The following is a 57,671-nucleotide window of genomic DNA, read 5'->3' as shown; positions in this document are numbered from 1 at the left end:
CTGTTGCGCGCGGAGTTACGGCGGGGCCGCGAGCGGTCGGGCCGGCCCTTCGACGGGCGCCGCTGAGCAGCGGGTGCCGCCGAGGAGCCGCCTCCCCGCGGACGCGACGGGCCGGCGGAGCTGGCACCCGCACGCGGACCACCGGGTGACCGTGGGCACAGCCGAAGGCAAGGATCCGGATCCGGGCACCAGCCAACAGCCGTCAGCGGTCAGCGGTCAGCGGTCAGCGGTCAACCAGCGAGCAGCAGGCAGCGGAGAACAGCCACCAAGCAACGGCGAACCAAGCGGGACGAGGACGGGACCGAGGGACCTATGACGGACAGCATCTTCGCGACGAGCGTCTTCTTCCGCCTGGCCATCGGCGGCAATGACCTCGGCGCCTTCCACACCTGCTCGGGCATGGGAGCCGAGGTCGAGATGGAACGCTACTCCGAGGGCGGCAACAACGGCTTCACCTGGCAGTTGCCCGGCCGGGTGAGCTGGTCCAACATCACCCTCACCCGGCCCGTCACCGCCGACACGGCGAAGATCGGCCGCTGGCTCGACGAGACGCTGCGCCGCGTCGAGGCCAAGGACGGCGAGATCGTGGCGCTCCGACCCGACCTGACGAAGATCATCAGTTGGCAGGTGTTCGGCATCGTGCCCGTGCGGTGGCAGGGGCCGTCGTTCGACCCGAGCAGCTCGCAACCCGCGGTCGAAACACTGGAGATCGCCCACCAGGGCCTGTCACCCGACTGAGCCGATCCCCCGCGCCCCACCCCCGCCCACGACCAACCTCCGCCGAGCCCGGCACACCAGCCACCCGCCGGCCTCCACCCAACCAACCACCCTCGACGCCCACCGGCGCCCACCCAGTCAACTCCCCACCCACAACACCCATCGGCCACCACCCCCAGCCACTCCGCCACCCACCGGCCACCCGTCAATCGAGACCAGGCCAGGCCAGGCCAGCCGGGACCAGATCAGGCCGGACCAGGCCAGCAACCCACCCACCAGCGACACCAGCCACTCAGCAAGCAGCAAGCAGCAAGCAGCAAGCCAACACCACCAGCGAGCGCACCCGCCGCGCAACAGGAAGGCACAGCATGTCCCCAGCGGTCCGTGCCAGCCGGGCCAGGGCCCAGCTCACGCTCAAGGAGCCGCCGACGGCCGTCGGGGCCAAGCCCGGCGGGGTGATCGCACGGCTCAACCTCCAGTTCAACCCCGGCACGCTGCAACTGGGCAAGACCACGGAGTGGCGGCGCTCCCCCTCGCGGATGGCGGGCCAGTCGGCGATGCCCGAGTTCGTCGGCAGCGGGCCGCGCACCCTGAGCCTGGACGTCTTCCTCGACGCGACGGCCAAGCACGACGACTCGGTGGAGCGGGCCGTGGAGACGCTGATGAAGGCGTGCGTGCCGACCCCGAAGAGCCTGGGTCGCAAGAAGCCCGCGAGCCCGTGGGTGCGCTTCGAGTGGGGTACGGCGCGCACCACCTCCTTCGACGGGGTGCTGTCGAACCTGTCGGTCTCGTACACCCTCTTCGACGTCAACGGGACGCCGCTGCGCGCTACTTGTTCGCTCTCCATCGAGGAGGCGAGCACCGACCCGCCGGGCCAGAACCCCACCTCCGGCGCGCGCACCGCCCGTACGACGCACACGGTGGTGGCGGGTGACAGCCTGGCGATGCTGGCCTGGCGCGAGTACGGCGACGCGACGGCCTGGCGGGTCATCGCGGAGGCCAACGACATCGACGACCCGCTCGCGCTGCTGCCGGGCAGTCAGGTCGTGGTGCCGGCCGCGCGCGCCGCGGCCGGTGAGGAGGCGTCGTGAACTCGGCCGAGTCGCACGGCGGCCGGTCGTTCACGGCCGACCCGATCGTGGAGGCGCCCGCCGAGGTGCCGAGGGACTGGGCCGAGCGCCTGGTGAGCTGCGTCGTCGACGAGAACGTGGGCCTGCCCGACACGGCGACGCTCAGCTACCGCGACGAGGGGCACGAATTCCTGACCGCGACCGGCATCACCATCGGCTCCCCGCTGCGGGTGTCGGTGGTGACCGCCCAGAACCAGGCGCGTGAACTTTTGTTCAGTGGCGAGGTCACCGCCCTGGAGCTCGACCAGGACGGCACCGGGGCCTTCACCGTGCTGCGCGCCTACTCCAAGGCCCACCGGCTCCAGCGGGGCCGCAAGGTGGTGGCGTACCGGAACATGACGACCGCGGCGATCGTCCGCAAGGTCGCCGCCGGTGCCGGCCTGGCCTGCGGGAAGGTGCAGGCGCCCGCCATCACCCACCAGCACGTGTCGCAGGCCAACGTCTCCGACTGGGACTTCCTCCAGTACCTGGCGGGCGAGAGCGGTGCGCAGGTGCGGGTGGACGACAAGGGGTTGCTCCAGTTCACCCGGCCGCTGAAGGCGTCCGGCGCGCCCGCGCCGTCCACCTCGGCTGCGACCAACCCGCTGGTGCTCCAGTTCGGGAGCAACCTGCTGGCGCTGCGCGCCGGGCTCTCGGTCGCCGACGCGGCGGCGAAGGTGCAGGTGCGCGGCTGGAACACCACCACCAAGCGGCCGTTGGTCGCCGAGCAGCCTTCGGTGGTCAGCGATGCGGTGGCGCCGGGTCTCAAGCCGCCGGGCGGCGCCAAGTTCGGCAAGCCCGCGCAGGTCACCGTCGCCGACACGCCCTACCGCACACAGGCGGAGGCGACGGCGGTCGCCCGGGCCACGGCTGAGCAGATCGGCGCGGGCTTCGCGGAGTTGGAGGCGGTGGTGGTGGGCAACCCGGCGCTGCGGGCGGGCAAGCCGGTCGCGCTGGGCAACGTGGGCCAGGCGTTCTCCGGCCGCTACACGGCGACCGCGGTGCAGCACGTGCTCGAACCGCACGGCGGCTACCGGACCACCCTGTGGGTGAGCGCCAGCCCGGACCGTTCCGTGACCGGTCTGGTGACCGGCGCCAACGCACCCGCGCGCGGGCCGCGCATGCCGGGCCTGGCCATCGGCGTGGTCACCGACGTCCGCGAACCCAACCGGTCCGAGCGGGGCGCGGTGCGCCTGACGTTCCCCTGGCTGGACGGCACGTACGTGACGGACTGGGTGCGCACCGTGCAGTGGGGCGGCAAGGGCGGGGGCGGCGTGTTCAGCCCCGAGGTCAACGACGAGGTGCTGGTCGGTTTCGAGCAGGGGCTGTTGGACTGCCCGTACGTCATCGGCGGGCTGTACAACGGCGTGGACAAGCCGTCGCCGCACGACGTACCGCTGATCGACCGGACCAGCGGGAAGGTCAACCGGCGTTCGGTGGCCTCGCGTTCGGGGCACCGGGTGGAGTTGCTCGACGCGCCGGCGCCCGGCCCCTCGGGGCTGCGGTTGGTGACCGGCGACGACCGGCTTGAGGTGCGCGTGGACGACCGCCGCAAGCGGATCGAGGTGACCGTGTACGCGGGGCGGCGGCGGGTCGCGACCTCCCTGGTCCTGGACCGGCGGAGCATCACGCTGGACGCCGGGCAGGGGTCGGTGACCGTCAAGGGCCGCACCGTGGACATCCAGGGCACCACGGGCGTCTCCATCGACGGCGCCCGGGTCGGCGTGTCGGGAAAGACGCAGGTCACCGTCGACGGCGGGTTGCTCGGCGTGCTCAAGGCGAAGCTCATCCGGATCAACTGAAGGTCCCCGTACCCTCCCACCCAAGGAGTCCCAGATGCCTGCCGCAGCCCGCATCGGCGATCCCACCAACCACGGCGGTCGGATCACCGCACCGCCGCCCCCGGCCGCCGCGGCGGTGGCCAGCGTCCTGATCGGCGGCCAGCCGGCCGCGGTCGTGGGCAGCCTGCACGTGTGCCCGCTCCTGCCGCATGCGGCCCTGGGCCCGGGCAACGTCGTCCTGCCGTCGCCGGCGGCGGCTGCCGGCGGCCTGGTCCTGATCGGCGGGCTGCCCGCCGCGCGGATGGGCGACACCACGGCGTGCGGCGCGCAGGTGTTGATGGGCGCGGTGAACGTGCAGATCGGTGGGGCGCTGTGAGTGACGCGTTCATCGGCCGTGGCTGGGCCTTCCCGCTGCGGGTCGGCGCGACCGGGGGCATCGCCCTGGTCGAGCGGGAGCGGGAGATCGAGGAGGCCATCCGGCTCGTCCTGGGCACGGCGCCGGGCGAACGCCCGATGCGGCCGGAGTTCGGCTGTGGCATCCACGACTACGTGTTCGCCCCCGGTGACGGGGCCACCGCCGGCCGGATCGCCGGGCAGGTGCGCGAGGCGCTGGAGCGGTGGGAGCCGCGGATCACGGTGAGCGAGGTGCGCGTGGCCTTCGACTCGGTGCAGGCCGGCACGCTCTACATCGACGTGCACTACACGGTGCGCACCACCAACGACCGGCGCAACCTGGTCTTCCCCTTCTACACCATCCCCTCCGACGAGGGCGCCGCCGAAGGCGCCGAGGAAACGGTCCCGAGCTGATGGCCCTGCCTTCTCCCAACCTGGACGACCGGCGCTTCCAGCAACTGGTCGACGAGGCCAAGCGGTACGTGCAGCAGCGCGCGCCCGAGTGGACCGACCACAACGTCTCCGACCCCGGCGTCACCCTGATCGAAACCTTCGCCTACCTCGTGGACCAGTTGCTCTACCGGCTGAACCGGGTGCCGGAGAAGAACTACCTGGCCTTCCTCGACCTGTTGGACATCCGGCTGTTCCCGCCCGGGGCCGCCAGCGCCGAGGTCGACTTCTGGCTGTCCGCTCCGCAGCCGGAGACGGTGGTGCTGGCCGCCGGCACCGAGGTGACGACCGCGGCCGGCGAGACGGAGGAGGCCGTGGTCTTCGCCACCACGGAGCAACTCCGCATCGTCCCGAGCGAGTTGACCCGCCTGGTGACCGTGGAGCGCACCGGCGAGCAGACGGACCGGACCGCGGCGCTGGCCGAGGCGCTGGACGTGCCCTGCTTCCAGGCGGCGCCCGAGCCGGGCGACGCGCTGTTGTTCGGGCTGCCGACGGCGGTGCCGCGGTGCGTGGTGGCGGTGCGCCTGGACAGCCGCGTGGAGGGCGTGGGCGTCGACCCGCGGCAGCCGCCGCTGGCGTGGGAGGCGTGGGACGGCGGTCGCTGGCAGCGCTGCGAGACCGGCACGGACACCACGGGCGGCCTGAACCGGCCGGGCGAGGTCATCGTGTACGTACCGGCGGGGCACACCGCCTCGGTGGTCGGCGGGGTGCGGGGCGGCTGGCTGCGCTGCCGGGTCGTGGAGCCCGAACCCGGCCAGCCCTTCTACTCGGTGTCGCCCACGGTGCGGGAGGCGGCCGTGTTCACGATCGGGGGCACCATGACGGTGGAGCACGCCGAGACGGTGACCGACGCCCCGCTGGGCACCTCGGAAGGGGTCGCGGGGCAGTCCTTCCGGCTGGACCGCCCACCGGTGCTGTTGGACGGGCCGCCGCCGGTGGTGGAGGTGTCATCGGCCGACGGCTGGCAGCCCTGGCAGGTGGTCGAGGACTTCGGCCGCTCGGGGCCGGCCGACCGGCACGTGCAGGTGGACGCCACCACCGGCAGGTTCACCTTCGCCCCCGCGCTGCGCGAGGCCGACGGCACGCTGCGCGCCTGTGGCGCCGTACCGCCCAAGGGCGCGCACATCCGGGTGGCGAGCTACCGCACCGGCGGCGGCCCGCAGGGCAACGTCGCCCGGGGCGCCATCAACGTGCTGCGCAGTTCGGTGCCGTACGTGGCCGAGGTCGGCAACCGCGAGGCGGCGCGCGGCGGGGTCGCCGGGGAGACCGTCGCGGACGCCCGGCTCCGCGCGCCGCGGGCGCTGCGCACCCAGGGGCGTGCGGTGACCGCTGACGACCACGAGATCATCGCCCGGCAGGCGGCGCCGTCGCTGCGCCGGGTACGGTGCCTGCCGGCGGCCGACGAGCCGGGCGCGGTCCGGGTGCTCGTGGTGCCGGACGCGGTCGCCGACGAGGGTGACCTGCTCCGCTTCGAGCAACTCGTCCCGAGCGACCAGGTCCTGCGGGCGGTGACGGGGGCGCTGGACGAAGCGCGCCTGATCGGTACCCGTCTGGTGGTCGAACCGCCGGTCTACCAGGGCGTCACCGTGGTGGCCCGGCTGTCGGCCCGTACCGGCGACGCGCCCGACGCGGTGCGCGACGCCGCGCTCGCCGCCCTGTTCCGCTACCTCAATCCGTTGCACGGCGGCCCGGCGGGCGACGGCTGGCCGTTCGGGCGGCCGGTGCAGTACGGCGAGGTGTTCGGCGTCGTCCAACGTGCCGTGGGAGACGTCCTGGTGGAGGAGATCCGGATGTTCGCGGCCGATCCGATCACGGGCCGGCGCGGCTCCCCCGTCGACCGCATCGACATCGGGCCGGGCGCGCTGGTCTTCTCCTACCGGCACCAGGTGGTCGTGACCGGCGCCGCGCCACAGGACCGGCCGTGACCCGCGCCGCCGTGCCCGGCCTGCGCAGCCGGCATCCGATCGGGGCGCACCTGCCCGCCCTGTACGCCGAAGACGACCTGGCCCAGCGGTTCACCGCCGGCCTCGACACGGTGTTGGCGCCCGTGCTCGCCACGCTCGACAACCTGCCCGCCTACTTCGACCCCCGGCTGACCCCGGCCGACTTCCTGGGGTGGCTGGCGTCCTGGATCGGCTGGGACGACGACCCGCGGTGGCCGCTGGAACTGCGCCGCGAGGCGACGATGCGGGCCCTGGAACTGCACCGCAGCCGGGGCACCCGACGGGGTCTCACGGAGGCGCTGCGCCTGGTCCTCGGGGTGGGCGCGGACGTACGGGGCGACGGCGCCGCGGTCTGGTCGCGCACGGCGCAGTCGGAGCTGCCGCCGCCACCGGCCGCCGAGGTCGTGGTCCGGGTGTGGCCGTTGGAGGCGGCGACGGTCGACGTGGAGCGCGTCGAAGAACTCGTACGGGCTCTGTGCCCGGTCCACACACGGTGCCGCGTGGCGGTCCTGCCCGGGCCACCGACGGACGAGGGAGGCTCAACGTGAGGCGCGCGTGCCCGGCCTGCGGGTCCCCCAACGAGACGGACGAGGACTTCTGCGGCAACTGCGGCAACTACCTGGGGTGGTCGACGACGACCGGGACGACAGGTACGGCTGGCGCGAGCGGCCGGGCTGACCCGGGTGGTACCAGTGGCGCGGGTGGCGCCGGCGGTACGGGCAGCGTGGCTGGCGCGAGCGGTGCGGCCAGTGGGGGCGGTGCGCCAGGTACGGCCGAGGCGGGTGGCGCGGGCGGTACGGCCAGTACGGGCCGCGCGGCGGGCGCAACCGGCACTGCGGGCACGGCGAGTTCCGCGAGCGGGGCGAACGCGCCCAGCGGGCCGAACGTCGACGGCTGGCCGAACGCGGCCAGCACCGCGGACCGTACGACACCCCGCCCAAGTCCCCACCCGAGCGCGGACGCCCCGCCGGGTCAGGCCCACCCCGCGGGCCCCGCAACCCCGGAGGGCAACGCGGCCACTCCGGCCATGCCGACCACCTCGCCCGCCGCACCACCCGCGCCGTCCACTGCTCCCACTGCGCCCGCGGCCCCCGGCCGCCCCGCCCCGGACCCGGCCGGGCCTACGCCGAACGCGACCGGGCCGGCTGGGCCTGCCGGATCGACCGGCCCGGACGCGCCGCGGGGCCGCCCGACCGCACGCACGGACCCGCCACGAAGGCCGCAGGCAGCCCCGGCCGCCCCCACGGCCCCAGCCACCCCACCGGCACACCCGTCCACCGCACCCTCACCCGCCACACCGCCGGAGACCAGCGCACGTGCCGCGGACGGGCCACACCCCACCGGCCGCACACCCGCCCCCGCACAGCCCCCTGCACAGCCACCCGCGCGTACGCCACGTCCGGTGGAGCCGCCGGCACCGGTGCGGCCCGCGCCCGCGGCCGGGCCCGATGACGACGCCCCGCGGCCGGTCAAGCCCGGCAAGGCGGTCGCGCCCCGCCCCACGGTGCGCCCGATCACGGCCGACTTGCCCGCGACCGGCACACCCTGCCCGGCCTGTGGCACACCCAACCCACCGCACCGCAGGTTCTGCAGCCGGTGCGCGGCGCCGCTGGCCCGGGCCGCCGCCCCGGCCCCGCTCCCCTGGTGGCGGACGCTGTGGCCGCTGCGCCGGCGTGGCCGGGCGCGTTCGGGGCGGCTGGTGCGGCTGTTGGTGACGCTGACCGTCGTCGCGGCACTGTGCGTCGGCGGCTATCTCCTGCTGCCGGCCGGGCGTCACCTGATCGAGGACACCCGCGACAAGTTGGGCAAGCCCAAGCCGCTGAGCCCCCAACACACGTCGGCGACCGCACAGCTCCCCGGCCACCCGGCGGGCAACACGACGGACGGGCTGCGCAACCGCTACTGGGGCACGCCCGCCGCCGGCGCCAGCATCACGTACACCTTCGCCAAGCCGTTCCGGCTGTACGAGCTGATCATCACCAACGGCGCCGCGAACTCGGCCGAGGAGTACGCCCGCCAGGGCCGCGCACTGCGCATGGAACTGGCGGCGACGACCCGGGACGGCGAGGTGGTCCGCAAGACCCTCACCCTGAACGACAAGGCGGGTCCGCAGTCGATGCCGATGGGCATCAGCAACGTCACGACCGTCCGCCTCACCCTCACCAACCCGGCCGGGTTGACGGCGGGCCGACACCTCGCCCTGGCGGAGGTGGAGTTCTTCCAACGCAAGTGAGCGGCCCACGGCGGGGCCAGCCCGCGGGACGGCTGTGGCCCCGTGGTTCAGGCGCGGGCCAGGGCGGCGGTGATGAAGGCGGCGGCACGGTCCAGGGCCGCGTCGGCCTCCTCCAGTTGGCCCTCGAAGGTCTGGAAGACGTGCGGGACGTCCGCGGTGACGTCGAGTTGGACGTCGACACCTGCCGCGGCGGCCCGCACGGCGAACCGGGTGGCGTCGTCGAGCAGGACCTCGTTGGAGCCGACCTGGAGCAGCAGCGGGGGCAGCCCGGCCAGCTCCGCGCGGCGGGCCGGACTGAGCAGCGGCTGGTCGGGGTCCTGCCCCGCGAGGTAGTGGGCGACCAGGGTGACCAGTTCGGCTCGGGTGAAGAGCGGGTCGGCGTCGTGCTTGGTGGTCATGCTCTCGCCCGAGAAGGTGGCGTCCAGGCCCGGCGAGAGGGCGACCGCGGCGGCCGGCAACGGCAGGCCGGCATCGCGCGCGGTGAGCAGGGTGGTGAGGGCCAGGCCGCCGCCGGCCGACTCCCCCGCGAGGACGATGTGCTCGGGCGCGACGCCTTGTTCCAGCAGGTCGCGGTAGGCGGCGAGGCCGTCATCAACGGCCGCGGGGTAGGGGTGTTCGGGGGCGAGCCGGTAGTCGACCGAGACCGCGCGGATGCCGGTGCGGCGGACCAGAGCGGCGGTGAGGCGCAGGGCCGTGGCGGGCGAGCCGAAGACCCAGCCGCCGCCGTGGAAGTAGAGGATCGTCCCGGCGACGGGGGCGCCGTCGGGCTCGACGGTCAGGGCTGGCCGCCCACCCAGCGCGGAGGGTCTGACGCGCACTCCGGCCGGGTTCGGGTCCGTGGCCATCTGCGCCTCGAAGTCCGCGCGCAGCCGCTCGGGCGGGAGGCTGCCGTCAAGGGGGGCCTGCCGCATCAGGGCGTCGACCGTCGCGCGCTGTGCCGTACTCATGCGATCCTCCAGGTGAAGTGCGTTCCTCACCAGGAACTATATTCACAGGAATAACATTCCCACGAAACTGGAGCAGAGTGTGACCGACCTCACGCAGGCATTCATGGATCTCGTCCGTTACGAGACCAGGCTCTACAACGCGGTCGGCGAACGACTGCGCGCCGAACACGGCCTGACGATGGGCCAGTTCGAGTTTCTGCGCATCATCGACGGCCGGGACGGCTGCCGGGTCAACGACCTGGCCGAGGAGGCCGCCATCACCGTCGGGGCGACCAGCAAGGCGGTGGACCGGCTGGAGACCGCAGGCTGGGTGGTCAGGCGCCCCAACCCCAGCAACCGCCGCTCGTCCCTGCTGGAGCTCACCCCCGCCGGCAGCGCGCTGCTCGCGGCTGCCACACCCACGTTCGACGACGGGCTGCGTCACTGGCTCGCCGGTCCGCTGACGGCCGGCTCCCTGGAGCAGTTGGCGTCGACCCTCGCCCTGCTGCGCGGCACGATGGAAGACGCGTCGGCGGGCATGCCCCCGAGCTAGGCACCGCCGTGGAAGCGCCGGTCACGGCCGCTGCACGAGTACGAATCCCGCGGCGTGCGCACCCGCGTACACCTGAGAGCGAGCCACCCGTGCACACCCTTCGGGTGCGCACCCCGCGCACCCCGCGCACCCCTGGACCCCGGGTGGCCGCTCACCCGACCGGCGCCCCTCCAGCCCCCACACCGTGGGTGCTCCCCACCCCGCCCAGCAGGCTCGATATAGGGTGAATGGGACCGATCCACTGCTCACGGCTGGTCAGGTGAGTGGACGCGCACACGTCCGGGAAGGTCGCTCCGGCCTGGCCGTTTCCCGTCAGGCGCCGACCGTTTCGACCCGACAGGAGATGCCCATGACGGCCCCCAGCGCCCCCGATCTGATGCCGGCCGCGTTCCTCGGCCACGGCAGCCCGATGAACGCCATCGACGCCAACCGCTACACCGCCGCCTGGGCGGCCTTCGGCCGGGCCGTTCCGCGTCCGCGCGCCATCCTGGTGGTCTCCGCCCACTGGTACATCCACGCCAGCGCGGTCACCGTGATGCCCCGGCCGCGCACCATCCACGACTTCTACGGGTTCCCCCAGCAACTCTTCGACGTCCAGTACCCCGCCCCCGGGTTGCCGGGGCTGGTGGAGGAGGTCAGCGACGCGGTCAAGCCGACCTGGGTGGGTGCCGACGTCGAGAGTTGGGGCCTGGACCACGGCACCTGGTCCGTGCTCGTGCACGCCTTCCCCGCCGCTGACATCCCCGTCGTCCAGCTCAGCATCGACGCCAGCAAGCCGCTGGAATACCACTTCGAACTCGGCACCAAGCTGGCCGCGCTGCGTAACTCCGGAGTCCTGGTCATCGGGAGCGGCAACGTTGTCCACAACCTCGGAGGCATCGACTGGGGCCGGCCCGAGAGCGGTTTCGCGTGGGCGGAGCGGTTCGACGACAGCGCCCGGCAGCTCATGCGCGACGAGCCAGGTGACAGCCTCAGCCTCCAGCACCACCCGGACTTCGCCGCCGCTGCCCCCACCCCCGACCACTTCATCCCGCTGCTCTACCTCTCCGGGCTCGCAGCGGCTTCCGGGCAGAGCGCCGACGTCCTCATCGACGGCTACACCTACGGCTCCATCTCCATGACCGCCTACACCCTCGGTGTCACCTGCCCCGACCAGGCAGCCGGCTCCGGCGCCGCAGCGGCCCTGCCCGACGGCGTCCCCGCCGACGCCACCAACACCTGACGCCCGGCGTTCTGGCCGCCGGCCCGTACCGGAACGCCCATGCGTCGGCGGCTGGGTGCCCGTACGTCCCCGGCACGCCGGGTCGCGCCGCGCGGCAATCGCCCCGGTGTGACCCGGCGTGCCGGTGCGGCGCCCGCCACGGCGCGCCGGCCGCCGACCTGGCGGCCCCACTCCCGTTCCTCGGCCCCCATCACACCCTGACTCCCGCCCTCAGCACACCCCGACAAGCCACCCTGTGCACACCCCGCTCCTCCTGGCCCCCGTCCCGTGCATACCCCACGCCCCGGCACCAGCAGGGTGGGGCCATGGGACTGCCGCTGGTCGTGGGTGTGCCCGGGTAGGCCAGCGATGATCTTCCGCAGTTAGCGGGCAAGGAACGGGCCGAGTTCCGCGAGGAGTTCGGTGGGTGCCTCCAGCGGGATGAGGTGGCCCGCGCTGGCGAACTCGACCAGGGTGGCGCCGGGAATCCGGGCGGCGTACCGGCGGCCGATGTCCTGGAAGTCGGCGACGTCGAGCCCGCCGATCCCCACCAGGGTGGGTACGGCGATGGTGGCGACGTCCCCGTCGGCGCCGTCCTGCCCGTGTGCCTCCAGCGCCGGCTGGTTGACCAGCGAGGTCCGCAGCGGGCCGCGGACCGCTTCGACCAGGCCCGGGGCGACCTCGTCCCAGCCACGAGCGGGCCCGCGCAGCCACATGTCCAGGTTAATCCGGACGGCGGCGTCCAGCTCGCCCGCGGCCAGCGCCTCCGTCTCGGCCGCGTCGTAGGCGACCATCTCCGCGGACCAGTCGTATCCGGGCCACGGCGGGGCGAACAGGGCCAGCGAGTGCACCCGGCCCGGGTGGGTCAGGGTGAAGTCCACGGCCACCCGACCGCCCCAGGACGCACCCACCAGCCGGACCCGTTCGTGGCCGATGTGGTCCAGGAGGCGGCGCAGGTCGTCCGTCTCGCTAAAGGCGCCGCTCGGTGGCCCGGACTGGCCGAATCCGCGCAGGTCGTACGTGATGACGGTGTGCCGTTCCGCGAGGGCCGGCGCCACCGCGTCCCACATGCGGTGATCGGCGACGCCCGCGTGCACGAGCACGACGGGCGGCCCGTCGCCGGCGACGGTGTACGAGAGGTGGCCGAGGTCGTCGGCGAGTACGTGCATCCGCAGATGTTCGCAGGGTGTCCGTGCACGTGCCAATCGTTTACGGGTGGCCGGTTGCCCCTCGTCACAGCCTGCTTCACCGTCGGTTCGGCGCGGGCTCAGCGCCGCCGCAACCCTCCGTAGAGCACCGTCCCGAAGGTGGCGACGAACAGGCCGATCGCCACCGGCACGCCGATCGGGTCGAAGCCGCGGCCGTCGGTGGCCTCGGCCCACGGGGCGAAGAAACCGTGCGGGTCCTTGTACAGGACGATGTGTTGGCGCCGCTCGAACTGGCCGTGGCAGTTCTCCAACTGGGTCAGGTCCTGGACCTTGCCCGAGGTGTCCACCACCCGGCAGACGTAGCGGTCCTTGCCCCGCACGGAGTTGCCGTAGTTGGCGGTGTCGACCACCAGTGCGTCGACCTTGTCGCCGTACTGCTTGGCGTAGGTCTCGTGCAGGACGTGCGGCACCCCGATGCCGAGCGCGGCCACCGCGACGGTGGCCAGGGTTGCGGCCCCGGCCCGGTTCCAGAAGCTGCCGACCAGCGCGGGGACGAGGAAGCCCACGACGACCATGACGCCGACGCCGAGCCAGGTCCAGGTGACCTTGGCGAGGAACGCGCCCAGCACCATCGCCACCGGGATGCCCACCGCCCACAGCAGCGAGTTCAGCGCCCTGGCCAGGGTGATCTGCCGCTCTTTCGCAACCTGCTGGGTGGCTCCGGTGGTCTCGGTCGGCCCGGACGTTGCCACGCTGTTCCTCTCGTCATGGTCGGCGGCGGCGCTTGGCGTACGAAGTCACCTTAGGAGAAGCGTCCGCTGCCGGGTGCGGGACCGCCCGTACTCGCCCGACGGCCGGCTGGCCCGCGACCCGGCCTCGCGAGCCGGAAGCCCGTGCACGCGGCGGAGGCCGCGCCGCCGGAACGTACCCTGTCCCAGTTCCCCATCAGGCAACCCGTAGAGAAACGGCATCATGAAGCACGCGCAGAACAACCAGCCCACCCACCCGTTCCGCCGGTCGGGGGCGGTGGCCTTCGCCGCAGTCACCCTGCTGTGTCTGGCGGCGACGACCGGATGCGGCGGGTCCGACGACGGCGGGAAGGACAAGAAGGCCGAGAAGTCGGAGCAGGCCAAGCCCGCGCTGAAGCAACGGCTCGACCAGCCCCGCGGGAAGGACCCGCAGGAGCTTCCCGCCCCGCCCGACACCGCACCGTTCTCCGACCAACTGACCCACGAACTCCGCAAGCGGACGCTGGACATGGCCGGCGTGGACGGCAAGACCACCGGCCAGTGCCCGAAGGGCATCGAGTCGAAGAAGGGAACCACCGTCACCTGTTCCACCACCTTCGCGGGCCAGCGCATCGACTGGCAGGTCACCATCGGCGACAAGGCCCTGATGAGCCTCGTCGAGTACCAGGCGACTCCGACGAAGGGCATCCTCACCCGTGAGGGTGTGGCCAAGCTCCTCTTCGGCAACTACAAGGGCAGCATCGAGTACGCGCTCTGCAACGACATCCCCGAGGTGGTGCTGGTCCCCCTGAACGCGCAGACGTCGTACGCGTGCGAAACGGTGTTCAAGGGCAAGGAGCCGACCGGCGCCAGCACCCCGATCCGCGCCACGGACTCCGGCCCCCGAGCCTTCTGACCTCGTACGATCCCGTGCCCAGCCGGCCCGAGGGGCCTGACCCGTCCCGTACCAACGGGCCCACCGGGTCCATCAGGTCCAGCCGGCCCGACCTGTCGGAACAGAAAGGTCCGACGATCCGTCCGCGGGACCCCCGGTCCCGCACCCAGGGGGGCCTCGCCCACCGAGGCTGAGGCTTGGATGCTTGACCCACCTGCTAACGAGGGGGCGCCCGACCGGGATTTCCGGTCGGGCGCCCCGCCTGTCACCTCATGCGCCCCGCGAATGGGGGCGGGGCCGTGCGAAGTGGCCGGCGGTCACCTGCGCTTGCCCTGGGTGTGCGGCAGCCGGGTGGCCCCGGCCGCGGCGAGCAGGCAGCAGCCGATGACCCACCAGAAGGTGTCGCCGAACGCCCAGCCGACGGCGGCGCCCCGGGCGTCGAGACGGCTTTGCAGCACCACGGCCAGCACCGCGGTGCCGACCGAACCACCCACCGTGTTCAGTAGGTTGAGCGCCCCGGCCGCGCGGGGTATCTGGGTGGGCTCGATGCGGCTGTAGACGATGTTCATGACCGGCGCGCCGACCATGGCCATGCCGATGCCGCGTACGGCGAGCGCCGCGGCGATCAGCGTGTCGGACGGCTGGTGGCCGAGTTGGGTGAACGGGAACGTGCCCACCAGGATCAACCCGATGCCACCCACCACCAGGGTGCGGGGCGCCACCCGGTCGATGGTGCGGTTGACCAGCACCGCTCCGGCCGCGGCGCCGACGCCCTGCGGGGCGAGCAACAGCCCGGCCTGCCAGGCGGAGAGGCCGCGCCCGGTCTGGAAGTACAGCGGGAGCAGGAACATCGTGCCGAACACCGAAGCACCCAGCACCAGGAGGGCGAGGGCGGCGGCGCCGAACGGCGGCCGGGTGAACAGGCGCGGGTCGACCAGCGGCGTGCCGCGGGTGCGCAGCCCGTGCACGGTGAACCCGACGAGCATGGCGAGCCCGGCCACGATGCCGACCGTCGCCGGGAGCGTACGCCCGTGCGCGACCTCGGTCAGCCCGAAGACGAAGACGGCGAGCCCCGGCGAGAGCAGCGCGGCCCCGCGCAGGTCGAACGGCGCGCGCCGCGGCGCGGGCGGCACCTCGGGTACGTAGCGCCGGGCGAGCAGTACGGCGACCGCCCCGATCGGCAGGTTGATCAGGAAGAGCCACGGCCAGGAGCCCGCGGCCAGCAGCGAGCCGCCGGCCAGCGGGCCGAGCACGGGCGACAGCATCGGGACGACCGCCACGATGCTGATCACCCGGCCGGTGCGGGTGGGGCCTGCGATGCGGGCCAGGAGCGCCTGGCCGGTTGCGGGCAGCAGGCCGCCGCCGAGGCCCTGGAGTACGCGGAAGGCGATGAGGCTGGTGGCCGACCAGGCCAGTGCGCACAGCGCCGAACCCAGCAGGAACACTCCCACGGCGGCGAGCCAGGTGCGCCGACCGCCGTACCGGTCGGCCAGCCAGCCGGACGCGGGCACGGCGGCCACCACGGCCAGCAGATAGGCGGTGGTGACCCACTGGATCTCGGTGAGGGAAGCGTCGAACTCGTCCGTCAGGGTCTCGATGCCGACGCTGACGATGGTCGCGTCGAGCGTGGCCATGAAGGTGCCGAGCACCAGGATGAACGCGATCCGCAACAGGGTGGCGTCCACTCGGGCGGGCGGCGTTGCGGGCCCGGTCGGCGGCGGGCCCGGGGTGGTCCCGGCTGCGGGTGTGGCCCCGGCTGCCGGGGCGGCTGGAGCGGTCTCCGCTGCCGTGCCCGCGGGCACGGCCGGTGTGGCCCGCACAGCCGGTACGTCCGGGATCTCCAACTCGCCATCTACGTCGGGAACTTCAGGCCCACCTGGCCCGTCCGGCCTCTCCAACCCACCAGGCTCGCGTGGTGCCTCCAACCCACCGGCCCCGTCCGGGACTTCCGGCCCTAGGGACCCGTCGGGGGCATCCGACCCACCCGGCTCGTTCAAGCCGTCCGGGTCATCCGGGCCGCCCGGGCCGTTCAGGCCGTCCCGACCGTTCAGGCCGCCCGGACCGTTCGGGTCATCCGAGCCGTTGGTGTCAACCGTGCGCACGATGCTCTCCTCACAGGGTGGGAACGACCATGGGCGTGCCCGCCACCGGGTCGGGGACGATGACGCTCGGCAGCCCGAAGACGTCCTGGATCAGCTCGGCGTCCACGATGTCCGTGGGGTCGCCCTCGGCGACCACCCGGCCGTCCTTCATGGCGATGAGGTGGTCGGCGTACCGGCACGCCTGGTTGATGTCGTGCAGTACGGCGATGACCGTACGGCCCTGGTCGCGCAGTTCGGCCAGCAGGCCGAGGAGTTGGTACTGGTGGGTGATGTCCAGGAAGGACGTGGGTTCGTCGAGCAGCAGGTGCGGCGTCTGCTGGGCGAGCACCATGGCCATCCACACCCGCTGGCGCTGGCCACCGGAGAGTTCCTGCACCGACCGGTCGGCGAGGTCGGTGACGCCCGCGGCGGCCATCGCACCGGTGACGGCCGTCTCGTCCTCCTTCGACCACAGGGCCAGGAACGACTGGTACGGGAAGCGGCCCCGGCCCACCAGTTGCCGCACCTTGATGTCCTCGGGCGCCTGCGGGTCCTGCGGCAGGAAGCCGAGTTGCTTGGCCAGTGCCTTGGCCGGATAGTCGCCGACCTCGCGCCCGTCGAGCTCCACGCGTCCCGCGGTCGGGCGGAGCAACCTGACGCAGGCGCGCAGCAGGGTGGACTTGCCGCAGCCGTTGGGGCCCACGATGGCGGTGAACGCGGCGTCGGGGACGTCGATGCTCAGCCCGCTGGACACGGTGCGGTCTCCGTAGCGCAGGGTGATGTCCCGCGCCGTCAGGCGTGCGCTCACGCCCGCCTCACCTCCTTGGTCAGCAGCCAGATCAGATAGCAGCCGCCGATCGCGGTGCTCACCACGCCGACGGGGAGCGCGACTGGCGCCAGCAACATCTGGGCGAGCAGGTCGGCGCCGAGCAGCAGGACGGCCCCGGTCAGGGCGGCCGGCAGCAGCGGTACGCCGGCCGCGCCGGCGAGGCGGCGGCCGATCTGCGGTGCGGCCAGTGCGATGAAGGCGATGGGCCCGGCGACGGCGGTCACGGTGGCGGTGCAGCCGACGCCGACCAGCACCATCAGCAGGCGCAGCCGGGCGAGACCGACGCCGGTGGTGGCGGCGACGGAGTCGCCTAGTGCGGCCTGGTGCATGGCGTGCGCCTGGGTGGCCAGCAGGGCCAGCAGCACGGCGATCACCGGGAAGGCGATGCCCACGTCCTCCCAGCCGATGCCGTTGAGGGAACCCGCGCTCCAGCCGACGGCGGCGATCGCCACCTCCAGGTCGGCGCGGAGCACGATCCAGGAGTTGACCGCGGTCATCATCGCGTTCAGGGCGATGCCGATGACGACCAGGCGCAGTCCGGAAAAGCCCCGGTCGAAGGAGAGCGCGTAGATCACCGCGGCCACCAGCAGCCCGCCGAGCACGGAGCCGACGGCCAGTTGCGCCGAGGTGCCGGACAGCACGGTGAGGGCGACCAGGGCCCCGGTGTACGCGCCGGCGTCGAGGCCGATCACGTCGGGGCTGCCCATCGGGTTGCGGGTGAGGTTCTGGAAGACCGCCCCTGCCACGCCGAGCGCGGCGCCGAAGACCAGGCCGGCCAGTACGCGCGGCAGCCGCCACTCGGAGATCACGACGGAGGGCTCCGCCCCGCTCAGCGCGGCGAACACCTCGCCCGGGGTGGCCCATGAGGCCCCGTAACACAGGCCGAGCAGGGACAGGCCGAGCAGCAGCACGGTCATCACCGCGGCGAGCACCAGGGTGCGGCGCTCGATGCGCAGGCCGAGGGCGCCGGGCCCGCGTGCGCCGCGCAGCCGCCGCGGCTGCGCGCCTTGCGTGTCGTACGCGTTCACAGTGACCCCGCTCCGTAGCGGCGGACGGCCCAGATCAGCATCGGGCCGCCGAGGAAGGCGGTCACGATGGCCACCGGCACCTCGCCGGTCGGCAGCAGCACGCGCGAGCCGATGTCGGCGACGAGCAGCAGGATCGGGCCGAGGACCATGGTGTAGAGGATCAGCCAGGGCACCGAACCGGCGGCGGGCTTGCGCACCAGGTGCGGCACGATCAGGCCGACGAACAGGATCGGCCCGGCGATGGCCGTCGCGGCCCCGCTGAGCACGGTGATCAGCAGCAGCGCCAGGCCGCGCACCCGGCCGACGCCCGCGCCGAGCGTCTGCGCGACGTTCTCGCCGAGCGCCAGGGCGTTGAGCGACCGGCTGAGCAGCAGCGCGCCGAGCAGGGACAGGCCGATGGCGGTCAGCGGGACGGCCAGCGGCGCCTGTTCGCGGGCGGCGAGGGAGCCGACCGACCAGAAGCGGTAGACGTCGAAGACCTCCGGGTGCGTCAGGCGCAGGCCGAGGCCGACACCGTTCAGCACCGCGGTCAGGGCCACTCCGGTGAGCACCAGACGCAGCGGCGAGCCCCGCCCGACCGCCGCGACCAGCAGTGCCGCGATCACCGAGCCGACGATCGCCCACCCCAACTGGCCGCCCTGCCCGGCGGCGAGACCGAGCCCGGCGCCGAGGGTGATGGCGAACCCGGCGCCGGCGGTGACGCCGAGGATGCCGGGTTCGGCCAGCGGGTTGCGGACGGTCGTCTGGATGAGCGCGCCCGCCACGGCCAGGGCTGCGCCCACGGCGATGGCGAGCAGCGCGCGGGGCGCCCGTACGTCGCGGACGATCACGTGTTCTTCGGTGCCGCGGTAGGCGAACAGGGCGCGCAGCACCTCGGCCGGCGGCACCGCGCGGGCGCCGATGCCGATGCTGAGGACGGCGACGGCCACCAGGAGGACCAACCCGCCGATGAGCAGGCCGAGTTGGGGCAGTGACCGCACCCGTCGGGCCTCCGTCTTCGCACCGGGCACCGGGCCTGCGGCGGTCACCGCTTCAGCAGCGGCGCGAGCGCGGTGTCGACCGCGTCCAGCGTCTTCACGGCCTGCCCGTAGGTGGCGGCCTCGGTGTAGCGGAGCGGGAAGGTCTTGCCTGCCTTGACGGCGGGCAGGGTCTTCCACAGCTTCGAGTCCATGACGTACTTGACGGACTCGGGGAGGCTGCCGTCGGGCTTCACGGAGTAGGTGATGACGTCGGCGTCGCGGAGCGAGGCGGGGAGTTCTTCGATCGAGGGGTACTCGCTGACCGACTGCGAGCCCGGGCCCTTCTTCTTGACCTGGCCGTAGTAGGTGGCGCCGAGGTCCTGGGCGATGTTGGTGCCCCAGGAGTCGCTGAACTCGCGCTGGAAGGTGCCCTTGGCCGCCTCGCCGTAGGAGCCGACGTGGCCCGCCTTGAGCTGCGGCAGCACGGCCTTGTACTTGGCGGCCAGCGCGGCGGCCTTGTCCTCGTACGCCTTCTTCACTGCGTCGAACTTGGTGAGCGCGCCGGCGGCGTCGGCCTGCTGGTGGGACTGCTTGCGCCACATGTTCGGCACGGTCGGGCCGATCGCCACCACCGGGGCGATGGACTCAAGCCGCTTGACGTCGATGTCGCCGAGTACGGGGGCCGGCACGCCGATGACGATCAGGTCGGGCTTGGCCTCGGCGATGGCCTCGTAGTTGGTCTCGGTCGCCAACTCGCCGGCGATCTTGGGGAGTTTCTTGTACGTGGCGAGGTCCTGCTCGTTCATCAGGGGCTCGCCGCGCTTCCACGACGAGATGCCCACCAGCGGCGCTTCGGCTTCGATCAGGGCGGGCACGGCGTAGCCGGTGGCCACCACGCGCTTCGGCTTCTCCGGGATGGTGATCTTGCCGTTGTCGGCCGCAAACACCCGGGTCTTGCCCTGCGCACCGCCCGACTTGCCGTCGGAGGAACCGCATCCGGTCAGGGCCAGGGCGAGTGCCACGGCACCTGCCAGGCAGGAGGTGCTACGAAGGGACATGGGGTACTCCTCGGTGTGCGTTTCGGGGGATTTTGGGGTGCCCGGATGCTTGGGTGCCCGGGTGCTTTTGTGCCGGGCTGTTCGGGGGTGCCGGGGGCTTGGGCTTTGGGGCGCGGCGGGGTTCCCGGGGGTGCCGGGGCCTGCGGGCGCGCCGGTGCCGTCGTGGGTGCGGGCTTCTGTTGGGGCGAGGTGGCGGCTTCTCTGGGCTGTGCCAGGGGACGGTTGTTGGGTGTGTTGGCGGGGCCCGTGCCGGGGTGGTTGGGTACGGCGGCGGGGTGGTTGGGTGTGCCGGCAGGGCGGGGGCGTGCCCGTGGCCGGTGGGGTGTGTCGGCGCGGGGCGCCGACGAAGGGACCACTACCGGCCAGCCCAGCCAACTGCCCAGCCGCCCACCCACCCAGTCACCCAGTCACCCAGTCACCCAGTCACCCAGGATCGCCCCAGGTCAGTGGTCTTCGTCGAAGTCGGCGACGCCCCGCTTCCAGTAGCCGGTGACGTCGTGGTCGGCCCGGTCCAGGCCGAGGACGTCGCGGGCCCATCGACGCAGCGGCTTGATCTGGCCGGCCTCGCCCGCGGCCCACAGGTAGAGCCGTTCGCCGGGCGGCACGGTCACCGCGGTCACGGCCCGGGCGAGGGCGTCGCCGGTGCCAGGCGGGCGCTCGCCGCGGTGCAGCCAGTGCACCTCGACGCCGGCGGGCGCGGTCAGGGCGATCTCCTGGGTGGCGTCGGCGACTTCGACGAACGCCCAGCCCCGTGCGGTCGCGGGCAACTCCTCCAGCCAGCGGGCCAGCGCGGGCAGTGCGGTGATGTCGCCCGCGAGGAGGTAGCGGTCGTAGCTGTGCGGGACGATCAGGCCGCCGGGCGGGCCCGCCACGTGGATGACGTCGCCGGGCCTGGCCCGCTCCGCCCACGCCGATGCGAGGCCGCCCTCGTGCGGGGCGACGTCGATGTCGATCTCGCCGGTGGCCGGGTCGTACCGGCGCACCGTGTACTCGCGCGAGGTGGGCGACGGCCGCGGCCAGTTCAGTACCAGGCCGTTCGGTTCGGGTAGCCGCAGCGTCCCGTCGGGCTCCGGGAAGAGCAGTTTGACGTGTTCGTCGGGCGAGTGCGCCTCGAAACCCGCCGTGCCGGGGCCGCCCAGGGTCACCCTCAGCAGCCCGGTGCCGACCGGCGCGGTGCGTACCACCTCGGCCTGCCTGATCCGGATCGGATAGGCCACCTTCTCGCCCTGCCGACCGGCCCTGACCTCGGCGATCCGCTCCAGGTGGCGGTCCCGGAAGTCCTCCCGCGTCATGCCCGGCCCCCCGTCAGGAGCGCCGCGCGGCGCGCCCACTCGGGTCGCGGCGCGGCGGCGGCACGGCGCCGGTTGCCGCGGCGCTCGTCGCGTACCGGCATCGGGCCGAACCGGTCCCGGGTGCCGCTCGGCGCGGACCTGACGCGATCGCGCGGCCCTATCGCGCCCGGGCGCTTGGGGTCGGGCGGCGAGGGGTGGTTCATCGCTTGGCTCCTGCGAGGATCGGCGCCGGTGGCGCGGGGAGTGCTGCGGTGCGGGAGGGCGCTGGCGCCGCGGGGTGCGGCCGGCTGGCGCCGGGTACGGGTCGCGGCGGGCGCCCGGCGCGGGCGCCCGGCCGTCGGGGTCCGCGTCCCGGTGGCGGGCATCGCACGGCACCGCCCGGCATCGACTGCCGTACGCAGCGCCTGGAATGTCGTACGTGCCCCGGCCGGTGCGGCCAATGACCACGCCGGCGCCCCGCCGCACGCCGCTACGACCGGTCGGCCCGGTCCCCCGCCTTGCATGCCCCCACACCCCCTGCTCGATAAGTAAGGCTAACCTAAACAACTACGCGGAGTGAATGCAAGCGCCCCCCGATCGCCACACCCTCGGCCAATACACCTCGATCGGTCACGTTGTGTCACGGCCTCGTGGGTTGGTTGTGCCGTGGGACCGCGGCCGGCCCTCAGCCGCCAGCCTCGATGGGTGTCGCCGGACACCCAGCCCGGGGCCGCCTCGTACGCCCCCGAACGCACAACGGCCGGCAGGGGATGACCACTTGACAGCCAAGCCCTGCCGGCGGCTGTGTCGAGGCGCCCGACGGCCATCAGCCCACCCGGGGATGCCCCCACTCCACCAGGACCCACCCCGTCAGGTCAGCACCGGGCCAGCTCCGCACCGAGTCAGCTTCCCGCCGGGCCGGGCAGGAAGCCGGTGCGTACGAAGTACTCCAGATAGCGGGTGAACAACTCCTCGTCCACCGGTGGGCAGTCGACGCCGGTGCCCGCGAGCGCCTGCCGGGTGGCCGTGGTGTCGAAGCGGATGCCACCCTCCGACCCGCCGTCCTCCGTCTCCGCCGCCAGGGTGCTGAGCAGCGGGAATGCGGCGTTGTCCGGGTCGGCCTGGATGCGCCGCAACCACTCCTGCGGGGTGACGTCGGCGAGGTGGTAGCCGGCCCCGCGCAGCCAGCCGACCACCGTGTCGAGGCGGGTCAGGCGGCCTGCCGCCAGGTGGAAGGTGCCGGAGGCGGCCTGCGGACGTCGGGAGAGGGCGAGCACGGCCCCGCTGACGTAGTCCACCGGCGCCAGGTCGAACGCCGTGTCCACGCCGGCGGGCGCCGCCCCCGCCTGGACGCACGCCTTGAGCAGCAGCCAGAGGAAGTCGCCCGACTGGCAGGCGCCCGTCACCGAGTCGCCGAAGATGCGGGTGGGCCGGTAGACGGAGACGGGCAGGCCGCGCGCCCTGGCCTGTTCGATCAGCCCCTCCGCCACCCACTTGCTCTGGGTGTAGCCGTGTTCCAGGTCGGCGGCCGGGCCGATCGGGTGTCCGGCGTCGATCGACCGCACGCCGGCGCCGGCGGCGAACACGCCGACGGTCGAGACGTGGTGGACCGGCACCGTGCGGTGCCGCGCGGCCAGCCGCAGCACCTCTTCGGTGCCGCGCACATTGGCGTCCCGCAACTGGGCGTACGAGAACACCAGATTGACCGCGGCCCCCGGGTGGTAGACCGCGTCCACGGTGCGCGCCAGACGATCGAACTCCCCTTGCTCCAGGCCAAGTTGCGGCTTGGCGAGGTCGCCGAGCAGGACCGTGGCGCGCTCCTGCGGCAGCCCGTCGGCCAACCCGTACCGCCGCAGGGTGGTCCACAGCCTGTCGGTGGCGTGGGCCTGGTCCCGCCCGCGGACCAGGCAGTGCACCTGGGCCTCGGTCCGCAGGAGCAGGTCCCGCAGCAGGAAGGCGCCGAGGAAGCCGGTGGCGCCGGTGAGCAGGAGCTGCCGGGGTGCATCGGCCACCGTGTCGACCACGGCGGCCGGCACGATGTCCGGGGCCAGGCGCACCTCGGCCGTCAGGTCCGGCGTCCGGACGGACGGCGCGCCGGTGTCGTCGAGCAGCCGGGCCAGGCCGGCGACGGTCGGCGTGGTGAACACGGCCCGCAGCGGCACGGAGGCACCGAGCTCCGTGCGCAGGGCCAGCACCAGTCGGGTGGCGAGCAGCGAGTTGCCGCCCAGGGCGAAGAAGTCGTCGTGGACGCCGATGCCCTCCAGGCCGAGCAGCCCGGACCAGATCAGCGCGATCTGCCGTTCCTTCGGCGTGCTTGGCAAGTCGGGGGAAGTGGCGGCGGGGGCCTGGGGCCGGCGGGCGGCCAGCGCGGCCCGGTCGGTCTTGCCGCTGGCGGTCAGCGGGAAGTCGGGCAGGGCGATGCAGTGCGTGGGCACCATGGCGTCCGGCAGCCGGCTGCGCAGCGCGGCGAGGACCGTGGCCGGCGCCGGGGCCTGCGGGCCGGCCAGGTAGTAGCCGACGAGCAGGTTGCCCGTGCCGCCGCCCGGGTCGTGCGCCACCACCACGGCGTCCGCGACGCCGGGCACGGCCCGTAGCGCCGCCTCCACCTCGCCCGTCTCCACCCGGTGGCCGCGGATCTTGACCTGGTCGTCGGCGCGTCCGCACCACTGGATGCGCCCGTCGGGCAGGTATCTGGCCAGGTCCCCCGTCCGGTAGAGCCGGCCCCCTTCGGTGCGGAGGAACTTCTGCTCGGTCAGCTCCGGGCGGCCCAGGTAGCCGCGGGCGAGCACCGGGCCCGCCACACAGAGCTCCCCCACCGCCCCGATCGGCACCGGGCGCAGCCGCCGGTCCAGCAGGCGTATCCGAGCCCCGGTCAACGGCCGCCCTATGGGCGGTAGTTCGGGCCAGTCGACCGGGGAGCGGGGCAGCAGTTCGGCGGTCACCACGTGGGTCTCCGACGGTCCGTACTGGTTGTCCAGGGTGGCCGTGCTCAGCTCGGTGAAGAAGCGGCGCAGCGCCGGTGTGGCGTGCAGTTGTTCGCCGGCGGTGATGACTTCGGTGAGGGTGGGGCAGTGGCGGTCGGTGGCGCAGGCGTACTCCACCAGTTGTTGGAGCGCCACGAACGGCAGGAAGAGCCGCTGGACGCGCTCGGCGGCGATCAGGTCGAGCAGTTCCGCGGGGTTCTTCCTGACCGCCTCGTCGACCAGGACGAGCGTGCCGCCGGTGCCCCAGGTGCTGAAGAGCTCCTGGAAGGCGACGTCGAAGCTGAGGGAGGTGAACTGGAGGGTGCGGGTGCCGTGGGTGGCGGCGGAGCGGTCCGCCTGCCAGGCCAGCAGGTTGGCGAGTGGTCCGTGCGGCATGGCGACGCCCTTGGGGCGGCCGGTCGAGCCCGAGGTGTACATCAGATAGGCGAGGTCGTCGCCGGTGACCGGGGTGCGGGGGTCGCTCCCGGTGGCGGGCACCTCATCGATGAAACAGTGCGCGGTGCCGGCCGGGAGGCGCGTGCGGCCGGCCAGCGCCCGCTGGGTGAGGACCACCTTGACGCCGCTGTCCTCGGCGATGAAGGCCGTCCGCTCGGCCGGATAGGCCGGGTCGATGGGTACGTACGCGCCGCCGGCCTTGAGCACGCCGAGCACGGCCACCGGCAGGTCGAAGGAGCGGTCCACGCAGATGCCGATGGGGGTGCGTTCCCACCCCTGGTCGACCAGGTGCGCGGCGACCGCGTCCGAACGGCGGTCGAGTTCCCCGTACGTGAGGTCGCGCCCGCGCCAGCGGACGGCGGGGGTGTCTGGGTGCCGCCTGGCCCACCACCGGAACCCCTCGTGCGCGAGGACACCGGCCCCGGCGGCCGGTGCGGTCCCGGCCCCGACGGCCGGTGCGATCCCGCGGGCCGGTGCACCCCCGGCCCCGGCGGCCGGTGCAGCCCGCTCCCAGCTCTCGATGCGGCCCCTTTCCTGCGCCGGCAGCAGCTCCAACTCCCCTACTGGGCAATCTGGTTCGGCGATGGCCGCGGTGAGCAGGGTGCGCAGGCGTGCGGCTAGGCGGTGCACGGTGGCCGCGTCGAACAGGTCGGTGGCGAACTCCCACAGCCCGCGGTAGCCGTCCCCGTCCGGGACGAGGTGGAGGAAGGAGTCGTACTTGGCGGTCCCGGAGTGCACGTAGCGGCGCTCGGCGACCACGCCCGGCAGGTCCAGGTGCGGCGCGGGCGCGTCATCGAGCGTGAAGACGACCTGGAACAGCGGGAAGCGGCTCAGCGTCCGCGACACACCCAGCGCGCGCACCAGGTGACTGTACGGCGCGTCCTTGTGCCGCACGGCCGACCAGGTTGCTTCCTTGGCGCCGGCGACGACCTCCAGGAAGGACGCGTCGGGCGCGGCGGCCAGGCGCAGCGGCAGCACGTCGGCCAGGCAGGCGATCATGTCGAGGGTGGCGGGGTCGTCGCGGCGGGAGACCGGGGTGCCGAGCACCACGTCCTGCTGGCCGGTGTGCCGCCCGAGCAGCACGCCGAGCGCGGCGGCCAGCACCGCGAACGGGGTGGTGCGCAGCCGCCGGCCGAGTGCCCGCACGCCGCGCCCCAACTCGGGGTCGATGGCGAACTCGACGCGGTCGCCGCCGGGGCCGAGTACGGCGGGGCGGGGCCGGTCGGTGGGGAAGGTCGACTCCTCGGGCGCGTCCGCGAGGTGCCGTTCCCACCAGGCGAGCGCCGCGGCCCGAGCGGCTGCACCGTCCGCGCGCCGGGCGGCTGCGTACGGGCCGAGTTGCAGGTGGGGCCCGGGCAGCGGCGGGTGGTCCGCGCCCACGGCCTGCCGGTAGAGCGCGCCGAACTCGCGGTCGAACAGGCTGAAGCACCAGCCGTCGATCACCGCGTGGTGCACGCACACGGCGAGCACGGCTTCGCCGCCCGTCTCCCCGCCGACACGGCCGTCGCCGGATTCCCCGCCGGCGCCTCCCTCGCCTGGCCGTCCCTCGCACACCTCCTCACTCGCCTTCCCGTCCGCCCGCGTCCCGTCCGTGATGCGCAGCAGCACCGCCCTGAGCAGCGGCGGCCGGTCCAGGGTGATCGGTCGGGACGCGGCCGACACGGCCGCGTGCAGTGCGGCGTCCAACCCCTCCCGGGTGACGTCGCGAACGGTGAGCGGGACCGGCATCGGCTCGCCGACCTGCTGGACCGGTCTGCCGTCCAGCAGCACCAGCCGGCTGCGCAGGCTCTCGTGGCGGGCCACGATGCCGTCCAGGGCACGCTGCACCGCGGCCACGTCCAGCGGCCCGCGCAGCGTGTTGACCCAGGACTCCAGATAACGCGAAGTCCCTTCCTGGACTTGGTCGTTGAGCCAGATCGACTCCTGTTCGTACGACAGCGGGAAGGTGCGCGGCGCGACGGGCGCGACGGGCGCGACGGGCACATCGGACGCAGCGGGCACGTCGCCGTCCGCGGCCCGGGCCGACGCGGGTACGGGCGTGGGCTCGGTTACGGGCGTGGGCTCGGTTACGGGCGTGGGCTCGGGCGTCGGCGCGGGCGCGCTGAGGTCATGCAGCAGGGCGGCGTGGTCGAGCTTGCCGTTCGGGGTGCGCGGCAGCGCCCGGCGCCGGTGGACGCTGGTCGGTACGAGGTAGGGGGGCAGGACGGCCGCCAGCGCCGCGCGCACCGCCTCGGCGTCGTCGCCCGGCGGGTCACCCCCGGGGTTGCTCGGGGGACGGCCGGGAGCGCCGGCTTCCGGGGCAGCGGACGTAGTGGATGTCGTGGACGGAGCGGTGGGCCTAACAGTGGACGGAGCGGCGGGCGTGTAGAAGAGCGCGAGCCGCTCGTGGCCGCCGCCGGGCCGCGGCACCGGGACCACGGCGCAATCCCGTACGCCGGGCAGCCGCCGGGCGGCGGCTTCCACCTCGGCGGGTTCGACCCGATGGCCGGCGATCTTCACCTGTCGGTCGGTGCGGCCGAGGAAGTGCAGCACTCCGTCCTCGTCCAGTCGCCCCCGGTCGCCGGTGCGGTAGAGCCTGGTCGGGGCACCGTCGATCGTGAGGGTGACGAAGGAGGCAGCGGTGGCCCGTTCGTCGCCCAGGTAGCCGGTGGCCAGGCCGGTGCCCGCGGCACAGATCTCACCCTCGGCCCCGGCGCCCAGTGGCGCGTCCCCGGCCAGCAGGTGCACGGTCGTACCGGGTACGGGCCGGCCCACCGGAATGCCGTCGGGGCGCTCGCAGTCAGCCGGGGTGACGGTGTGTGCGGTGACGAAGACACAGCTTTCGACCGGGCCGTAGCCGTTGACCAGTCTGATGTCGGGGTGGGCCGTCAGGAAGGCGCGCGCGTGGGCGGTGGAGAGGCGTTCGCCGCCGGTGAGGACCTGCGTGAGGCCGGTGAAACAGGCCGGGTCCTCGTCGACGAAGAGGTTGAACAGGCTGGCGGTGAGCCAGAGGGTGTCCACACCCTCGCCGGCTATCAGCTCCCGCAGGTCGGCCGGGAGCAGGTAGTCACCGGTCACCAATACCGACGTGCCACCGGTGGTGAGCATCCCCCACAGTTCGAGGCCGAACGCGTCCCAGGAGGCGGGCGCGGCCTGCGGCATGACCCGGCCGGGGCCGAAGTCGGCGAAGCCGGCCGTCGCGAAGAGCCGGGTGGTGGCCTGGTGCGGTGCCACCACGCCCTTGGGCGTCCCGGTGCTGCCCGAGGTGAAGAACACCGCGGCCGGCGCCGTGTGCGCCACCGCGACCGGCACCGTACGGGCGGGCCGCGCCGCTGCCGAATCCTCACGGAAGGCGTCCGGGTCCCAGGCGCGCGGGCCCGGGGTGCGGGTGACCACGACCGGCGTGTCGAGGGCGCCGGTCACCGCGGCGATGCGCGCCGCCGGCCAACGGGGGTCGAGGGCCGCGTAGGCGGCGCCGCACTTGAGGACCGCGAGCAGGACGAGGACCAGCCGCGGCGAGCGCGGCAGCACGACCGGCACCACGTGCCCAGGGCCTACCCCCAGGTCCTTCAGGGCGGCGGCGTACCCATCGGCGAGCGCGTCCAGCCGCCGGTAGCTGATCCGCTCGGCGCCGCTGACCAGGGCGGTGGCGTCCGGACGCAGCAGCGCCTGGCGGGCCACGGCCTCGTGGATGAGCCGGGCGTCGAGCCGTTGCAACCCGATGCGTATCTCGTCCGACGGCGGTCGCCGTTGCGCCACCGGTGGGAGCGGCGGGGCCGGGGCGCGGGAGGGGGTGTACGGGTGGGAGTCCGCGGGGTCGGACGCAGGGTTGGAACTGGGGTTGGTCGCAGGGTTGGACGTGGGTTTGGCGCTGAGGTTGGTCGCGGGGTTGGACGTGACGTCGGCCGTGGGGTCGGTGGTGGTACCGGTCGCGGGGTCTGCCGTGGGCTCGGTCGCGCGGCCGGTCGAGGGGTTCCGCTCGCCGTCGGGACGGTGGTTCGCGGTGGCGACGGCCGTGCCGAAGCCGCCGATGGTGTCGTGGTCGAAAAGCGCCTGCGGGGCGATGGCGATGCCCCACTCGGTGTGCAGTCGGGCGCAGATCCGCACGGCGTGCAGCGAGGTGCCGCCCAGGTCGTAGAAGTTGTCGTCGGCCGTCAGGCCGTCGGTCTGGAGGACGGAGGCCGCGATCTGGAGGACGGCCCCGGGCAGGGCACGAAGGTCGCCAGGAGAATGAGGTGACATGCGAGGAACTTTCAGTTGCGCGCGATGGGACGGGAGCGGGTCGGCTTCTCGTACGGACCGGTGAGAAGCCGCCGACCTGCCGTCGGTCCACGACGGGCCGCGGGACGTGGTGGAACCGGCCGTGCACCGGCCGCTCCGAGCCCCGCGAGCCGGCCCGGCTCCCTGATCTCGTACTGATCTCGAATCAGTACGGTAAGCAGATGACCGCGGGTGGGGCGGTACGCGTGGCCGCCCCGGCCCGGTCGGCACCTGCGCGGTGGCGGTGGCCCCGGCCGCCTGCGACGGGCGGCGGTCGGGTCGGACACTGGCCAGATTACGTGCCCGCGGCGTACCGGGATTCTGACCCGGGGCCAGGAAAAGGGGTGGCAACCCCCGGTGGGCACACCGTGCTTCGGGGCAGCGGAAACGGGCATTCCGGGCCCCGCTACCGGGTGGTGCACGGGCAGGCAGGCAGGCGGCCGAGCGGCCCGCGCCCCGACGGGCGTGCGATCGGCCGGCCGGGCACGAGTCCCGACCGGCCGAGGTGGCGCGGGGTGAATCAGCGCATCAGCACACCAGCGAACCAGCAGATCAGTGGATCAGCTAATCGCCGGTTCAATGCGTCAGTGGCTCAGAGAAACGTGTCGGTGACCTGTCGGGCGACGCGTTCGCCGGCGGCCAGGCCCTGTTCGGCGTCCCACCGGTAGTGGACGCCGAGGTAGAGCCGGCTGATGGCGTTCTCGCTGGTGGCGGCCGAGATGGTGTTGAACCGTCGGGTGGCGCCGCCGTCCGTGGTGGCGCTGAAGGCGATGGCGTCGGTCCCGAAGTAGGTCTGCAACACGCCGCCCCAGGCGCCGGCGAAGGTGGCGTGCCCGGAGATGTAGGCGGGGAAGGCGGGTGTGAAGGCCGACCCGTCCAGGTTGGAGGAGAGCGGGCGCCAGGCCGGGTCGGGCGTGGTGGCCGGGTTCCCGTCGTCGGCTGCGAGGTTGATCGCGGACACCGGCCGCCACAGGTCGATCGGTGTGTTGAACTTGGCGTCCCAGGAAACGACCGCCGCGTCCGCGAGGGCGATCGACAGCACGGCGAAGAACTGCGCGTTCTGGGTGGGTGTCAGCGTCTTCTTGCGCGAGATGATCCGCGCGTGCTGATAGAGCTGTGAGGTGGGCTTGTACGTGCCGTCGAGGTCGTTGGCCCAGAACCGGCCGATGTCGCTCTGTTCCTGGGTGCGCACCACCGTCGTCACGGCCGTGCTGGAGTGCCCGCCGAACACCCGCACCTCGTTGACCTGTTCCGCGTACTGACTGCTGCGCAGCAGGTCCTGGTAGGTGCTGAAGCCGCCGGGCAGGCCCGGGCGGAACTGGCCCGGGGTGGAACCGCCGAAGGACCTCACCCGGCCCCAGTGCGGCGTCATGGCGGACCCGGACCCCGTCTCGCGCCAGGCGCCGGGCACCCCGTCGGTCGCGTACGGCACCTCGTTGTTCGCCCCGTCGTCCGCCCGGGCCTGCACCAACGCCTGCGCAGCCGCCCGACCGACGGCGACCCCCTTGTCCTTCTCCGCCTGGGAGCTGCTGTCCTGCGACAGGGCGAAGCCGTAGTTGCCGTCGAAGGAGCCCGCGGGGTACTGGGCCCGGAGGGCGGTGTACGCGGCGGTGGCTATGGCCGCGTTCAGCGATGCGGTGCCGAGCACCGGTTGCTTGGCCAGGTAGGGCCGCCCGATGGACACGATCGAGTTGGCGGCGTCGTACATCGCCAGGTGCATGATCGCCGCCGCCCTGGCCGCAGGACCGGGCGCCCCGCCGGTGGCTTTGACGGCGCCCTCCAGGATCTTGCCCCAGTACAGGACCGGCTCGTACGGGGCGTCGGCCGCGCGGGCGGCCGGCAGCCCGGTCGTGAGCGCGGTGGCCGCCCCCGCCGTGAGACCGAGCAGGACGGTGCGGCGCCGCGGTGCGAACGCGCCGGACCCACCGAACCTGCCGGCCCTACCAGCCCTGTCAGCCGTACCGTCCCTGCCGGTTCCGTCGGCTCCGTCGGGTCTGCCGGAAAGTGATCTGGACACAGTGGTACCCCCCTCTGGGTCTGCGGATCGAGACGGATACTCACGCCCGCCCCGGGGGCTGTCAACGGTGCCTGGGGATCGGCTGGTTGTCGCGTCTTGCGCACCGTGTGGGGTGGCGGGGGCGTGTTGGGGGTTGGCGGGAGGCGTGTTGGGGGTGGGTTCACCCTGCCGATCTGCCCGCCCCGTCGCGTACGGACCTTGCCGGGTACGAACTCTGTGTCGCGTACGGACCGCGCCGCTCAGCAACCGCACCCCGTGCGGACCTCGTACGGACCGCACCGGCCCCGGGTGCGTGGCGGGCGCCAGGTAGCCACCCACACCATCACCAGTCCCCACACCCGAGCCCCGGCCGGTCCGCGGCCCGCACCGCGTGGCGCCGTATTCTCGCCGGGGACACGGAGTGCAAAGGGCGATGCGGATGGCGGACAGCAAGACGGCCGGGAGCGACGAGCCGGCGGGAGGCCGGGTCTCGTTGGGCGCGCAGGCGCGCGAGGCCGTACGGCAGCGCATCGTGGACCGCCGCTACCCGATGGGCTCCCGGCTCGTCGAACGCGAGATCGCCGAGGAGCTCCGGATGTCGCGGGTACCGGTGCGCGAGGCGCTGCGCGCCCTCGCCGCCGAGGGCCTGCTCGAACTGTCGCCGCACAGCGGGGTGCGGGTGCGCACCCTGGAGCGGGCCGACGTGGGCCACCTGTACGAGGTGTGGGAGCCGCTGGCCGTACAGGCGTCGGCGCTGGCCGCCCGCCGTGTGGCGACGGGCGGGGACCCGGCGGGTCTGGCCCGGTTGCGCACGCTGCTGGCGCGGGCCGAGCGCGCAGCCGCGGCGGACCAGGGGCAGCGGGAGGTCGGTGCGCACACGGCGTTCCACGAACAGATCGTCACCCTGGCCGGCAACCCGCTGCTGGCCCGCACCATGGAGCAGTTGAGCTGGCAGCTCCAGTTGATCTTCGGTATGCGTGAGGAGTCGGCCCAGATGCGGGCGCAGCACGCCGAGATGTTCCGGCACATCGCCGCGGGGGACGCGCAGTTGGCAGCGGCCAGCACCCTGCTGCACGTCCGGGACAGTCACGCGGCGGCGCTGCGGTCGCTCTTCGGCGACGCTTAGCCGAGCAGTCGACAAGGCGACCGGAGGGCGGCCGACAAGGCGGCAAGACGACCGGACAGCCCGCCGGCAGAGCAGGTGGGTGGCAGGCCGGCAGCTCAAACGGCGGCTCGTTGTATACCAAGCTGCGTACCCGCCCCCTCGTTCTCCGGTCGATCGGCGCGTCGCCCTGACGTGCCGATGCAGCGATCAGGGAGATTTATCCCGCTATAGCCAAATAAAACTCGCCGCCGACTCGACACCACCTTGCCTCGCCTCTCAGCCTGGTATACAAAATTCGGAGGCGGGGTCCGGTAGCCGCACCGAGCCGGCACCCACACCCAGCCGGCACCCCACGCCGAACCGGCGTCTCGCCCGGAGCCACGGACCGGCGCCGACGGCCCGTAACCCAACCCGCAACGCGAACCCCTCCGCACCCCGCAACCCACCCCGCAACCTTCGCCCCGCAAGGAGACGTCATGGCCGTTCCTCCCCTGTCCCGCCGCCGCGCCCTCGTCGGCGCCGCCGCGCTCGCGGGCGCCGGCGCCGCGCTCTCCGCGCCCGTCGGCGCCGCGGACACCCCGAGCACGCCCGGCGGCCGGACCGACCAGGCGGGGGCGGCAGGCCCGGCAGACCCGGCCGGCCCCGTCGCCACGGCCACGGACGGCGAGGCCCGACACAAGCCGGCCAAGGCCGTCGTCTTCCGGAACGTACGGCCGCTCGGCGCCGGCGCCCCCGTGGACCTGACCGTGGTCGACGGGCGCTTCACGGACCGTCCCGCGCCCGCCGGCGCGCAGGTCGTCGACGGTGGTGGGCGCATCGCGCTGCCCGGTCTCGTCGACGCCCACATCCACCCGGACAAGACGACCTGGGGCGGCGACTGGATCTCCCGCCGGCCCGCGTCGGGCATCGCCGAGTACGGCGAGCAGGACGCGGAGCTGTTCCGCAGCCAGCCCAGGTCGGTGGGCGAGCGCGCGTACGGGCTGCTGGCGCACGCGGTGACGCGCGGTACCCGCGCGGTGCGGGCACACGTCGACGTGGCCCCGGCCTACGGGCTGAAGGGGCTCGAAGGGGTCGCCGAGGCCCGTGAACGACTCGCGCACGCACTGGACGTGCAGATCGTGGGCTTCCCGCAGCACGGGGTGGTGCGCACCCCCGGCACCTCGAAGCTGTTGGAAGACGCCGCGCGGAGCGGCCTGCTCGACCAGGTCGGCGGCATCGACCCGATCAGCTTCGACCACGCGCTCGTCGAACAACTCGACCTCGTCTTCGGCCTCGCCGACCGCTACGGCGTGGGCGTCGACATCCACCTGCACGACCGGGACGAGAAGGGCGTGCGCGTCCTGCGCGCCATCATCGAGCGCACCAAGGCGCTGTCGCTGCGCGGCAAGGTGACCGTGAGCCACGTCTTCTGCCTGCCCTTCCTCGGCCGTGGCGAGTTGGAGACCATCGCCGCCGACCTGGCCGGGCAGGACATCGCCCTGACGACCGTCGCGCCGAGCGCGGCGCTGCTCCTGCCGCTGGCCACGCTGCACGAGCACGGGGTGCGGGTGGGTCTCGGCTCGGACGGCGTACGCGACTCCTGGAGCCCGTTCGGCAACGCCGACATGCTGCACCGCACGCACATCCTGGGGTGGATCACGGGCGCGCGGCTGGACGAGGAACTGGTCCGCTGCCACACCGTGGGCACGCACGGCGGGGCCGACGTGCTGGGGCTCGACCGGGTGGAGTTCCGGCCCGGCGACCCGGCGGACTTCGTGCTGCTGCGCGGCGAGTGCGTACCCCAGGTCGTGGTGGACATGCCGCAGCGCGACGTGGTCGTGCACGGCGGGCGGGTGGTCGCCCGCGACGGCGCACTGCTCTGAGCACACCGGCGGGTGGCCCCGGGCCTGGCCACCCGCCGTGGCCGTCAGGAGAGCAGCCGCTGCTCGGTGGCCACGGCCACCGCGCCCGCGCGCGTGTCCACGCCCAGCTTGTCGTAGATGCGGCCGAGGTGGGTCTTCACGGTGGCCTCGGAGATGAACAGGGCGCGGGCGATCTCCCGGTTGCCGAGGCCGCGGGCCAACTGGCGCAGGATGTCCAACTCGCGCGAGGTGAGCGTGGGCCCAGGGGCCCGCATCCGGGCCATCACCCGGCTCGCGACCGGTGGGGAGAGCGCGGTGCGCCCCTGGGCCGCCGCGTGGATGGCCGCGAACAGTTCCTCGGGCCGCTCCGCCTTCAGCAGGTAGCCGGTGGCGCCCGCCTCGATGGCGCGGGTGATGTCGGCGTCGGTGTCGTACGTCGTCAGCACCAGCACCCGCACCCCGGTCGCGGCGATCTGCCGGGTGGCCTCGATGCCGTCGATGCCCGGGCCCAGTTGGAGGTCCATCAGGACGACGTCGGGGGTGAGCTTCGCGGCCAGCGCGACGGCCTCCGCACCGTTGCCGGCCTCGCCCACCACCTCGATGTCGGGCGCGCTGCCGAGCAGGGCCAGCAGCCCGGCGCGGACGACGAGGTGGTCATCGCAGACCAGCAGGCGGACCGGGGTGCTCATGGGTACTCCAGGGGGATCGCGGCGGACAGCACGGTGCCCTCACCGGGCGCGGACTCGACCGTCAGGGTGCCACCCAACTGCCGCACCCGGGCGTCACTGGCGGGCAGCCCGTGGCCGCGCAGTCCGCGGCTGCGGCCGGCCTCCGGGTCGAAGCCCCGGCCGTCGTCGGCGACGTCGAGCACGACCAGGTCGCCGAGGTAGGTGAGGGTCAGTTGGGCGGTGCGGGCGGCGGCGTGTTCGCGGACGTTGGCCAGCGCGCCCTGCGCGATGCGCAGCAGGGCCGACTCGACCCGCGCGGGCAGCGCGGTCTCGGTCCCTTCGACCCGGCAGCGTACGGCCAGTTCGGCGGTGGACTCCCGGTCGGCGAGCAGCCGCAGCGCGGCCGGTAGCGAGCCGCCCGCGGTGAGGTCCGCGGGGGCCAGGTCGTGCACGAAGCGGCGGGCCTCGGCGAGGTTGTGCTCGGCGACGGCGGCGGCAGCGCGCAGGTGGCCGCGGGCGGTCTCCGGTTCGGTGTCCCAGATCCGTTCGGCCGCCTGGAACAGCATCCGCTGGCTGGACAGGCCCTGTGCGAGCGTGTCGTGGATGTCCATGGCGAGCCGTTGGCGTTCGGCGAGCATCCCCTCGCGGCGCTCGGTCGCGGCCAGTTCCCTGCGGGTGCGCACCAGGTCGTCGATGAGGGCGCGCTGCCGGGCCGCCTGCCGGTCCATGTGGACGAAGACCGCGATGGCCAGCGCAGCCACCGCGGGCGGCGCGATCAACAGGTTGGGGTCGATGCCGGACACCAGGCGCTGCTGGGCGGCGACCATGAACGCGGTCAGCAGCGCGGCCAGGGCGAGTGCCGCGCGTGGCGGCAGGGTGCGCAGGCCGGTGTAGAACAGCGGCACCGCGCACCAGCCGAAACTGGGCGCGAGCACCACCAGGACGACCCAGACGGCGACCTCGGCGCCCAGCCACAGCAGCCTGCGCAGGGTGGGTCTGGAACCCATCGCGGGGCCGAGCGTGTAGAGCAGGCCGAGCGCCGCGCTGAGCGCGATGATCCAGCCCGTGTGCGGCGACCCGGGGTGCCGGATCAGGTAGCGGGTCAGGGAGGCGGCCAGGAGCAGGAAGAAGGCCGCGTGTATGACCGCCGAGAGCCAGCGGGCGTCCTGCTCGCCGCGGGCGTCCGGCCCGGCGGGACCGCCCGGGGGCGGGCCCTTGTCACCGGTCCCGTGCGGTGGTCGGGGGGCTCCGTTCACCCCGTCTGCTCCCTTCTCACAGCCTACGTCCCGCGCGCTCGCGGCCCGTTGCTGTGTCGTCGTTCGCTGGTACGTCTGGGGTTTGGCTGTGGCTCGGCCGCGCCCGTCTCCGTTTGCCGCTACGCCGCCGTCTGCGGTCACGGTGCTGCCCTTCCGCGCTCCCTCCGAGCAGCCTCGGTACGGCCCTTACGCTGCTTCCGTACGAGCCTCCGCGCCACCTCCTGGTCCGCGCCGCCGCGCGGCCGGCGACGCCGCACGGGGGTGTGCGCCGCCGTTCCCGACCGTCGGTCTCGCGGGCCGCGCGGCTCTGGCTCGTACCGGCCGCTGGGGCGACCGGCCCTGGCCGGCCGGTGACGCCCGGTTTCAGGTACCACTGACCCTGCCCGGACCTGCGCGGATTGCCTCATTGTCCGCCAGGGTGCCCACGGCCGGGTCAACCGATCGGATGACCCCGTACTCCGCCGTCCGGCGCCCGGGGTGGAGCCGTTCCGTCGAGCCCCCGGGGCGGTGGGTGGCCGCAGGCTGGAAGCACAGCAAGCCACCCGAGCAGCAGGAGATGCCCGAGATGAAGAAGTTTTCCCGCAGCGCCCGCGTCCTGACCGGCACCGCCGTCGCCGCCACCCTCGCGGCGGGCACCTTCGGCGCGCTGTCCGCCAACGCCGCGACCCCGAAGACCACGCCCGCCCCGGCCGCCGCCAGCAGCGCGGCCAAGGGCAACACCACCCAGTCCACGCACCTGACCGTCGAGGCCGCCACCAAGGCCGCGAAGGCCGCCCTGGACGAGGCGAAGAAGAACAACCAGCGGGTGTCGGTCGCGGTCGTCGACCGCAACGGCAACACGGTCGTCACGCTGCGCGGCGACGGCGCGGGCCCGCAGTCCTACGAGTCCGCCGTCAAGAAGGCGTACACCGCCGTGTCCTGGAACGCCCCCACCTCGGAGCTGGCCAAGCGGCTGACGAACGCGCCGAACCTGAAGGACATCCCCGGCACCCTGTTCCTGGCCGGCGGCGCCCCGGTCGCCGTCAAGGGCGCCCCGATCGCGGGCATCGGCGTGGCCGGCGCGCCCAGCGGCGACCTGGACGAGAAGTTCGCCCAGGCCGGCGTGGCGGCCCTGGGCCGCTGACGGTCCCCTGCCCCAACCGCAGCCGGTGTGCCCGGGCCCTCGCGCCCGGGCACACCGGCTGTGTCGTACGCGTACGGGCCCCCGGCGCCGGCCCTGCCCGGCCGGACCCGGCACGGGGCCGTCCCGCCCGCACCATCAGGAACCACGCCTGACCTGCGCACTCACCCCTCACTCCGAGGAGCGCGCTGGGTGGGCGAACGGCCACTGTCAGTGGTGGGTGGCAACATCGGCCCCATGACAGAGACCACGAACTTCGACTGGCGCCCCTTCCTCCTGCGGTGGAGTGAAGAGTGGGCGGACTCCCTCACGGACGACGACGTGCGGGACGCGGACGACCTGGCCGCCCGCCGGGCCCGCTGGCTGGGTTTACCGCCCGCGACCGAGGAACAGATCGTCGCCCTTGAACAGCGCCTGGGCCGCCGGCTCCCGCCGTCCTACCGGGAGTTCCTGAAGGTCACCGACGGGTGGCGGCACGCCGGCGGATTCGTCTGGCTGCTGGCCGGGACCGCGGACGCGCACTGGCACGAGAACGAGTCGGAGCTCGCCGAGATGTTCGCGGAGTTCCTGGACGAGGACGCCGACGCCGAGGAGCGGCGGGTGGTGGACATCTGGCACCGCGGGCTCCAACTCGACGTCGAATCCGATGTCGTCCACGTCCTCATGGACCCCGAGGACGTGGCCGAGGACGACGAGTGGACCGTCTACACCTGGGCGAGTTGGCGCTGCGAAGACCCCCAACCACACGCCAACTTCTGGGAGTTCATGCAGGAGATGTACCGCGAGTTCCACAGCCTGCGGTCCGGGGACGGCAGTGCGGCGGCCCCGGAGTTCGCCAACGACACGACGCGCCGGCTGGACGACCAGGTGGCAGAAGCCAAGCTCACGGCCCTGCGCGGCGACTGGCAGCAGGCCCTGCGGATGCTGGACGAGGCCAGGGAGTACGGCAGACCGCTGGCCACCGGGCTCGGCGACCAGATCCGCCGGCTGCTCGGGGAGACCTACCAGGTGTCCTTCGACGGACTGGCGGCCGATGCGCGGTACGCGTCGGAGGTGCTGCCGCCCCTGGTCGCCGACCACGCGGAGCACTCGTACGGCGACGACTCCACCCTCATGTACTCGCTCCGCGGCGCCGACGAGGACCTGGTGTCCCTGGCGTACGCCACCCTGGACGAGGTGCGGAAGCTGACGTACCGCTACACCGCCACCGGGCCGTTCGGGGTGGCGGTCGAGCGGGCGCGGGCGCTCGCGCGGGAGGCGGACACCGACGGCGCCTGGCGGATGCTGCGCGCGGCGCTGCCGCAGTGGGAGCCGGTGGGGCCGGACCACATCGTTCCGCTCGGCTGGCTGGCCGATCCGCTGCTCGGGCCGCTGTGGACGGCGGAGCGGGGCCGCGAGTTGCTGGCCACGCCACGGGGCGGGCAGGCGGGCGCCACCCCACCGCCGACGCCCGGGCTCGACCTCGACGGCCTGGAGTGGCTCGCGGAGTCCGAGCGCGACGAGGAGCCGACGCCCTACCGGTTCGTCCTGGTCGAGGGGGTGGCACCGGACGAGATGCCCGGCCGACTCGCCGACGGGTCCGCGGAAGACGGTCGGGTTGGCGGGGACGGCCAGATTTCCGAAGGTGGCGGCGGCCGGGCTTCCGGAGGCTGGGGCCGGCTGTCCGTGCCCCTGAACCGGGAGGAGGCGTACCGGGACGCCCGGGCCGACCTCCAGGAGTTCTCGTCCTTCGCCGACCGGGCGCTGATGGCGGTCGGCCGGGCCGGGGCCGGCTGGAGCTTCGCCTTCGACGGCGACCCCGCCGGGTTCCACCGCCCCCGCTTCGTCTCCCCGGCGGCAGCCGCCAGTACGGGCACCCGGGCGGTGGTGGTGTGGAGCGGGCTGCACCCACAGCACGGGGAGGAGGCGTTCTGCCACGTGTCGGTGGCGGCGGACGGCGTCGAGCAGTACGCGTTCACCTACCTGGCCGGCGAGGTCCGGACGAGCGGCGAGGTGCCGCCGGCACTGGACCCGGCCCGGTTCTTCGGCGACCCGAGCCAGCCGACCGATCAGGCCGCAACGGTCGCGGGCGAACGGGCGCTGCTGGCCGCGCTGGCCGACGAGTTCGGCGTCACCCTCCCCCGGCACGCCATCCGGTACGGGCGGCTGCCCATGTTCGTCAGCCGCTCCTGGACCCGACCGCCGCGCGACGGCGAGGGGTACCTGGTGATCCAGCGGCCCCGCGTCACCGACCCGGGGCCGCTACGCGCGCACCTCACCGCCGGGGGCTTCACGGCCCCGGACCCGGCAGACGCAGACCGGACAGACGCAGGCCCCGCGGACGCGCACGCCGCACACACTGCCCCGAAGGACGCGCGTGGCGTGATACCGGAGGGCCGACGCCCCGGGGGTGACGCGTAGCACCGGACCCGGCACCGGCTGGGTGGCCGCCGCGACGGCCCACCCGCCTTGCGCACCTGTCTTACGCACCCGCCTTGCCCGACCACTGCACCGACCGCCTTGCCCGACCACCCACCACACACAACCACCACCCACTCCGCCCCCGGCCCCCGGCCGCCAAGCCAAACCACCTCGGACCGAACCACGTTCCGCCCGCCCGGGGCACGCTCGGCGCGGCTTGCTCGGAGGGCCCCGACACGCTCCCTGATCACACCGCAAGCGGGCCCAACAGCCCATACACAGCGCGCACTTGGTGAAGTGGGAGTGGGTGCTGCCTGACGCTAAAAGTTCAGCGACCGATGGGCGAGAAGCCAACGTAACGGAGATCCCGCCGAAGTTCGGCGTGCGGGTGCACGAGGTCTCGATCCGGGACCCCACCGCCTTCGTGCAGCGGATGTCGCAAGCCGGTCGGTGGTGCGGTGGCGTCCGGGTTCATCCACAGCCAGCGCCCGGCGCACGTGCCGCGGTCACGGTACGGAGAGCAGGCGGAGCCCGGCCGTGACCGCCGCGGCGGCGATCACCACCAGCAGGAAGGGGGCCTTGCGGTAGGCCAGCACGCCGCCGACGACCACGCCGGCGGGGCGGGCGACCCCGCCGATGTGCTGGCCGGTGGCGAGCACGGAGGTGACGACCAGGGCGGCGAGGAGGACGATCGCCGAGGTGTTCAGCAACTGTTCGGCGCGCGGCGGAAAGGTGAGCCGGGAGCGCAGTACGGGTCCGGTGAAGCGGAAGGCGAAGGTGCCGGCGGCCAGGGCGAGGAGGGCGACCAGTACGGCGGGCGAGTAGGGCATCAGGGGGCCTTCCCCTGCTCGGCCGGGGTGGCGTTGAGGAACACCGCGCCGAGCGCCAGCAGCACGGGCAGCCCGGACGGCAGGAACGGGGTGGCGGCCAGGGCGACGGCGGCGCCGACCAGTGCCGCCCGGCGCATCTTGCGCTCGCGCAGGGCCGGCAGCATCAGTGCCAGGATCACCGCGGGGAACATGGCGTCGAGCCCGAGTGCGTCCGTGTCGTGGATGACGTTCCCGGCCAGTGCCCCGAGCAGCGCCCCGGCCGGCCAGCAGATCAGTATGCCCACCCCACACACCCAGTAGGCGCTGCGCTGCCTGGGCACGTCGGGCTGACCCAGGGCCAGTACCACGCTCTCGTCGTTCATCAGGTGCGAGGCGACGACCCGGCGCCAGCCTGGCTGGATCACCCGGGGCGGGATGGCGAGACCGTACGGCAGGTGCCTGGCGTTGACGAGGAGGGCGACGAGCACCGCGGCCACCGGGCTGCCGCCGGCCGAGATCACCCCGACGAACAGGAACTCCGACGAGGCGGCCAGCACGAGGAAGGCGGCGAGCACCGGGAACCACATCGGGAGGCCCGCGGTGACGCAGACCGCGCCGTACGAAACGCCGATGGCGCCCACCGCGAGACAGGCCAGCACGATCCCGCGGAGCAGACTCCGATCCAGGGTTCGCCACATCGATCGCATGTTGAATATAATGAACACATCGTCCGACCCCGTCAAACACACGGATCACCATGTCGCCACAGTCCCCACCCCCGTCACCGTCCGAAGGATCCGCCTCCGCGGGCGGGCCGTCCGGCGGCCCTTCTGCCGGCCCGTCCGCGCCCCTGATGAAGACCGTCGCCGCGGCCCTGCGGCAGGAGCGGCAGCGCGCCGGGCTCTCGCTCAGTGAGGTCGCCCGGCGCGCCGGGTTGTCCAAGTCCACGCTCTCGCTGCTGGAGTCGGGCTCGGGCAACCCGAGCCTGGAGACGCTGTGGTCGCTGTGCGTGGCGCTGGGCATCCCGTTCTCCCGGCTGCTGGACCTGCCCGCGCCCCGGGTCCGGGTGGTGCGCGCCGGTCAGGGTCCGGTCTTCGCCGCCGAACACGCCGACTACCGGGCCACGTTGCTCGCCGTCGGCCCGCCGGGAGCGCGCCGCGACATCTACACCATCACCGCCGAGCCGGGCAGCCAGCGCACGTCGAGCCCCCACACACCGGGCGTCGTCGAGCACGTGGTGCTCAGCACCGGTCGGGCCCTGGTGGGGGTGGAGGCCGACCCCGTCGAACTCCACCCCGGCGACTACATCGCCTACCCCGCCGACGTACCGCACGTCTTCCGCGCCCTTGAGCCGGGTACGACGGCGGTGCTGGTCTCGGAGAACGTCTGACACCACGGCTGCCACGGCCGGCAGAGTTGCCCACCTGGGCCACCAAGGTTGCTCACCTGGGGTCATCTGGGTTGCTCATCTCGGGTCACCGGGGTTGCCCGCCTCGGAGCCCAGGCTTGCCCACTCACCCTGCGTGGGCGCCAGCCCGGAGGGTGGGAAGCAAGGGGGTGAGAGGAAAGGGAGGGTGGGAAGCGGTGGGGCGTCCGGGCACAGCACGACGGCGGGGCGCCGGTGTGGCGCCCCGCCGTGCGGGAACGTGCGAGGGGCGAGGAAAGCGAAGGGACTAGATTCATATGGAGAATTGGAGAAGGAAGTCCCTTCATGGCCTCGCCCGGGCTTACCGTAACAGTCACCCTGGGATCAGGTCACGCAGGTTTTCCGGGGTGATGACCACCGAGTCCGGGTGCAGGCCGGTGGGACGCTCCAACCCCAGGTAGGTGACCGGTTCCGCGGGGACCTCCCCGCCCTCCCACCGGGTGGTCGTGGTGGCGCGCTCGGCCATCAGGCCGACGAGGTGGCGGACTGTCAGGTAGTCGCGTTGCATGACCCCGCGCAGCAGGGTGCCGACCGACAGTTGGTTCTCCTCGACCCGGTTCCCACTCGGCTCGCCCTTGAGGTAGAAGTGCAGCCAGTGGGCGTACCAGGCCCCGTCGGCCTCGCGTACGAACGCCACCGGCAGGGCGACCCGGCCCGGCCCGCGCAGGTCGGACTTCATGCGTACTGTACGGGCCTCGAACGGCTGCCCCTGCTGTTCGCCCTCGCGCAGCATGAAGCCGAAGAACGACTCCGCGACCTCGTGGAACCCCTCCCCCGCGTAGATGTAGACCTGCGGGACGATGGAGGCGCCGCGCACCGCACCGAGCCGCAGGTTGATGAACTCCGAAGCACCCTCGGGCGCGTTGGTGATGTCACCCGAGTGTTCACCCTCGGCCCGGGTGAGCGCGGTGTACGACAGCCAGCCGTCCGTCTCGTACGCGGCGTTCAGGATCAGCGCGGACAGGTCGTAGTCGGTGGCCCGGGCGGTCTGCTTCCAGTAGACGAAGAACCGGAGCAGTTCGCCGTCGATGCGCGAGCGGGAGCCGCGCGGCAGCACGCCGAGGCCAGCCGCGCTCGCCCGACCGCTCAGCGGCAGGGTGACGTCCAGCACCTCCGGATCGACCAGCAGGTGGCCGGGGGTGGGGAGCCGGCGCCGGGTTTCGGCGTCCAGGGTGGCGATCAGCCGGCTGCGGACGGCATCGGGCAGGGCCCGGCGCCGGTCGGGGGCCGCCCAGGCACCGCCGAACCGGTTGACGAACAACCGGCCGTGGCGGGCGTCGCCGGACCGGTTGCCCAGGTGTTCGCGGACGGAGAGCAGCACCCGGCCGGAGATCTGCGGGGCGACTTGCTCGGCCGCGGCCAGCACCGCCGCGCGCTCCTCGTCGGTGGAACAGGTGCGCAGCAGCCGGTCCAGGGTGCGGAAGAGCTTGCCGGGCGCGGTCGCCAGCAGGCGGGTCGCACCGGTCACGTCGTTCGCGGCGAGCAGCCCCTCGACGCGGCTGTCGAACGAGCGGGCTTCCTGCTCGCCCCGGGCGACGGCGAACACCTCGGCGGCGTGCGGCCACTGCGGGTACTCGTGCGGGTGCAGTCGCTCGCCGAGCCGCTTGAACTGCTCGCGGTGCGCACCGACGTCGGCGAGCTTGGCCGGGGCAGCCGCGACCAGCCCGTCAAGGCAGGCCAACAGCGCCCGGCGCAGCCCGCGGGGCACCGAGCGGAACCGGGTGGGCTCGACCAGGCTGACATCGCCACCCACCAGCGCACAGGCCAGCCTGAGCACGTCGGTGACGGTGTCCACCTGCGGGTCGGCACCGACCTGGAGGCGGGCGGCGTTGATCAGGGCGCGGTTCTCCCGCACCGGGATGTCGTCCGGCTGCGGCCCGTCCGCGCAGTGCCCGGCGAGCGTGCCGAGGTCGGCGATGCCCTGCTCGCCGAGCGGGGTGGTGCTGCCCGCCAGGGCCAGGTAGAGGGCGGTGACCTCCGTCTCCAGCGGGCCGCCGAGGTGCAGGGTGGTGACCCGGTCGCCGGCGGCTGCGATCAGCTCGTCGTGCGCGGCCAGCATCTGCTGGTAGGTGTGCTGGTAGTTGCCGTACTTGGGCAGCGTCAGCAGGTCGACGGTGCCGGCCCGCAGCCCGGCCAGGGTGTTCTCCCGGGAGGCGCTGTCGAGCAGGGCGTCGACGATGCACTCCATCCAGAAGTCGAAGGTGTCGGGCACCCGGGCAGGGAAGTCGATGAAGTACGTGTTGTGCTGGACGTGGTCGCCGACCAGTTCGCGGACGGTGTCCAGGGTGCGCACCGCGGTCGCCACGACGCTCTCTTCGGCCAGCTCGGACAGGCTGGCCAGCAGGTCGGCGGAGAGCTTGAATCCCACGGACATCAAGGCCGCGTCGAATCGCCGCGCGGCCCGCGCGCCGTCGCCGGCGGGTCCGGTGGGGCGCGGAACGCGGTGGGTGTGTCGGATGACCATGGATTCGAGTCGCTGGGACATCTGCGCAGAATGACAGCAACACGCCCCCTTGCGCACATGGGTTTCGACGCGTGTGCCCACCCGCGGGGCGACCCACCCTGATGCCCGCCGCCTTGTCCCGCGCCGCGGGCCCGTATCGACGCGCCGACCAGTAACTATCCGACATCATCCGCTAGTTGGGCATGCGCACCGCGCGCGGACGGCAACGCTCCGGACGGGGATTTACGGCTCCGCGAAACACGCCTTCTCCCGTCTGGACCCGGAGGCCCCCGGCTTGGAGCCGCGGCTACCAGAGTCCAACCCACATCCTCAGCGCCGACGCCAGCGCGCCCGGCTTGCTCGCACAACCACGCCTTCCCCGGCACGAGATTGTGGTCGCCGCACGGCTCCTACTCAGCACCCGGCCCTACGTCGGCTGAGTATCCGTGCTCAGGCAAGCCGTTCGAAGGCGTTCGTAGGGTCCTGCCCATGGACACGGACCACGCAGCTCGCACCCTTTCGCGCCGGGTGGGCATCTCGGCGGTGGCCTCCTCCTTGCCGCAGTGCGGGGTGGCGTCGTACGCACTCCAGGAACAGCGCACCGCCCCGGACCCGGTGCACAAGGGGGCGCGCCCCGAGGTACGGATGCTCTTCGCCGGCCCCGGCGCCGCGGGCGTCATGACGATGGTGCGGGAGAAGGCGTGAGCGGCCTGTGGGTGGTGGTCCCCGCCCACCAGGAGGCGGCCCGGCTGGGTGACACGCTGGAGGCGCTGGCCGCCCAGCGGGACCGGGACTTCACGCTGGTGGTCGTGGACAACGCCTCGACCGACGGCACGGCGACCATCGCCTACGAGTTCGCCCGCTGGGCGCCGTTCTCGGTGCACGTGCTGCACGAGCCGGAGAAGGGCCTGGGGTGTGCCGTGGACACCGGCTGCCGGTACGCGATCCGGCACGGCGCCTCGCTGTTGGCCCGTACCGACGCCGACTGCCTGCCCCGGCCCACCTGGACGGCGGCGGCCCGCACCGCGCTGGCCAGCGGCGCCGGTCTGGTCTGCGGGCGCGTCGACGTCCGGCGCGACGAGCACGGGCCGCTGGGTCGGGCGGCCTTCCGCGCGCTGGTGCGCGGCGCGGCCCTGTTCGGCCGGGTGCGCCCGGCGCACCGGCGCCGCCACGGCTACCTCGCCCCGTACCGGATGCACGCGGGCAACAACCTGGCGATCACGGCGGCGCTGTACGAGAAGGTGGGTGGGATGCCGCGCCGGCCCTCACCCACCGACCGGCTGTTCGTGAACCAGGTGCGTCGACACACCGCCGCCGTCGTGCACGCCCGCGACATGGTCGTGGAGAACTCCACCCGCAGGCTGCGCGACTACGGGGTGGTGGGTACCGCACGCTGGTACCTCGGCGAGGGTCTGGGGGCGCGCGAGGAAGACCCACGTTGACGCCCGAGGCACGCGGGCACGCTCCGCACCGCCCCCCGCAGCGGCCGGTGCCTGGTGGCCGGGGTGGGGCGGGTGCGCGCCGGTGGCCCGGGGCCGGCACGGCGCTGCACGTCCGTCACGGGCGACCGCGGGGCGCGGGCTGGTGTTGGTGACCAGTCCCCAGCGCGTACGCGACGGGGCAACGGGGCAATCTTGTCAGCACGCGGCCCCTGTCTGAGGATCGGTGTCATGAACCGTATCTATGACGACAAGCGGCTGGCCGGCGCGTACGAGCACGGCAACGAGATGCCGGAGGCGTCGTTGCGGGCGTGGGTCGCGTTGATCGCCTCGTACGCGCCGCGGCCCGCACCCGCCGTCATCGAGGTCGGGGCGGGCACGGGGGTCTTCTCGGCGGCGCTGGCCCGCTGGGTCCCGGGGAGCGAGGTGGTGGCCGTGGACGCGTCGGCCGCGATGCTCGCCGAGGCCCGGCGCCACCATTCGCACCCGACCGTGCGCTATCTGTCGGGCGAGGCGGAGGCGTTGCCCGCGGCGGCCGACTGCTTCGACCTGGCCCTGCTCTCCCGGGTGGTGCACCACATCCCCGACCGGGCGCGGGCAGCGCGGGAGCTGGCCCGGGTGGTGCGCGGCGGCGGGCGGGTCGTGGTCCGCACCACGTTCCGCGAGCGGCTGGACGCAGTGGTCTACGACTACTGGCCGCAACTCCGCGCGCTGGACGCACAGCGTTTCCCGGGTCGGGCGGAGGTCGTGTCCGACTTCCTCGCCGCCGGATTTGACCTGGAGTCGGTCGGCTCCTTCGCCCAGCCCGTCGCGGCCGGCCTCGCCGACTACCGAGCCCGGCTGACCCACGCACCACAGTCCAAGTTCACCCAGCTCACCGACGCACAGTTCGCCCGGGGGCTGGCCCGGATGGAGGCCGCGGCAGCAGCCGAGGCCGCGGCCGGCGGACCGCGACCGGTCCTCGAACGCTACGACGTGGCCGTGTTCGCCCTGCCCAGCCCGTGACGGTCGCCGCCCACGGGATAAGGGCGGGGTGACTCAGCGGGGTTGGGGGGGCCGGCCCCCCTGTGCCAGCCTCATCGCGCCCCGAGCACACCTTGTTCCAGCTCCGAACGCCCCTGGTCCAACCCTGGTCAAGCTCCCGACCAACCCTGGCCAAGCCCCGTCAGCCCCGCACCAGCCCCGGCCGAGCGCCGTACCGGCCCTGGTCAAGCCCCGCACCGGCCCGCCCCAGCCTCCGCCAGCCCCCTGTCAACCCCGCTTCACTCGTAGTCCGCGCCGATGAAGCGGCTGCCTGCGACCCGGGGCACGCACTGGTGCAGGCTGTTGCCCCGGCCTGCCACCAGGCTCATTCCGGTGGGGCGCAGGGTGAGTTCCAGGACGCGGAGGCGGTGTGCGGGGGCGCGGTGGCGCAGCCGTTCCGCCAGTTCCGTCGGCAGGTTCTCCGCCCCGCTGACGCACAGGTAGGGGTCGTCCTCCGCGGCGGCCAGGTCCACGAACTTGCTGCCGCCCTCGTAGTTGACGCTGAACGCGGCGACCCAGTCGAGGTCGAGGCCGGCCAGGAGGTCGGGCAGGTCGCCGAAGCGCCAGGCGTGCACCACCGGGTGTAGGTAGGCGTCCGCGTCGATGACGTGCCGGATGTCGCCGGCCGCGGCACTCTCGCTGGTGGAGCCGTAGCGGTCGGCGGCGAGGGTGAGCCCGAGGGCGCGCACCGTGGCCAGCCCGGAGCCCGCGTCCGCCTCGTCCAGCAGGGCGTGGACCAGTTCCCGGTCCAACAGCCGGTCGTGCTCGCCGATGGCGTGGTAGAGCCACAGGTACAACAGCCCGTCGGGGGCGAGTCGTTCGCTGAGCCAGCGCAGCCCGGCCCGCGGGTCGGGCAGGTGGTGCACCAGGCCGGTGCACACCACCAGGTCGAAGTCGTCCGCCAGGTCGAGCCCGGGCACCAGCCCCTGCCGGAAGTCGATGTTGCCCACCCCGTGCCGGTCGGCCAGTTCGCGGGCGACCGCGAGGGACGCCTCGCTGGCGTCGACGCCGACGAAGTGCGCCTGTGGGTGGCTCTTGGCCAGGGCGACCAGCCGGTGCCCGGTGCCGCAGCCCGCGTCGAGCACGCGCCGGGTGCCCAGCCGTCCGTCCGCCAGCAGGAAGCCCATCGCGTTGGACACGTCGTGGATGAGCCCGGATTCGGCGTCCGGCGAGGGGTAGGGGAAACGCTCGTACAGGCTGCGGACGTCGGCGGTCGCCGCGGTCCGGTGGGGTGGGACGGGCGCCGGTACGGACTCGGGGTGGGTGTTCACGGGGTCCTCCGGGTGTGCAGTCGGCTCAGCAGGCCGCGGGCGGCCAGTACCACCCGGGGCGGGCGCATCATGCTGTAGTGGTCGGCTTCGATGGTGTCCTCGGTCCAGTCGCCGCTGGTCCACGGCGTCCAGTCAGTACGGGCCACGACCGCGGTGCGCAGGCTGTCACTCGCGTACACGGCGTGCAGCGGGGCGCGCAGACAGGTGTCGGGCCGCCAGCCGCGGAAGATGTCGCTCTGGTGCCTGATGGTGCGGAAGTGGTGTTCCAGGGTGTCCCGGTCCGGGTCGCCGGGTGGCCCGGACAGGTCCAGGACCCGGCGCAGCGCGGCCTCGTCGGCGACCGTCCCTTCCGGTACGAGGTCAAGGACGCGGCGGCGGTCCGCGGTGTCGCCTGCTCCGTAGGTGGCGTTGAGGGCGAGGCGCAGGGCCTCCTGGTCGCCGTCGGGTTCCCAGTCGCCGATGCCGCAGTCCCACAGGTCGACGGAGGTGACCTCGATGCCGCGCCGTTCGAGTTCGGCAGCGAGGGCGAGCGCCCCGTGCCCGCCGAGCGACCAGCCGAACAGGGCCAGCGCGGGCAGCCGGGTGTGGGTGACCAGTTCGGTGGCGTACCGCCGGGCCAGTTCGGGGACGGAGGCGGGTTCCTGGCCTGCGCCGGCCATCGCCGGCGACCGCAGGCCGAGGACCGGGAGGGTGGGGGGCAGCAGGCGCAGCAGCGGTTCGTAGGCGTGCAGGGTGCCGCCGAGTGGGTGGACGAGGACGAGCGGGGCACCCTCGCGGTGCGGCGTCAGCGGCGTGACCAGCCGGTGGCTGCCGGCCGATGCGGTCCGGGCCCGGGTGGGTGTGGCGGTGGTCGTGGGGGTGCTGGTGGGCGGGGCCTGTGGGCTGGGTGCCGGGGTGCCGGGTGGGGGCTCGCGGTCGGCGATGGCTGCTTCCATCGCGGCCAGGGTGCGGTGCTCGAAGATGATGCGCAGCGGGAGCCGAACGCCGAGCTTGGCCTGTGCCTCCCTGGCCAGGTGGGTGGCGAGCAGGGAGTGGCCGCCGAGGGCGAAGAAGTCGTCGTCCGCGCGGACGCTCTCGCGTTGGAGCAGTTCGCGCCAGAGGCCGGCCAGGGGGCTGTCAGCCGGTGCGCTCGTGGTCTCTTGGTTCGCGGTCGGTGCGGTGTGCGCCGCGGCGATCAGGGTGTGCAGCGCCGACCTGTCGAGCTTGCCCGCGGCGGAGCACGGCAGCGCCTCCAGTACGTGGTACGCGGCCGGGACCAGGTGGCGCGGCAGTCGCTCGGCGGCGAAGTCGCGCACCGCGTCCGTGGCCAGCCCGGGCCCGGCCGGTACGAGCGCGCCGACCAGGACCGGGCCCGCCGGCCCTGTGTCCAGGACGGTGGCCGCCGCGTCCGCGACGAGCGGAGCGGCCCGTAGGGTCTCGGCGACCTCGCCCAACTCGATGCGGTGGCCGCGCAGTTTCACCTGGTCGTCACGGCGGCCGAGGAACTCCAGGGTGCCGTCGGGGAGCCAGCGGGCCAGGTCGCCGGTGGCATAGGCCCGCTCGCCGGGGACGGCCGTGCCGGTGCTCGGCCCAGTGCCAGGGGTGGTGGTCGTGGTGGTGGCGGTGCCGGCCGTGGCGACGGTGTCGGCCGTGGCGATGAAGCGTTCGGCGGTCAGGTCGGGGCGACCGTGGTAGCCGATCGCCAGTTGCGGCCCGGACAGGTACAACTCGCCGGGGAAGCCGGGCGGCACCGGGCGCAGCCGGCGGTCGAGCACCCGAGCGGTGACCCCGGCCAACGGGCGGCCGATCGTGGGCCGCGGGTGGTCGGCGTCGATGGCGCAACCCGTGGCGTTCACGGTGAACTCGGTCGGCCCGTACACGTTCACGGCCCGTACCGGCCCGGCGCTCAGCCGCGTCCACAGCCCCTGCGGGACGGCCTCGCCCCCCAGCACCAGCAGCCGCGGGGCAGCCGGCCCGGGCTCCAACAGCCCTGAATCCACGAGGTGTTGGGCATGGGTCGGGGTGGCGTCGAGCAGATCGATCCGGTGGTCGCGGAGATAGCTGACGAAGCGCTTGCCGTCCAGTCGCAGCGCGCTGGGCACCGGGTACAGGGTGTGCCCCGTGCCCAGCATCAGCACGGACTGCCAGGAGGCGTCGAAGGAGGGCGGCGCATTCTGGGCGACCCGCAGCGGGGGACCGGCGTCCGACGCCAACCGCGCGAATGCCAGTCGGTGCATCGCCTCCGCGAAAGCGGCGAGGCTGCCGTGGCGTACGGCCACGGCCTTGGGCGTACCGGAGCTGCCCGAGGTGAAGATGACGTACGCGGTGTCGTCCGGGCCGGGGGCCTGCCCGGCCGGTGCGGTCGCGGTGGGGGCACCGGATGACGGGCCGGGGGAAGCACCGGGGGCCGCGTCGGAGGACACGCCGGGGGCCACATCGGAGGGCGCGCCGTGCGTCCAGTGCAGCCGCGGCAGTTCCGGCGGGGCGAACGCGTCGTCCTGCCCCTCCTCCACGACCAGCACCCGGACCTCGACAGCAGCCACCATGTGCCGCAGCCGGCGGGCGGGCAGGTCGGGGTCGAGCGTGACACAGACCGCACCGGCCTGCCACACCCCGAACACGGCGGCGATCCGCACCGCCGCGTTGCGCGCGAGGATGCCGACGGCCGCGCCCCGCCGGACCCCGGCAGCCACCAACCGACCGGCCAACACATCCGCGTGGGCTACCAGTTCGGCGTAGGTCAGGGTGATCGGCGGCCCGCCGTCGGCCGGGTCTGCGACGACGGCCGGGCGCTCCGGGTGGTGCAGGGCACGGGCCCGTACCGCGGCCGGCAGCACGGTCCACGGCAGTTCGGGCAGCGGGACACCTCGGGCCAGCTCCTCCACCGTTCCCCGCACCGTGCGGTCAGTGAACGGAAGTTCATCCAGCGGCAGGGCATCGAGCGGTACGGCGTCCTGGCGTGCATCGCCGCCGGCCCGCACCCCGGTCACCAGCGTCGCGAACGCGGCGGCGAGGCTGTGCGCCGTCGACTCCTCGTACAGTTCGGTGGCGTATTCCAGCTCGCTCGGGGCGCCGGGGGCTGCGTTCAGATGGAAGGTGAGGTCGGACTTGGCTGCGCCGGTGTGCAGGGGGACGCGGCTGGTACTGGTGCCGGTCAGCTCCAGTTCCTCCACCGCGTACTGGAGCTCCAGCGCGACCTGCAACAGCTCGGGGCGGGCCGCGTCCGAGGCCGGGGCGGCGGCGACGATGTCGTCGAACTCGCAGCTCGTGTGCGCCATCGCCGCGAGCACCACCTCGTGCGCGTGCCGTACGGCGGCGCCCACGGTGCGCTCCGGCGGCAGGTGGAGCCGGAGCGGGACGGTCTTGAGGAAGTAGCCGATGGTGTCCTCGGCTTCGGCCTCCGCGCGGACGCCTACCGTCGTGCCGATCACCACGTCGGTGGTGTCGGCGAGCGCACCGACGGTACGGCCCAGCGCGGCGAGCGCCACGGCGAACGGCGGGGTGCGCAGTTCGGAGGCCGCCGCACGCGCGGTGGCGAACCAGTCGGACGGCAGCGGGATCGGGATGCGCCGGCCACTCCTCGGGGCGGCGGCCGGCGCCTGCCGGTCGGTGGGCAGCGCCATCCGGGCCGGCACGTCAGCCAACTGCCGTGCCCAGTAAGCCCGGTCGGCGGCGCGCTCGGCGTCTCCGGCCGCGGTGGCCAGTTCGTGCTGGGCGGTCAGCACGTCGACGGCCGGCGCGGGCCCGGCGTTGCCCGCGTACGCCGCGCCGATTTCGGCGAAGAGGAGACCCAGCGCGTACCCGTCGCAGATCAGGTGGTGCAACACCACCACCAGCAGCCACTCCTGGTCGGCACAGCGGAGCAGCCGGCCGCGAACCAGCGGTCCGCCGTCGAGGTCGAAGGGGTGGCGGGCCTCGGCGGCTGCTGTCTCCACCGCCAACTCCCGGGCCCGCCGTGGTCCGTGCTCGCGCAGATCGGTCTCGGTCAGCGGGAACCGGCCGGCGGGCGCGAACACGACCTGGGGCGCGCGGTCGTCGCCGGTGACGACGGTGCGCAGGGCCGCCTGGTTGCGGTAAACGGTGTCCAGGGCCCGGCGCAGGGCGGCGACGTCGAGCGGCCCACTGACCAGGAAGGCCGCGGGTTCGTTGTACTGGGCGCTGCCCGCCGCCATCCTGGAGGCGAACCACAGCGGGCGCAGCAGCGCGGGCAACGGCGTCGCCGCGCCAACATGCACACGCCCGTCCGGATTCGGCGGAATCGCGGGGCTGGCCGATGGGGTGGTCATGCGCCATCACCTCCGAGTCGAGTGGGTGGGGCCGGGCCCGTGCGAGTGGGCTACGCGAAAGGGTTGTGCGGGCGGGTTGTGCGGGTGAGTTCGCGCCGGCGGGAAAGGTGAACTACCACTTGGGAAGCGGTAGTTGGAAGCGGTAGCCGTTGGGCGCCTAGCCCGCACCGCCTCCCCCACCGGCATCGGCATCGTCGTCCGCAGCAGCCGGAGGCGCGGCCTTGGCGGTGATCAGGTCGGCGAGTTGGCGTACGGTCGGGTTGCTCATGACTTCCACGGTGGAGAGCCGTACGCCGAACCGCTTCCGGACGGCGGCGACCGTGCGCATGACGAGCAGCGAGTGACCGCCGAGCGCGAACAGGTCGTCGTCGAGTCCGGGGCGCGGCCCATCAAGCAACCCTTCCCACAGGGTGACTAGGAAGGACGCGGGCGCGTCCGGCGCCGGCGCGGGTCCGTCCGGCCCGGCTGCCGGCGTGGCCGTGGCCGGCTCGGCTGGCGTGTCGGTACGGGCCGGCGCGGCGGCGGGTTCGGTGGGCCGCGGTACGGGCACCAGGGCGGCCAGGGCGGCGCGGTCGATCTTGCCGTTGGGTGTCCGCGGCCACTGCCGCACCTCCACGAACACGCCGGGCACCATGTAGTCGGGCAGGGCCGCTCGCAGGTGTTCGCGCAGCGAACTCGGGTCCGGCGCCGGGGCACCGGCCGGCTGGACGTAGGCCACCAACTGCGGCCCATCAGCTCCCGGCCGGGCGCCGACCTGGGCGTGCACGACGTCAGGGTGTGCCGTCAAGTGGGCCTCCACCTCGCCCGGCTCCACCCGGTGACCGCGGATCTTGACCTGGTGGTCGGCGCGCCCGACCAGTTCGACAGCGCCGTCCCGCAGCGTACGGCCGAGGTCACCGGTGCGGTACAGCCGGCTGCCCGGCGGGCCGAACGGGTTCGGGCGGAAGCGCTCGGCGGTCAGGCCGGGGGCGCGGTGGTAGCCGCGGGCCACCTTGTCACCCCCGATCCACACCTCGCCCAACTCCCCTGCGGGCAGCGGCCGTAGCGCGGCGTCCAGGACGTACAGCGTGCTGCCCGGCAGCGGCCGGCCCACCGGGACGGTGTGGGTGTCGCGCGGGCCGACCCGGTGGCCGGTGGACCAGATGGTGGTCTCGGTGGGGCCGTACACGTTCCACACCGCAGCGCAGCGCGCGCCGAGTTCCGCCGCGAGGCCGACGGACAGCGGCTCGCCGCCGGACAGCGCGACCCGCAACCCACCGGGCCAGCCGGTCTCCAGCAGAGCCCGCCACACCAGCGGCGTCGCCTGTCCGATCGTCGCCCCACCGGTGCTGAACAGGTCCGCCAGCGCCTGCGGGTCGAGCGCCTCGTCGTCGGTGGCCAGGAGCACGGTGGCGCCGTGCACCAGTGGCAGGAAGACGTCGACCAGGATGGGGTCGAAGGACGCCGACGTCATCGTGGCCCACACGTCGCCGCCGGCGGGCCTCACCACCGCACCGAACGCCAACACCCCGGTAATCAGGCAGCGTTGGTCGACGGCCACCCCCTTCGGGCGGCCCGTCGAACCGGAGGTGTACATCACGTACGCGAGGTCGTCGGGGCCCGCCGGCCGGTGCACGCTGCGCGCTGGCGCCGGGCCGGGGGCGTCGCAGCACACCACCCGGCCCACCGCGCCGGCGCCACCGGCGGCAGTGGCCCGCTCGGCCGCCAATCGGTCGGCGAGCCTGGTGACGGTCACGACGACCGAGGCGCCCGAGTCGACGAGCATGTGCCGGCGCCGCTCGGGCGGGTAGGAGGGGTCGATCGGCACGAAGGCGTGCCCCGACATGACCACCCCGACCAGGGCGACGACCAGTTCGAGCGAGCGGTCAACGACGACGGCGACGGGCTGTCCTGGCCCACCGCCGAGCTCAGCGGCGAGCCGTTCGCCGGCCGCGATGAGCTCCGCGTAGGTCAGCGTGCGCCCGCCGCAGCGCACGGCGATCGCGTCCGGTGTGCGGCGGGCCCGTGCGGTGAGGAGGTCGGAGAGCAGCCGGTCCGCCGCCGGCCCGGCTCCGTCGAACGCGTCGGTTGCCGCGGTCGGTCCAGCCGCCGACGCACAGGCCGGGGCGGCGGCCGGAGGAGTGGTCGGCGGCGCAGCGGTCTGCGCAGTGGTCGCCCCCGGAGCCGGCGCGGTGCCGCGCCCCTGGGCGGAGGCGGATATCTCTCCGGCTAAGTCCCCGGTCATCGTGCGTCTCCGGAATGCGCAGCCGCAGCTCGCCGCGCGGTCCGCCACCTCGTTGCCATCGGGCCACCTCTGCCCTCGAAGATCGCCATGTCAAGAAAGGTCGATACCCGAGTGCCCGAGGCCACACACGCGGGAATTGGCCATGTTGGGTAAACAGCGGATGGCCGGCGGTAGCCGAATTCCACCGGAAAAGCTGGCCGAACATTCCCGGGCTGTGGCATTGCCCGCGCAATACGGGCCGCGAATGCCCCGCCCCCACGCCACACCGTCACCGCGCGACCGCACCGCCTCCACCCGCACCGACGCAGCGGTGCGCGCCGGTCGGAGCCCGCCGTCGGCCGTCTCTCCCCGGTCGGCCCGCTTGCCCGTACGGGCGGCAGTCGGGCGCAGGCGGGCCGCACGCCCGGCCCGGCTGGCATACGGCTGACTATGGCCGGGGGCAAGGGCCGTCGGTGCCTACGAGTGGCAGCCGACTCCGGCGCGGGCGGCTGACTCCGACGGGACCACGGCGACAGAACCGACCCGAACCCGGGCCGCGGCACAGACCCAGGCCGTAGCCGTAGCCGTAGCCGTAGCCGTAGCAAATGATCGGGCCCGTCGGGCGAAGTCCCGTCGACGTCCGCCACACCGCGTTACGGCTTAGCGTCCGACTCCTCGTACGCCCCCACGTACTCCTCCGCATACGACGGAATGCACGAAGCCCTCCAGAACTTTCCCCGAGGCGATCATCGCAGAACTCCAACGCCCCACCCATAGACGACTGATGAGGAAATTCCAGCCACCCCATCGGAGGTCATTCCCACCCGCCGCAATCCGCGAGGCCCCTTTCTCGGCCCGGTCAGACCAGAGGTTGACGGGAGCTCATCCCGCGTACGGACCCGGATGACCTCTCTGGGCTGACGACCGGAAGCGGACGTTCGAAGAGGCTGATGCCATGAACACCACCGAACGGATCCGTCGCACGACCACCGCTCACGGCACCGAGCGGCCCGTACCCGTCTGGGCGTCGTACGTGGCCCACGCCATTCCGCTGCTGCTGCTCCCCCAGTGCCTGTGGCGGCTGCCGTTCGCCTTCGGCTTCGAGATGGGCATAGACGCCGATGAGCCGTTGCCCTCGTCCTGGATCACCGTGCCGTACATCTTCGGTCTGAGCCTGACCACCGAGGCGTTTGCGTTGCTGTGCTTCGGTCTGGTGCGCGGTTGGGGCGAGGTGGTCCCGGCCTGGGTGCCGTTCATCGGCGGGCGGCGCGTCGCGCCCTGGGCCGCAGTCGTCCCCGCCACCCTCGGCGGCATCGCGGCCACCGCGCTCTGGGTGCCCGGGGTGCTGGGCTGGTTCGGGACGGGTGACTCCGCGGACTACACCAGCACCGGCTGGGAAATCCTGGCCAAGGTGTGCATCGCCCCCGGCACGCTGTGGGGTCCGCTCGTACTGGTCCTGACGTACGCCTACTACCAGCGCCGTTGCCGGCCTGCGACGGACCAGGAGCTGCCGGCGGCCCCGACGCCGGCCTGACCCGGGCAGCACGCCGAGCAGAGCACGCGGTCGAACGGGTGGCTGGGCAGATAGACAGATGGGTGAGTGGGGCCGGCCCCACGGCGGGCGGTGCCCCGTATCCGCGGGTGACGCGCGGGCTGGCGACCGACGACGATGGCCACCAGCCCGCGCGTCACCCACTCGGCACCAGTTCAGCCCGTGCGGCTGAGCAGATAGTCGTCGATCACCCGCATGGCCTGCTCCGAGCTGCCCCTGCGGTAGAGCCAGTGGCCCACCATGTCCATGGTGAACAGGGTGGCCTTCGGAAAGGCGCGTGCCATGCGCTGGGCGCCGGGCAGCGGGGTGGCCAGGTCGTGGGTGGCGTTGGCCACCAGGACCGGCGGCAGCTCACCCGCGGCCTGCGCGGGCTGCGGCTTGGGTGGCATGGTCCAACCCTGGCAGCCCAGCACGGTGTCCAGGGCCTGGGAGTTGTAGCGCACGTGCGGTGCCGCCTTGGCGACACGCTTGCGCATCGCCTGGTACGCGGCGTAGTCGGGGATGCGGAAGTCGTAGTCCCGGCAGAGCACGAGCTGCATCGTGGGGTTGATGCCGGTGGGTATCCAGAACACCTCGCCCCGACCGGTGTGCAGCGCGGCCAGTTGCTCGGCCGTCTGCTCCCAGCCGCCCTTGCCGAGGGCGAAGGTGAGGAAGTCGGTGAGTTGGTCGGCGTCGACCTTCTTCTTGGTCGGGCCGTTCGGGCCCGGATCGCGCAGCGTGCCGGCATCCGCGCGGGCGAACAGGTCCTTGGTGACGGCCAGCACGTCCTTGCCGTTCAGCGCGCAGGACCGGTCCTTCGCACACCAGGCGGCGAAGCGCTTCAGGGTCTTCTCGGTGGTGACGCTGCCGTCGGTCAGGTAGCGCTCGGCGCTCGGTCGGCTCGGGTCCATCGCACTGTCCAGGGCCAGCGCCCGCAGGTTCTGCGGGAACAGGCGGGCGTACCGCTCGCCGAGGAAGGTGCCGTACGAGTGGCCGATGAAGCTGATCTTGCGTTCGCCGAGGGCCGCACGGATGGCGTCCATGTCGCGGGCCACGCTCTCGCCGTCCAGGTGCGCGGCGAGCGGACCGGTGAGCTGACGGCAGCTCTCGGCGAGTTCGCCGTTGAGCGTGCGCAGCTTCTGGAACTGGGCCGCGCTGTGCGGGCGGTGCGGGACGGCTTCGGCGATCTTCTCGTTACAGGTCGCGGCTTGGCTGCGGCCGATGCCACGGGGGTCGAACCCGATCATGTCGAACCGCTGACGCATCTTCTCGGTGTACCCGGTGATCGGGTCGTCCGCGTACAGCGCCTCGTCGGCGCCGGGAGCGCCGGGGCCACCCGGGTTGGACAGCAGGACGCCGATGCGCCGCGCCGGGTCGGCCGCCGGGTAGCGGGCCACGAAGAGGTCGAGGGTGGGTCCTGCCGGCTTCGACCAATCCACGGGCACCGTGACCGTGCCGCACTGCGCCTTCGGGCTGGGGTCGGGGTAGGGCGGCTCGGCCTTCGGGCAAGGACCCCAACTAATCGATTTTGCAGGGTAGTTGGCTGCCATCGAGCCGGGCTGCTGGTGGGCGGTCGCCGTGCCGGGGCCGGCCAGTGTGGCGAGGGAGGCGGAAACGGCCACCAGGACGGCCGGCACCCGCCATCTGCTCGCGGGGATGCGCTCGTGCGTGCTCGTACTCATGCGCGCCACTGTTTCGGCCGTACGTGGTGGTGGCTCGATGGGCACATGGTGAGCAGGTAACAACGGCGCCCAGCCCGTGCTCCTGCCCTGGTGGGTGTGATCGGCGTGCCGGGGGTCTGCTCGGCGTACGAGGGGTGGGTCCGTTGCGGGGCTGGCCGGCCGTGGGGCACGGGCCAGCCGGCCGGGTGTGGCGTACGGGTGTGGCGTACGGGTGTGGCGTACGGGTGTGGCG

40 protein-coding genes and 1 pseudogene (1 of these 41 cut by a window edge) are annotated in these 57,671 nt (G+C 73.4%); 21 read left to right on the top strand and 20 right to left on the bottom strand.

Annotated elements, in window-relative coordinates:
- The 9 genes and pseudogenes from ACMA1D_RS26425 to ACMA1D_RS26385 form a co-directional block, all read left to right on the top strand.
- Positions 1-66 (top strand): annotated as a pseudogene (locus tag ACMA1D_RS26425) (hypothetical protein); its annotated part reaches 192 nt to the left of the window's first position; the annotation flags it as partial.
- Between the two features lie 246 nt (positions 67-312).
- On the top strand, positions 313-738 hold the full coding sequence (locus tag ACMA1D_RS26420; RefSeq protein WP_349991772.1) for a phage tail protein: 426 nt from the start codon (positions 313-315) through the stop codon (positions 736-738).
- A 347-nt stretch (positions 739-1,085) separates the two neighbouring features.
- Entirely contained in the window at positions 1,086-1,808 is a 723-nt protein-coding gene (locus ACMA1D_RS26415) for a LysM peptidoglycan-binding domain-containing protein (protein WP_414726505.1), read from the top strand.
- Entirely contained in the window at positions 1,805-3,628 is a 1,824-nt protein-coding gene (locus ACMA1D_RS26410) for a VgrG-related protein (RefSeq protein WP_414726504.1), read from the top strand. The genes ACMA1D_RS26415 and ACMA1D_RS26410 overlap by 4 nt, the downstream gene beginning before the upstream one ends.
- 34 nt (positions 3,629-3,662) lie before the next feature.
- Positions 3,663-3,983 carry a PAAR domain-containing protein gene (locus ACMA1D_RS26405; RefSeq protein ID WP_414726503.1) on the top strand — a complete coding sequence of 107 codons (321 nt, stop codon included), beginning with the start codon at positions 3,663-3,665 and terminating at the stop codon, positions 3,981-3,983.
- The gene (locus ACMA1D_RS26400; protein ID WP_414726502.1) at positions 3,980-4,414 is read left to right on the top strand and encodes a GPW/gp25 family protein; all 435 of its coding nucleotides are present in this window, start codon (positions 3,980-3,982) and stop codon (positions 4,412-4,414) included. The genes ACMA1D_RS26405 and ACMA1D_RS26400 overlap by 4 nt, the downstream gene beginning before the upstream one ends.
- Positions 4,414-6,375: a putative baseplate assembly protein gene (locus ACMA1D_RS26395; protein WP_414726501.1), complete on the top strand. Its 1,962-nt coding sequence runs from the start codon at positions 4,414-4,416 to the stop codon at positions 6,373-6,375. Before ACMA1D_RS26400 ends, ACMA1D_RS26395 begins: the two co-directional genes overlap by 1 nt.
- The gene (locus tag ACMA1D_RS26390) at positions 6,372-6,941 is read left to right on the top strand and encodes a phage tail protein (RefSeq protein WP_414726500.1); all 570 of its coding nucleotides are present in this window, start codon (positions 6,372-6,374) and stop codon (positions 6,939-6,941) included. The genes ACMA1D_RS26395 and ACMA1D_RS26390 overlap by 4 nt, the downstream gene beginning before the upstream one ends.
- A gap of 854 nt (positions 6,942-7,795) precedes the next feature.
- On the top strand, positions 7,796-8,626 hold the full coding sequence (locus ACMA1D_RS26385; protein WP_414726499.1) for an NADase-type glycan-binding domain-containing protein: 831 nt from the start codon (positions 7,796-7,798) through the stop codon (positions 8,624-8,626).
- Between the two features lie 47 nt (positions 8,627-8,673).
- Here ACMA1D_RS26385 and ACMA1D_RS26380 read toward each other — a convergent pair whose 3' ends face one another.
- The gene (locus ACMA1D_RS26380; protein ID WP_414726498.1) at positions 8,674-9,573 is read right to left on the bottom strand and encodes an alpha/beta hydrolase; all 900 of its coding nucleotides are present in this window, start codon (positions 9,571-9,573) and stop codon (positions 8,674-8,676) included.
- Between the two features lie 103 nt (positions 9,574-9,676).
- Here ACMA1D_RS26380 and ACMA1D_RS26375 point away from each other — a divergent pair, with 103 nt between their 5' ends.
- Together ACMA1D_RS26375 and ygiD are read left to right on the top strand one after the other, a co-directional pair.
- Entirely contained in the window at positions 9,677-10,105 is a 429-nt protein-coding gene (locus ACMA1D_RS26375; RefSeq protein WP_414726497.1) for a MarR family winged helix-turn-helix transcriptional regulator, read from the top strand.
- A gap of 349 nt (positions 10,106-10,454) precedes the next feature.
- A complete protein-coding gene (gene ygiD / locus ACMA1D_RS26370) occupies positions 10,455-11,327 on the top strand; it encodes a 4,5-DOPA dioxygenase extradiol (RefSeq protein ID WP_414726496.1) in 873 nt (290 codons plus the stop codon).
- A 362-nt stretch (positions 11,328-11,689) separates the two neighbouring features.
- Here the strand turns inward: ygiD and ACMA1D_RS26365 are convergent, their stop codons facing one another.
- The gene (locus tag ACMA1D_RS26365) at positions 11,690-12,475 is read right to left on the bottom strand and encodes an alpha/beta fold hydrolase (protein WP_414726495.1); all 786 of its coding nucleotides are present in this window, start codon (positions 12,473-12,475) and stop codon (positions 11,690-11,692) included.
- Positions 12,476-12,573: 98 nt separating this feature from the next.
- Positions 12,574-13,206 (bottom strand): hypothetical protein, encoded by a 633-nt coding sequence (locus ACMA1D_RS26360; RefSeq protein WP_414726494.1) that lies wholly within the window; start codon positions 13,204-13,206, stop codon positions 12,574-12,576.
- A 220-nt stretch (positions 13,207-13,426) separates the two neighbouring features.
- On the opposite strand from ACMA1D_RS26360, the gene ACMA1D_RS26355 reads away from it, so the two are divergent.
- Positions 13,427-14,098, top strand: coding sequence for a hypothetical protein (locus ACMA1D_RS26355; protein ID WP_414726493.1), 672 nt, complete (start codon positions 13,427-13,429; stop codon positions 14,096-14,098).
- A 296-nt stretch (positions 14,099-14,394) separates the two neighbouring features.
- On the opposite strand, the gene ACMA1D_RS26350 is transcribed toward ACMA1D_RS26355, so the two are convergent.
- The 8 genes from ACMA1D_RS26350 to ACMA1D_RS26315 form a co-directional block, all read right to left on the bottom strand.
- Positions 14,395-15,762, bottom strand: a complete 1,368-nt coding sequence (locus tag ACMA1D_RS26350) for a DHA2 family efflux MFS transporter permease subunit (RefSeq protein ID WP_414726510.1) — start codon at positions 15,760-15,762, stop codon at positions 14,395-14,397.
- Between the two features lie 427 nt (positions 15,763-16,189).
- A complete protein-coding gene (locus ACMA1D_RS26345; protein WP_414726492.1) occupies positions 16,190-16,966 on the bottom strand; it encodes an ABC transporter ATP-binding protein in 777 nt (258 codons plus the stop codon).
- Positions 16,963-17,904, bottom strand: coding sequence for a FecCD family ABC transporter permease (locus ACMA1D_RS26340; protein WP_414726509.1), 942 nt, complete (start codon positions 17,902-17,904; stop codon positions 16,963-16,965). Before ACMA1D_RS26340 ends, ACMA1D_RS26345 begins: the two co-directional genes overlap by 4 nt.
- Positions 17,905-18,011: 107 nt before the next feature.
- Positions 18,012-19,043 carry a FecCD family ABC transporter permease gene (locus tag ACMA1D_RS26335; RefSeq protein ID WP_414726491.1) on the bottom strand — a complete coding sequence of 344 codons (1,032 nt, stop codon included), beginning with the start codon at positions 19,041-19,043 and terminating at the stop codon, positions 18,012-18,014.
- A complete protein-coding gene (locus tag ACMA1D_RS26330; RefSeq protein ID WP_414726490.1) occupies positions 19,040-20,032 on the bottom strand; it encodes an ABC transporter substrate-binding protein in 993 nt (330 codons plus the stop codon). The genes ACMA1D_RS26335 and ACMA1D_RS26330 overlap by 4 nt, the downstream gene beginning before the upstream one ends.
- Positions 20,033-20,475: 443 nt before the next feature.
- Positions 20,476-21,324, bottom strand: coding sequence for a siderophore-interacting protein (locus ACMA1D_RS26325; protein WP_414726489.1), 849 nt, complete (start codon positions 21,322-21,324; stop codon positions 20,476-20,478).
- 881 nt (positions 21,325-22,205) lie between these two features.
- Positions 22,206-28,943 carry an amino acid adenylation domain-containing protein gene (locus ACMA1D_RS26320; RefSeq protein ID WP_414726488.1) on the bottom strand — a complete coding sequence of 2,246 codons (6,738 nt, stop codon included), beginning with the start codon at positions 28,941-28,943 and terminating at the stop codon, positions 22,206-22,208.
- A 610-nt stretch (positions 28,944-29,553) separates the two neighbouring features.
- A complete protein-coding gene (locus ACMA1D_RS26315; RefSeq protein ID WP_414726487.1) occupies positions 29,554-30,978 on the bottom strand; it encodes a vanadium-dependent haloperoxidase in 1,425 nt (474 codons plus the stop codon).
- A 418-nt stretch (positions 30,979-31,396) separates the two neighbouring features.
- Between ACMA1D_RS26315 and ACMA1D_RS26310 the strand changes: the two genes are divergently transcribed.
- Entirely contained in the window at positions 31,397-32,083 is a 687-nt protein-coding gene (locus ACMA1D_RS26310) for a GntR family transcriptional regulator (protein ID WP_414726486.1), read from the top strand.
- Positions 32,084-32,538: 455 nt separating this feature from the next.
- Positions 32,539-33,924 (top strand): amidohydrolase, encoded by a 1,386-nt coding sequence (locus ACMA1D_RS26305; protein WP_414726485.1) that lies wholly within the window; start codon positions 32,539-32,541, stop codon positions 33,922-33,924.
- A 44-nt stretch (positions 33,925-33,968) separates the two neighbouring features.
- On the opposite strand, the gene ACMA1D_RS26300 is transcribed toward ACMA1D_RS26305, so the two are convergent.
- Together ACMA1D_RS26300 and ACMA1D_RS26295 are read right to left on the bottom strand one after the other, a co-directional pair.
- Complete coding sequence (locus tag ACMA1D_RS26300) at positions 33,969-34,592, bottom strand: response regulator transcription factor (RefSeq protein ID WP_349989765.1); 624 nt, start codon at positions 34,590-34,592, stop codon at positions 33,969-33,971.
- A complete protein-coding gene (locus tag ACMA1D_RS26295; protein ID WP_414726484.1) occupies positions 34,589-35,827 on the bottom strand; it encodes a sensor histidine kinase in 1,239 nt (412 codons plus the stop codon). The genes ACMA1D_RS26300 and ACMA1D_RS26295 overlap by 4 nt, the downstream gene beginning before the upstream one ends.
- Before the next feature lie 565 nt (positions 35,828-36,392).
- Between ACMA1D_RS26295 and ACMA1D_RS26290 the strand changes: the two genes are divergently transcribed.
- Positions 36,393-36,950 (top strand): GlcG/HbpS family heme-binding protein, encoded by a 558-nt coding sequence (locus tag ACMA1D_RS26290; RefSeq protein ID WP_414726508.1) that lies wholly within the window; start codon positions 36,393-36,395, stop codon positions 36,948-36,950.
- A 234-nt stretch (positions 36,951-37,184) separates the two neighbouring features.
- Positions 37,185-39,347, top strand: coding sequence for an SMI1/KNR4 family protein (locus ACMA1D_RS26285; protein ID WP_414726483.1), 2,163 nt, complete (start codon positions 37,185-37,187; stop codon positions 39,345-39,347).
- 506 nt (positions 39,348-39,853) lie between these two features.
- Here the strand turns inward: ACMA1D_RS26285 and ACMA1D_RS26280 are convergent.
- Both ACMA1D_RS26280 and ACMA1D_RS26275 read right to left on the bottom strand, forming a co-directional pair.
- On the bottom strand, positions 39,854-40,177 hold the full coding sequence (locus tag ACMA1D_RS26280) for an AzlD domain-containing protein (protein WP_414726482.1): 324 nt from the start codon (positions 40,175-40,177) through the stop codon (positions 39,854-39,856).
- Positions 40,177-40,854 (bottom strand): AzlC family ABC transporter permease, encoded by a 678-nt coding sequence (locus ACMA1D_RS26275; protein ID WP_414726481.1) that lies wholly within the window; start codon positions 40,852-40,854, stop codon positions 40,177-40,179. Before ACMA1D_RS26275 ends, ACMA1D_RS26280 begins: the two co-directional genes overlap by 1 nt.
- Positions 40,855-41,009: 155 nt before the next feature.
- Here ACMA1D_RS26275 and ACMA1D_RS26270 point away from each other — a divergent pair, with 155 nt between their 5' ends.
- Positions 41,010-41,546: a helix-turn-helix domain-containing protein gene (locus tag ACMA1D_RS26270; RefSeq protein WP_414726480.1), complete on the top strand. Its 537-nt coding sequence runs from the start codon at positions 41,010-41,012 to the stop codon at positions 41,544-41,546.
- Positions 41,547-41,895: 349 nt separating this feature from the next.
- Here the strand turns inward: ACMA1D_RS26270 and ACMA1D_RS26265 are convergent, their stop codons facing one another.
- A complete protein-coding gene (locus ACMA1D_RS26265; RefSeq protein ID WP_414726479.1) occupies positions 41,896-44,067 on the bottom strand; it encodes a hypothetical protein in 2,172 nt (723 codons plus the stop codon).
- Between the two features lie 447 nt (positions 44,068-44,514).
- On the opposite strand from ACMA1D_RS26265, the gene ACMA1D_RS26260 reads away from it, so the two are divergent.
- From ACMA1D_RS26260 to ACMA1D_RS26250, 3 genes are all read left to right on the top strand, one after another.
- The gene (locus tag ACMA1D_RS26260; RefSeq protein ID WP_414726478.1) at positions 44,515-44,730 is read left to right on the top strand and encodes a hypothetical protein; all 216 of its coding nucleotides are present in this window, start codon (positions 44,515-44,517) and stop codon (positions 44,728-44,730) included.
- Positions 44,727-45,467: a glycosyltransferase gene (locus ACMA1D_RS26255; RefSeq protein WP_414726477.1), complete on the top strand. Its 741-nt coding sequence runs from the start codon at positions 44,727-44,729 to the stop codon at positions 45,465-45,467. Before ACMA1D_RS26260 ends, ACMA1D_RS26255 begins: the two co-directional genes overlap by 4 nt.
- Before the next feature lie 228 nt (positions 45,468-45,695).
- Entirely contained in the window at positions 45,696-46,469 is a 774-nt protein-coding gene (locus ACMA1D_RS26250; protein ID WP_414726476.1) for a class I SAM-dependent methyltransferase, read from the top strand.
- A gap of 257 nt (positions 46,470-46,726) precedes the next feature.
- Here the strand turns inward: ACMA1D_RS26250 and ACMA1D_RS26245 are convergent, their stop codons facing one another.
- The 3 genes from ACMA1D_RS26245 to ACMA1D_RS26235 all read right to left on the bottom strand — a co-directional run bounded on the left by ACMA1D_RS26245 (position 46,727) and on the right by ACMA1D_RS26235 (position 54,247).
- Complete coding sequence (locus ACMA1D_RS26245) at positions 46,727-47,758, bottom strand: class I SAM-dependent methyltransferase (protein WP_414726475.1); 1,032 nt, start codon at positions 47,756-47,758, stop codon at positions 46,727-46,729.
- Positions 47,755-52,023: a non-ribosomal peptide synthetase gene (locus tag ACMA1D_RS26240; RefSeq protein WP_414726474.1), complete on the bottom strand. Its 4,269-nt coding sequence runs from the start codon at positions 52,021-52,023 to the stop codon at positions 47,755-47,757. The genes ACMA1D_RS26245 and ACMA1D_RS26240 overlap by 4 nt, the downstream gene beginning before the upstream one ends.
- Positions 52,024-52,180: 157 nt before the next feature.
- Positions 52,181-54,247 (bottom strand): non-ribosomal peptide synthetase, encoded by a 2,067-nt coding sequence (locus ACMA1D_RS26235; RefSeq protein ID WP_414726473.1) that lies wholly within the window; start codon positions 54,245-54,247, stop codon positions 52,181-52,183.
- 934 nt (positions 54,248-55,181) lie between these two features.
- Between ACMA1D_RS26235 and ACMA1D_RS26230 the strand changes: the two genes are divergently transcribed.
- Complete coding sequence (locus ACMA1D_RS26230) at positions 55,182-55,760, top strand: hypothetical protein (RefSeq protein ID WP_414726472.1); 579 nt, start codon at positions 55,182-55,184, stop codon at positions 55,758-55,760.
- Positions 55,761-55,933: 173 nt separating this feature from the next.
- Here the strand turns inward: ACMA1D_RS26230 and ACMA1D_RS26225 are convergent, their stop codons facing one another.
- The gene (locus tag ACMA1D_RS26225) at positions 55,934-57,439 is read right to left on the bottom strand and encodes an alpha/beta fold hydrolase (protein WP_414726471.1); all 1,506 of its coding nucleotides are present in this window, start codon (positions 57,437-57,439) and stop codon (positions 55,934-55,936) included.
- Positions 57,440-57,671 lie beyond the last annotated feature (232 nt).

Source organism: Streptomyces sp. 796.1 (assembly GCF_047525675.1).
GTDB lineage: Bacteria > Actinomycetota > Actinomycetes > Streptomycetales > Streptomycetaceae > Streptomyces.
This window is presented reverse-complemented; position numbering and strand designations above follow the sequence as displayed.

Coding starts and splice junctions, on each gene's coding strand:
- ACMA1D_RS26420 (WP_349991772.1), top strand. CDS start 313: ATGACGGACAGCATCTTCGCGACGAGCGTCTTCTTCCGCCTGGCCATC.
- ACMA1D_RS26415 (WP_414726505.1), top strand. CDS start 1,086: ATGTCCCCAGCGGTCCGTGCCAGCCGGGCCAGGGCCCAGCTCACGCTC.
- ACMA1D_RS26405 (WP_414726503.1), top strand. CDS start 3,663: ATGCCTGCCGCAGCCCGCATCGGCGATCCCACCAACCACGGCGGTCGG.
- ACMA1D_RS26395 (WP_414726501.1), top strand. CDS start 4,414: ATGGCCCTGCCTTCTCCCAACCTGGACGACCGGCGCTTCCAGCAACTG.
- ACMA1D_RS26380 (WP_414726498.1), bottom strand. CDS start 9,573: ATGAGTACGGCACAGCGCGCGACGGTCGACGCCCTGATGCGGCAGGCC.
- ACMA1D_RS26375 (WP_414726497.1), top strand. CDS start 9,677: ATGGATCTCGTCCGTTACGAGACCAGGCTCTACAACGCGGTCGGCGAA.
- ygiD (WP_414726496.1), top strand. CDS start 10,455: ATGACGGCCCCCAGCGCCCCCGATCTGATGCCGGCCGCGTTCCTCGGC.
- ACMA1D_RS26365 (WP_414726495.1), bottom strand. CDS start 12,475: ATGCACGTACTCGCCGACGACCTCGGCCACCTCTCGTACACCGTCGCC.
- ACMA1D_RS26355 (WP_414726493.1), top strand. CDS start 13,427: ATGAAGCACGCGCAGAACAACCAGCCCACCCACCCGTTCCGCCGGTCG.
- ACMA1D_RS26340 (WP_414726509.1), bottom strand. CDS start 17,904: ATGACCGTGCTGCTGCTCGGCCTGTCCCTGCTCGGCCTGTGTTACGGG.
- ACMA1D_RS26330 (WP_414726490.1), bottom strand. CDS start 20,032: ATGTCCCTTCGTAGCACCTCCTGCCTGGCAGGTGCCGTGGCACTCGCC.
- ACMA1D_RS26325 (WP_414726489.1), bottom strand. CDS start 21,324: ATGACGCGGGAGGACTTCCGGGACCGCCACCTGGAGCGGATCGCCGAG.
- ACMA1D_RS26320 (WP_414726488.1), bottom strand. CDS start 28,943: ATGTCACCTCATTCTCCTGGCGACCTTCGTGCCCTGCCCGGGGCCGTC.
- ACMA1D_RS26310 (WP_414726486.1), top strand. CDS start 31,397: ATGGCGGACAGCAAGACGGCCGGGAGCGACGAGCCGGCGGGAGGCCGG.
- ACMA1D_RS26305 (WP_414726485.1), top strand. CDS start 32,539: ATGGCCGTTCCTCCCCTGTCCCGCCGCCGCGCCCTCGTCGGCGCCGCC.
- ACMA1D_RS26300 (WP_349989765.1), bottom strand. CDS start 34,592: ATGAGCACCCCGGTCCGCCTGCTGGTCTGCGATGACCACCTCGTCGTC.
- ACMA1D_RS26290 (WP_414726508.1), top strand. CDS start 36,393: ATGAAGAAGTTTTCCCGCAGCGCCCGCGTCCTGACCGGCACCGCCGTC.
- ACMA1D_RS26285 (WP_414726483.1), top strand. CDS start 37,185: ATGACAGAGACCACGAACTTCGACTGGCGCCCCTTCCTCCTGCGGTGG.
- ACMA1D_RS26280 (WP_414726482.1), bottom strand. CDS start 40,177: ATGCCCTACTCGCCCGCCGTACTGGTCGCCCTCCTCGCCCTGGCCGCC.
- ACMA1D_RS26275 (WP_414726481.1), bottom strand. CDS start 40,854: ATGTGGCGAACCCTGGATCGGAGTCTGCTCCGCGGGATCGTGCTGGCC.
- ACMA1D_RS26270 (WP_414726480.1), top strand. CDS start 41,010: ATGAAGACCGTCGCCGCGGCCCTGCGGCAGGAGCGGCAGCGCGCCGGG.
- ACMA1D_RS26265 (WP_414726479.1), bottom strand. CDS start 44,067: ATGTCCCAGCGACTCGAATCCATGGTCATCCGACACACCCACCGCGTT.
- ACMA1D_RS26260 (WP_414726478.1), top strand. CDS start 44,515: ATGGACACGGACCACGCAGCTCGCACCCTTTCGCGCCGGGTGGGCATC.
- ACMA1D_RS26250 (WP_414726476.1), top strand. CDS start 45,696: ATGAACCGTATCTATGACGACAAGCGGCTGGCCGGCGCGTACGAGCAC.
- ACMA1D_RS26240 (WP_414726474.1), bottom strand. CDS start 52,023: ATGACCACCCCATCGGCCAGCCCCGCGATTCCGCCGAATCCGGACGGG.
- ACMA1D_RS26235 (WP_414726473.1), bottom strand. CDS start 54,247: ATGACCGGGGACTTAGCCGGAGAGATATCCGCCTCCGCCCAGGGGCGC.
- ACMA1D_RS26230 (WP_414726472.1), top strand. CDS start 55,182: ATGAACACCACCGAACGGATCCGTCGCACGACCACCGCTCACGGCACC.
- ACMA1D_RS26225 (WP_414726471.1), bottom strand. CDS start 57,439: ATGAGTACGAGCACGCACGAGCGCATCCCCGCGAGCAGATGGCGGGTG.